We start from the raw sequence: 57,671 nt of genomic DNA on the forward strand, positions 1-57,671 counted from the left end.
TTTTTGGGTGCATCTTTTTATAGATGCTGTTCTTTGAAATTCTTTTTGAATTTTCAAGGTTGTTTCACTGTTTAGTTATCAAAGTTCTTTTTTATTCTCTTGCCTCTGTCTTTGTTTCTCTCAGAAGCGACTTGATTATCTTACCACATCTTTCGACGTGTGTCAACATGTTTTTTATATTTTTTAAATTGTTTAATTTGTTTGACCTTTTTAGACAATTTGTTGTTGACTTGGATAAGTATAGCAGAGTCTATTACATCTGTCAACAACTTTCTATTCATATTGTCTTTTTATTCATCATCATCTGAATCATCTGCTGTATCCGCGTCAATCCCCAGTGTATGCATAGTTCTGCGCTTAATCCTTGCTTCTTCTGAAGTTTTCATAATGTAATCTTTTATTTCAGACGCCCTTTTAATATGAATCAGCATTAATTCTGGATGTGTTGAATCTCCTGTATAACATATTAAGGTACCAGTTCCGAAGATTCGTTCCATAATGCTTTTGCTCATTCTAACATCCTGAACCTTATATATATACGCATCATCCTCAATAATGGTAAAAAGTCCCTTTTTAATCCGAATTTTTTCCTCGTCAATTGTATACGTCGTAAAGCAGATCGGCAGTGCTAAAAACTTTGTCCTCTTTTTTTCTATAAACATAGCAATATTCCCTCCAGAATTCCCCAATATTATTTAAAAGCAACAACTGCTTCCTCTTTCCCATTCGATATCTTTATACTGCCACCTTCAACACTTAATTTCTTACTAACCTCAAAGACAAGAATGCCATCCGTATCTTTTCCACCTTCTATCTCTGTCTTCAAATATTGCAGATCGTTTACCAATAACGTTAATGATGGCTTTGTTACTTTACCATCAACAATTAATTGATAATTTATTTTAGACTCCATTAAATCAATTGTTTTTCTGGATTTAGAAACATTTTTGATTTGAAATGAAACAATCAACAACTGGTTTCCTTCTGCCGGCGAAAGTGTAAAGTATGTGTTAGTCTCCTTATCAGGGTAACTATTACATAATTGGTAGGACGAGTATTTAACTTCAAATTTATTTTGAGCAATTACCTGTGACAATGACGCCGTTTGAAGAACTTCAGTTGTGCTGTTTTCTGTAGCTTCTGGTTCCTTGGTTTGTTCAGTCGTTTCAGCTGCTATAGATGTACTCACAGGCTGTGGCGTTGGTGTAACAGTTACCGTTTCTTCTTCCGCAATGCTTTCTTCATCATCTGTATAAATCAATTCTTCCTTGTAATGCTTATCATATTTAAGTAAACTTCCTGCGATATATTCTGCAATCTGATCGTTTTCTTTATCCGTAATTTCCGCTTTTCCAGAGCATCCGGTAGTTATTAAGGACACTAACAAAATACCAACAAAAAATTTTTTCTTCATGAAATTCCTCCGTAATATTTTATTATTACACCTATTCATAATAGCACTATTTTTTTTATAAGACAATCCTTAAATCGAACTATATTTAAAAAAGACGTACTACAATTTAATCCAAATATTAATTATAGTACGTCCATTGTTTAATTTTTATTATTGATATCCACTTCAAACCAGAATTCCACACCATTGTTATGATTAATCACACCAAAATCATGGTTTAACGACTTCATAACAGCACTTACAATAGACAATCCTATTCCATTTCCACCATACTCTCTTGTTCTGGCTTTATCAACCTTGTAGAATTTAATCCAAATCTTTTCTAAATCCTCCTGGGGGATTTGTTTTCCGGTATTGAAAACAGATACTCTTAATGTATCCTGCTTTTTTACTAACTTAATATGAATAACTTTTTCACCATCTACATGATTCAATGCATTACTGATATAATTTGTAAAAACCTCTTCTACCATATACTCATCGGACCATACGTAAATAGGACTTGAGGCTTCAAAAAGCAGTCTTACTCCCTTTTGCTGAACCAAAATTCCAACACTTGCTATCACAGATTTTATCATTTGTACAATATCAAAATGCTCAATTTGAGCCATATTATTTCCAAATTCAATCTGGTTCAGCGTCAATAGCTTTTTCACCATTTTATTCATTTTATTGGCTTCATCAGAAATAACTTCACAATAAAAGTTGCGGCTTTCCGCATCATCATTTACATTCTCAATAAGACCTTCTGCATATCCCTGAATAAGCGCAATTGGTGTTTTAAGCTCATGTGAAACATTGGATAAAAATTCTTTTCTCATTTCATCAATTTGAATCTTTCTCTCAATATCAGTCTTCAGTTCATTATTTGCCGTTTTCAATTCGGAAATCGTATGTTCCAGCTTATTCGATAAAGTATTTATACCATTACCAAGAATCCCTATCTCATCATTACGCTCTTCCTCATATTTAGCTGTAAAATCTAAATCAACCATTCGCTCCGCGATTTCAGACAGATCTAATATTGGTTTTGTGAAATTTTTACTTAAAAAGAACATTATAATCGTGCTAATCAGTGCAACTATAATTCCAATATAAGCAAGAAACTGATTAGATATATGGATACTTTCTTTCATACTTTCATAATTTGCTCTCAAATAAATATAATTTCCGCAATCCAGAACACCAATTAATTCAATATAATTCGACTGCATTCTCTCATCATACCGCTTATATATTTCAAAATTTTCAGATTGCTCCAATAAGTCTCTTCCTTGTTCTGGTCTTACAACAAATCCCTGATGTTTTTTCCAGTAATCTATAAAGTTCTCATAAATCTGTTGCTTTTGTCTGTCACTGGTGTTACTCAGTACATTGAAGGGATATATATAATAAAATCTGTCCTGAATCGAAAAGGACAATAGGTTTTCTCCAATCAAATACAGATTCAGATTATTATTTGCCTCAATCCGTTCCACCTTTATGCTAATTTCATCATCATCTAGAACGGTTGTATTTTCTGTGTCATCTGCTAACTGCAAAAGATTATTTACCTGGTTAAATCCATCTACCAAAGAGTTAATTTTGCTGGCTTTATAGTACGAAGGCAGCAACCAGATGTTAACAATCCAGCAGGCAAACACAACAAGCGCAATAAATGCTGTAAGTGTGAGCATCAGACGCATCCTGAGAGAATCTTTAAAAACCATAAAATTTCTCAATCGTTCTTTCCATTTTGAATTATCCATTCAGTTCCTCCTATACTTCAAATTTGTAGCCCATGCCCCAAATTGTTTTAATGTATTCTCCTTTTTCCCCCATCTTGCTCCGCAATTTTTTCACATGGGTGTCAATGGTTCTTGCATCTCCAAAATAGTCATAATTCCAAACATTATTCAAAATTCTTTCTCTTGAAAGAGCTACCCCTTTGTTTTCAACAAAATAGGATAGTAATTCAAATTCTTTAAAACTTAACTCAATAGATTTACCATCAATTAACACTTCATGTGCTGTCTGATCTAAAACAAGTCCACCAATTTCAAATTTCCCTTCTTCCAGCACATTAGAGCGCCTCAAGATTGCACTTACCCGAGCCACCAAAATCTTAGGACTAAATGGCTTTGCAATATACTCATCCACTCCCAGATCAAATCCAAGCAGTTCATCTCTTTCATCACCCTTTGCTGTCAGCATAATAATAGGAACTTTTGAATATTGCCGAACTTCCCGGCAAACACTCCAGCCATCCATTTTTGGCATCATGACATCTAAAATGATTAAAGAAATAGTATTATCTTGAAAAAATATATCCACAGCCCGCTCGCCATCCTCTGCCTCTATTACTTCAAAACCTTCTCTTACCAAAAAATCTCTTACAAGTTTTCTCATACGACTTTCATCATCAACTACCAGAATCTTTATCTTATCCATGTAAACACTCCTTAACCTATATTATTTTATGTCCATCCATCTCTGTTTCACCTTACTATTAGTATATACCATATATATGACTAAATTGTGAAAACAAATAAGCAGCTAGAATACCAGCATTATAACCTAGATAAAGGGAGATGACAACAATCTGTTATCATCTCCCTAAGTAATTATTCCTTCTGATGTTCTGTTACCTATACTGAAAAAAATATGCAGGTATATCTAATGTATTTAATCCAAGAAGTTCAATCGACCTATTTATTTCATTTTGCGTAAACTCAAGTTTGCAGTTAAGCCTTTGGCTCAATGAAACACGTCCCATTCCAAGAGCTTTTGCAAATTTTTCTTGTGTGCCATAGATTTCTTTAATCCTGCCTAGTAACTTGCTGTAATTATAAATCATGACCCTCACCTCATATTTTTTGTTCAGAATACTGAACTGAGTAAATTTTACCATAATATAACATAAAAGTCAACACTTCATTTTGATTTTATATTTTATTACAGAATCTAAATATTTTTGTTGTCTAATTAAAACTTTTATGGTAGAATTAGGAAAAGTTTATGTTGAAAGAGGTGTCAAGATGAATATAATTGCGACTCGTATCAAAAAAGCAATGGATATACGTAATATGCGGCAAGTTGATGTGATTGAAAAAAGTGGTATTAATAAAGGTTCACTAAGTTCCTACCTTTCTGGGAAATACATACCAAAACAATCAAACATAATCCGGCTTGCAAGTGCTCTGAATGTTGCAGAGGCATGGCTCAGCGGCCAGGATGTTCCTATGGAACGTATTGATTATAGTTCCGCACTTGAAGTACATGAATCATTTGATTCTTTATCTGAGATGGATATAAAACTTCTGGACTATTTTAGCAGGCTCAACGAAACAGGAAAAGCAGAAGCACTAAAAAGAATATGTGAATTAACATATCTTTACTCCTATACAGAATCTAATTCGTGAAATAAATATGTGTCATTACCTACTAACCTCTCATACTCTCACTACATCAAAGTTTGTTTCAAACTCAAGCAGCACATTAAATTCTTATCAGTACCTATGACATGAAAATTTACGAGATAACCATTTATTTCTTATACTATATCATGTATAATAATAGCAATATCTATGATATTATTAAAATGTATAGGAGAACGTACTATGAGAAAACGAAATTTATTTATTACTGTGTTACTTTTTATTGCACTAATGACCTCTGGTTGCTTCAACAAGAAACCTGAAGATAAAGTGAAGGATATGCTGAAGGAAGCCTTCTCTTCTCTTACAGAATATGATTTGGCAGCTGCAAAGCAATATTTTAGCGAATGGGATGAGGAACTGCTGGCTACATCTTCTGATATAGAAGACGATCCATTAATTGACTACTTGGTCGAGTGTCACCAGACAACAAAGTACGAAATTAATTCCATTGATATAGCAGATGATAAAGCAACTGTTGAACTTGATTTCAACTACATAGATAATACTAATTTTACGAATATTTTTGCCGCTAAAGTTTTTCAGAAAGCATTAGATAATGAACTTTCTGATTCAACAACAGAAGAAGAAGGTGAAGAAGTGTACAGAGAAACTATTTCTGAAATAAAAGAAGAACTGAATCCCAGTACAGTAGAAAGCACATTTACATTACAATTATCTAAAATCGACGACGAATGGAAAATTAGCGAATTAACAGATGAGCTTGTAAAAGTAATTACTACAAATATCTCAGAAACAACTGAATAAACTTTAGGATCATTAGCAGCAAGCCTGTTATACCGACGGTCACTCAGCCACTGGTAGACAGGCTTTTTTGTAGAATGCACACTTTTTTCTGCCCATTAGCAAAGCTTTACCAAAAAGCAATTGACTTTTTGGTAATATATGGTATATTATTTATAGTTATCTAATATATATTACATTCGGGGAGGAACTATATGGAACAATTCTGTAAATTCTGCGGCAAACCACTTGTTGATGGTAAATGTGACTGTGACGATTATATTCGTACAGATAAAAGAAATCAATATTTTCTAATAGTAGAGAGTCTACTTTTACTATTCAAAAACTTTTTTAAAAAACCGCTTGAAAATTCAAAGCAAACAGCAAAAGAACTTATCATACCTGTAACTGTTATATTGTTTGGAATACATTTCCTAATTCTTTTCTGCTATAGCAGCGTAAACTTTGGCCTTAAAGCAGGAATTTTTATTGTGCTTTCTTTTATCATCGTTCATGCATTTATTATTAGTAGCATTTCAATTATTGCTAAAAAATTTGATCCAAAAATCCATTTTTACTATGTTCTGTATTCTTCTTGTACTGCCACCATCCCCTCGACCATTTTAATTATAGTAAGCTTTATTATCTCTTATTTTTATATTCCACTTGCTATACTTCTACTATTTATCGCATTTATCAGCTGGATTTTGCTTAGTTATACTATAACTCAAGAATTCATTTTATTTGATAAGAATTATGTTTTTTGGATCTACCTTCTGCTTATTACATTGTTTCTAATCATTGATTCCTATTTCATGAAATATGCTGTCTCTTCTGCGATAAAATACTATTTAAACCATCTATCAATATCAGATTTATTCAATTATATGGCATAGGAAATTATTTTGCAATTTCCTATCACACAAAAAATGCCTTCTGTCTTCTATAAAGTAAACACTGCTTCACTTTATAAAATGACAGAAAGCATTTCAAATCATTATCATGTATAACCAGCTCTTTAAAGTTCTTGTCATACTTCACTCACAATGAACAAGAAATCTCATTCAATGGAGTAGGCGAGAGTCGAACTCGCGTCCAAAAGCCGATTCATTATAGCTTCTCCCATTACAGTCATTATTTTAACATTCCCTTAGTAAAACTCCTAATGACAGGATTCTTACCTTAGTAGCTTCATATTACTTAACTTATCTCAAAGCTTTGATAAGCTAGTGTCCTACAAAATTTGATGCCTAATTCTAAAGTGTAGGTGCCTTAGGTTAGACAGCTGCCGCTATTAGGCAGCGTAAGCTAAATTATCTTCAGCGTTTATATTTATTTTTGTGTCGTAACGTGGCACAGACGAATGGCTTCCATAATTGCACAACCCCTGTCGAAACCTGTACTACCCCAGGGATATAAACGTGAAGTTATTGTAATACATTTTTATCGATTTGTCAATAGAACTAATTATAAATTTTTTACTTTAAAATCCTTCTCAGCTTCCCGCCTCTGATCCTTCTTAGCAATATCCTGTCTTTTATCATATAATTTTTTACCTCTTGCAAGCCCAATTTCTACTTTTACAAGGCTTCCACTAAGATAAACATTGAGAGGAACTAAAGTATATCCTTGCTGCGTAATTTTACCAGAAATTTTATTAATTTCATACTTATGCAACAATAACTTTTTAACCCTCAATGGGTCTTTGTTAAAAATATTACCCTTTTCATATGGACTGATATGCATATTATATACGAAGACTTCCCCCTGCTCAATACGAATAAAAGACTCCTTAATGCTGCACTTTCCCATACGCAGCGACTTCACTTCTGTTCCATGTAAAACAATTCCTGCTTCAAAAGTATCTTCGATAAAATAATCAAAAAATGCTTTCTTATTATTTGCTATTATCTTCTTCGATTTTAACGTCATTTTCTTTCTCCTGAATATCACTTTTCCTTGTACCCTTTTTCAAGGAGCGTTCTGATTTCCTTTTCCTCCTGTCTTTGGAAAAATCCTGGCCCTCCTCATCGTCCTCCGCCAGTTCAAAATCAATTGTCTTTAATAATTTATCTACGCCCACCACAACAACCTTAATCTTCTCTCCAAGCTTATACGTCTTATTTGTGTGTTCCCCTACCATCATATACTTTTCTTCATCATAAAAATAATAATCGTCTTTCAGTGCCGTTACTCGTATCATTCCTTCTACGGTATTAGGAAGTTCCACAAACATTCCCCATGTTGTTATTCCCGAAATAACACCTTCAAAAGATTCACCTAAGAACTGACCCATATATTCAGCCTTTTTCATTTTTTCCACTTCCCGCTCAGCCTCATCCGCACGGCGTTCCATCATACTAGATCGCAAAGCAACATCCGGAAGTATTTTTTCGTAATGACTCAATCGTTTTTCACTTAATCCATTACGAAGATTTTCTTTAATAATACGATGAATCTGTAAATCTGGATACCGGCGGATTGGAGATGTAAAATGACAATAATATTTTGCCGCCAGACCAAAGTGGCCTTCTCCATTTACCGTATATTTAGCCTGCTTCATCGAACGAAGTGTAAGCCTGCTAATCAATGCTTCCTCTGGTGTTCCTTCAATTTTTTCAATCAACTTTTGAAGCTCCTTAGGATGTATATCATCTTGACTAATTTTAATAGAATAGCCAAAATTATTAATAAAAATTCCCAGCTTCATTATTTTTTCTGGATCTGGATTTTCATGAGTACGATAAACAAATGGAAGTTCTTGCCAAAAATAATCCTCTGCAATTGTTTCATTTGCTGCCAGCATAAATTCTTCAATTATCTTAGTCGCTGTATTTCTATCATATGGTTTGATATCAATTGGTTTTCCCTTTTCATCCAATATCAGCTTGCTCTCTGGAAAATCAAAGTCAATGGAACCTCTTCGGCGTCTCTTTTCTCGCAAAAGCTTTGCTAGCTCTTCCATCCGTTCAAACATAGGAACCAATTCCTGATATTCCTTTATCTCATCTTCATCGTGATCCTCCAAAATCTTTTTCACGCTCGTATAAGTCATCCTCCGCGTAACATTTACAACCGTTTCAGCAATCTTATGACTTAATAAATTTCCTTTTAAATCAAATTCCATAAAACAGCTTAAAGCTAATCGATCCACACCTGCATTTAGCGAACATATTCCATTGGACAACGCATGAGGAAGCATAGGAATGACACGGTCTACCAGATATATACTGGTTCCTCTGCTCAACGCCTCCTGATCGAGAGGTGTATTCTCTTTGACATATTGAGTCACATCTGCAATGTGAACACCCAGCTTGTAAATATCACCTTCTTTTGATATCGTAATGGCATCATCTAAATCCTTTGCATCTTCTCCATCAATAGTAACCATCTGCCACTCTCTTATATCCATTCTTCCAGCCCGGTCATCTCCACTAATTTCCTCTGGAATCTTTTCAACCTGTTTCATAACTGCCTCAGGATATGATTCTGGCAAATTGAATGCCTTAATCACCGAAATAATATCTACACCTGGATCATTAATATGTCCCAGTATTTCTACGACTTTTCCTTCAGGATTTTTATCTTTGCCACCATAGCTGGTAATTTCAACTACAACCTTGTGTCCAGTAACAGCACCTTTTGTCTGTGCCTTTGGAATATAAATATCTTTGGCAAAGCGCTGGTTATCTGCAACCACAAATCCAAAATTTTTACTTTTAGCAAAAGTACCCACAACCATGTCAGTTCCTCTTTCTAATATACTGACAACCTTGCCTTCCTTTCGCTTTCCACTCTTAGCTTCTAAAATCTGAATTTGTACTTTATCGTTATGAAGCGCACCCTTAGTTGCATTTTCTGGTATATAGACATCCTCTTGCTCGCCTTCAATGGAAACAAAACCATATCCCTTCTGAGTTCCAGTAAATACTCCAACCTTTAGGTCACTATGTGCTGCCTTAAATTTTCCTTTTACATCAATTGATATTTTCCCTTCTGATATTAGTGACTCCATTACTTCACGCAAATCCTGCTTTTCTGCTTTAGGTACCTGTAAAATACCTGCCATTTCTTTAAACTTCACTGGCTTGTATTCTTTGCTTATCATATATTCGTATACTAACTTTTTCTTTTCTTCTAAAACCTGTTTATCTAACATAAAACTGCCTCCATTCTCTCTTAAGAAAGCGTTATTTTTTATATTATACCACAAATAGAAAAAAATAACTATAAAAAAGCTATTTCTTATTTGGCACTTTACCTTTCAGAAATAGCTTATCCATTTTATTGCATTTTAGCCTTCTACTCTTAATGAGTTTGAAACCCTGTGGAGTTGTTCACTAATACTCTTAATGTCTTTGGCATATGTCAGATTCTTGCCAGATAGTTCTTCTGTTTGAATTGAATTGGCAATTGTCTGCTGGGAAATCGCAGAAATATTTTGAATTGCTTCTACAATAGTTTTGTTAGAATGATTCAAACTATCTACTCTTCCTTTTAATAAATTAGCCTTCTCTTCAATCACCTGAACCTTTGAACTAATTCCTTTAAAATTACTTTCCGTATCTAAAATCATTTTATTTTGTTCCTGGAAACCATCTACAAATACATTAATTGAATCTGATACACGATTTGTATTGTTGTTAATATCCTTAACCATATTCTGAATTTCTTTTACGGATGCAGCTGTCATTTCCGCTAAATTCCTGATTTCCGTTGCAACAACAGAAAATCCTTTTCCTGCATCTCCAGCTCTTGCCGCTTCAATAGATGCATTTAACGATAATAAATTCGTTTGTGTAGAAATTTGTTCAATCAAACCGATAATCTCATCAATCTTCTTCACTCGCTCTTCTAATTTCCTAATATTTTCAATGGTGTCCCTGCTATGGCAATTATTTTTTTCCACTGACTGTATTAAATTATTAATGTTACTTACACCATCATGTATGTATTTACCAGCATCCATAGATACCTTATTGAAGGTGTGTGCCAGTTCCTTTGTATCTTCAATTTCTGATTGTATGCTTTCTGTCATTTCCAACTGTTTCTGGATATTCTCAGCTGTCTGCGATGTTCCTTCTGAAACTTCACTCATTGCACTAACCGTCATATTACAAGAGTCTTCCAAACTTTTTACGTCCCCGTTAATTCCTAGTACTATTTCTTCGATTTGTCTTACTGTCTCTAACATTTTATCGATCATTTTCAGATTTTCATCATTCTTTGTCTTGATTTCTCTTAATTTTTGTTTATTAATTCTCGCGTCAATTCGAGCTACAACAAAAACAAATACACAGAATATTGTAATAATTACCATCTGAATTTTTACATTTACTACAAAAACTAAATCCTCCGCATTTTTAGTAAAACCCATATTATATATTGCATATAAAACGTTGACTATAAATGTGCACACATTAATGGTTATTAAAAATTTATAATCATGGGTTAAAATAAGAACTAATAGTAGTGGCATTATGTACGTAAAAACACTTGGTGTATATGTTGTAAGCAATACGATACAGTACATGATGAAGTATCCTATCGTCAAGATATACTTGGTAACATCTCCTTCTGGATATTTTGTCTGAAAAAAATAATTCACCAGTTCTGGTATTAACATTACAACACCCAACGTAATTAAATACCCCAAAGTTCGATTATGTTTTAGAACCTCAGATAAATAAGCAATAAAAATTGCAGAGGTCATTGTTACATATAATGCAGCAATAACACGGTTAACAGTTCGCTTTTCAGAAATAACTTTCATTTTAATAATAACATAAGCTAACATGAAATCAGATTATATTATTCCGTCACCTAAACTTATTTTGATCCTGATATTCACTCAGTTATGTCTTCCCCCTTTCTTTCAAGATAAACTCTGTTTATTTTTACTACTTAATTATACAAAAATATATTTTTTTGTCAATAAGAGGTCTAATATGTTGAAATTATTATTATAAAAGTGTAAAAAAATAGACTGCCATAACCATGGCAGTCTTAGTTTATTTACCAATTCATGCATAATAAAACAGAAATCAAAAGAAATGCTCCTGCTAATACTCTTGTTGTGTTTACCAAAGCACCTTCCATAGAACGTCCTCTGTTTTTTCCCCAATAAGTATCAGCCACACCACTGATTGCTCCTGACAAACCAGCTGACTTGCCTTCCTGCATAATTACAACTACTGTAAGCCCAATACAAACCAGTATATAAGCCAAAGTTAAAACGGTTCTTAATATAGCCACACTCACACCTCCTAAACCTGTACATATTACTAATAGTATTCATCTGAATACATGCCTAATTGAATTGTACCACAAGCACAATGGCTTTTCAACTATTATTTCTTAATGAGTAATGACTTTCCTGTCATTTCTGCTGGTTGTGGCAATCCCATCATTTCTAATAAAGTCGGTGCAATGTCTGCGAGACATCCGCCTGTCCGCAATGTATATGCCGCATCGTAATTTACAAGAATAAATGGTACTGGATTAATTGTATGTGCAGTAAATGGTTCACCAGTCTTATAATCAACAAGCTGCTCTGCATTTCCATGGTCTGCACAAATAAACATCTGACCGCCCACTTCTTTAATAGCATCTACCGTCATACCAACACATTTATCAACTGCTTCTACTGCTTTAATTGCAGCAGCCTCAATTCCTGTATGTCCAACCATATCTGGATTAGCAAAATTTACAATAATTACGTCGTACTTACCGCCCTTAATTGCCTTTACCAATCCATCCGCAACCTGATATGCACTCATCTCTGGCTGCAAATCATAAGTTGCAACTTTGGGAGAGTTAACAAGCAATCTGTCTTCCCCTTCATTTGGTTCCTCTTTTCCGCCATTAAAGAAAAAGGTAACATGAGCATATTTTTCTGTCTCAGCCGTTCTTAATTGGGTTTTTCCGTTTTGTGCCAAATACTCACCCAATGTATTTTCAATTTCGACCTTATGAAAAGCAACTATTTTATTAGGAATTGTTACATCATATTCTGTAAATACGACAAATGTGGTGTCAATTCTTCCACCTTTACGTTCAAAACCAGTAAATGCATCATCACAAAATGCCCTTGTGATTTCTCTTGCTCGGTCAGGACGGAAGTTAAAGAAAATTACCGAGTCTTTATTCTTAATAGTTGCAACTGGTTTTCCACCCTCCATTACGACAGTTGGCAGCACAAATTCGTCTGTTGCATCCTTGTCATAGGATTGCTGCACTGCTGTTACAGCATCTTCTGCTTGTTCTCCTATTCCTTCTGCCAATGCTTCGTAAGCTTTTCCAACTCGGTCCCATCTATTGTCACGATCCATAACATAATAACGTCCCATTACGGTGGCAATCTTACCTACACCAATTTCTTTCATTTTAGCCACAGCTTCTTCTACAAATCCTTTTCCTGATGCTGGAGGTGTATCTCTTCCGTCTAAAAAGGCATGTAAATATACATTTTCTATGCCGCTTTTTTTTGCCAACTCTAATAAACCATACATGTGTGTATTATGACTATGAACTCCGCCATCAGATAACAGACCGAATAAATGCAAATCAGAATTATTTTTTTTACAATTCTCAACTGCCTGCAATAGTGCTTGGTTTTTGAAAAAATCACCATCTTGAATTTCTTTTGTAATTCTTGTTAGTTCCTGATAAATAATTCGACCAGCACCCATATTTAAATGCCCTACTTCCGAATTACCCATTTGTCCCTCTGGCAGTCCAACAGCCATTCCGCTTGCAAGTCCTTCGACAAAAGGACATTCCGCCATTAAATGATCCAATACAGGAGTATTTGCTTCTTTTACAGCATTTGCAGTTTCATTATCATTCAATCCATAACCATCTAATATCATTAAAACTGTAGGTTTCTTACTCATCTTAGTACTCCTTTATATTTTTATTGTCAATGAAACAGACGGTACACTGTGAAGCACCGTCTGCTTTTCCTGTTTTGACTTTATTCTTATTTGTAATTTACAATTTTTCCAAAGTCAGGTTTTAAGGATGCTCCACCTACTAAACCACCATCAATATCAGGCTGTGCAAATAATTCAGAAGCACTGTCTGCTGTAACGCTTCCGCCATACTGAATTCTGATTGCTTCAGCTGTTGCTTCATCATAAATTTCCTTGATACATTGACGAATTGCAGCACACACCTCTTGCGCCTGTTCAGAAGTAGCAACTTTACCAGTACCAATTGCCCAAATTGGCTCATATGCAATAACAGCTGCTTTTGCCTGTTCTGACGTAACATTCAAAAAGGCAATCTTTATCTGTTGACGTATCCAGTCAATTGTAACTCCCTGTTCTCTTTGTGTAAGTGATTCTCCACAACAAACAATTGGTGTAATTCCATGTTCAAATGCTTTCAACACTTTCTTATTAACCGTTTCATCTGTTTCAGCAAAATATTCTCTTCTTTCAGAATGACCAATTATGACATACTTCACTCCAATGTCTGTCAGCATATTTGGCGCAATTTCACCTGTATATGCTCCACTTTCTTCATAGTACATATTCTCTGCACCGATTTCAATATTACTTCCCTGTGCTGCTTCAATTGCCTTCGTTAAAGAAATTGCAGGCACACAAAATACTACATCTACTTCTTCACTTGCTACTAATGGTCTCAATTCATTTATTAACTGTACTGTTTCACTTGGAGTTTTATTCATTTTCCAGTTTCCAGCAATTATTTTTTTACGCATTTTATATCCTCCGTTTAAATATTCATTTATTTATCGTCAGCTGCTGCAACACCAGGAAGTTCTTTACCTTCTAAAAATTCAAGGCTTGCTCCGCCTCCAGTAGAAATATGTGTCATTTTATCTCCGAAACCTAAAATATTTACCGCAGCAGCAGAATCGCCACCACCAATAATTGTAATTGCATCAAGCTCTGCCAATGCTTTTGCTACTGCCACTGTACCAGCTTCAAAATTAGACATTTCAAAGCAACCCATTGGTCCGTTCCATACAACCGTTTTTGCCCCCTTAAGTGCATCTGCAAATAACGTCTGTGTCTTTGGTCCAATATCAAGACCCTGCCAGCCATCTGGAATATCTTCTTCTTTGTTTACAACGTTAGTGTTTGCATCATTAGAAAATGCATCTGCAATTACAGTATCTACAGGAATCAATAAATTAACTCCTTTTTCCTTTGCTTTATCTAACATTTCTAAAGCATACTCTTTATAATCTTCTTCTAATAGTGAGTCACCAACCGCTTTTCCCTGCGCAGCCATAAAAGTATATGCCATACCTCCACCAATAATCAACGTATCAACTTTATCTAACAGATTATTAATAACTGAAATTTTAGAAGAAACCTTTGCTCCGCCGAGAATGGCAACAAAAGGTCTTTCAGGAGTATTCACTGCATTTCCCAAGAAATCGATTTCTTTCTGCATTAAATATCCTACAACACAAGTATCTACAAATTCTGTGATACCTACGTTGGAACAATGAGCTCTGTGGGCTGTTCCAAATGCATCGTTAACAAATACATCTGCAAGAGATGCTAAATCCTTACTAAATGCTTCGCCATTCTTTGTTTCTTCTGCTCTGTAACGAGTATTTTCTAATAAAACGACATCTCCATCATTCATTGCAGCTACAGCAGCTTTAGCATTATCACCAACAACATTTGCATCAGCGGCAAATTTTACTTCTTTTCCAAGCAATTCAGATAACCTTGCTGCAACTGGTGCCAAAGATAATTCTGGCTTTGGTTCTCCCTTAGGTTTTCCAAGATGAGAACACAAAATAACCTTTCCACCATCTGCAATTAATTTATTAATTGTTGGAAGAGCAGCAACTAAACGGTTTTCGTCAGTAATTTTACCCTCTTGTAATGGCACATTAAAATCACAACGTACAAGTACTTTCTTTCCACTTACATTTATATCATCAACTGATTTTTTATTTAACATATAATAAACTCCTTTCAAAAATTATTTATTGAAAAAGGCCCGGTCCTTAAGACCGGACCTTTTTAGGTCATTTAATTTAATTATGCTAATTCAGCAAAATATTTGATTGTTCTAACCATCTGGCTAGTGTATGAATTTTCATTATCATACCAGGAAACAACTTTAACTAATGTAGAACCATCTCCCATATCCATAACAGTTGTCTGAGTTGCATCAAACAAAGAACCATATGTGATACCAACAATATCAGAAGAAACAATTTCATCTTCTGTATAACCAAAAGATGCTGACTGAGCGTTTTTCATAGCTTCGTTAACCTGGTCTTTTGTTACAGTACCATCTACAACAGCTACTAACTGAGTTAAAGAACCTGTTGGAGTAGGAACACGTTGAGCACAACCATCTAATACTCCGTTTAACTCTGGAATAACTAAACCGATTGCTTTTGCAGCACCAGTTGAGTTTGGAGTAATGTTTACAGCAGCTGCACGAGCTCTTCTTAAATCTCCTGCTCTATGTGGTCCATCAAGTGTCATTTGATCACCAGTATAAGCATGAATTGTAGTCATATAACCTTTTTTAATCTTCACTAAATTGTTTAATGTATTTGCCATTGGAGCTAAGCAGTTAGTTGTACAAGAAGCTGCGGAAATAACAGTATCTTCTTTTGTAAGAGTGTCTTCATTAACACTATAAACGATTGTAGGGAGATCATTTCCAGCAGGAGCAGAAATAACAACTTTCTTTGCACCAGCTTTGATATGTGCTTCTGATTTTGCTTTTGATGTATAGAAACCTGTACATTCAAGAACAACATCTACTCCGATTTCTCCCCAAGGAAGCTCCTCAGCTTTAGCCATTGCATAGATTTTAATTTCTTTTCCATCAACAACGATAGAATCTTCTTTTGCTTCTACTGATTTATCATATCTTCCCTGTGATGAATCATATTTTAATAAATGAGCTAACATTTTAGGACTTGTTAAGTCGTTAATTGCTACTACTTCATATCCCTCAGCTCCAAACATTTGTCTGAAAGCAAGACGTCCAATACGTCCAAAACCATTAATTGCTACTTTTACTGCCATGATAAATATTCCTCCTATATGATTAAATTTATTTTATAATTACTGCCACTTCTATAGTTTTATAATTAGACAGTGATTAATGCTATGATATTAGATTGTTGTATTTTTCACAAATCTCAATCCTTATTTTAACTAATTTGTCCCAAAATAGCAAGAGTAAAATTATTTTTTTTCATTTGTATTATTAGTCCATTTCATCCTTTACATAATTTGCAATATTCATGGAATGATCTGAAATTCTCTCTAAATTTACAAGTGTATCAATAAAGATAACACCAATTTCTGAGTCACATTGATTTTGTGATAATCTTGTAATATGCTTTTCCCTTAAATCTTCCTCTAGATTATCTACTAAATCCTCCAGTTTCACAACATTTCTTACAAATTCAACATTTTCAGTGGAACGAGCCTTTATTGCATTTTCAAAAGAATCTAAAGCCGCTTTTGAAATTTCTTTCATTTCTTCATCTGCTGTCTTCGAAAACTTTAGTTTATGTTCAATTTTCTTTAATGCCAGCTCTGCAATATTTTCTGCATGGTCACCCACTCTTTCAATGTTGCTTACTGTATAAAACATATGATTAACAATTAGCTGCTGGCGTTCTGTCAAACTTAGATTACTAATTTTCACCAGATACTCTGTAATCATATTATCCAACTTGTCTACAATATTTTCGCGATCAATTACTTTTTTCGCCTCGTCCTCATTTTCAGTCAGCAAAGAATTAATAGCAAGCCGGGTATTATCTAATGCAATTTCACCCATGTGAACCACTTCTTTTACAACATTTTCAACTGCAAAAGTGGGTGACTCTAATATTCTTTCATCTAAATGCCTTAAAACGACTGTCACCTCATCTGACTCATTGCTCTCAGGTTCTTCCTTTATAATCACACCTGCAATCTTAACTAATAAATTAGCAAATGGAAACAGGATAACAGTATTAGAAATATTAAAAATAGTGTGGAAAATAGATATCTGTACACTGTTAATATTACTTGCTGCCCATTCTGTATTGATTTTGAAAATAACAAACATTATAATTCCAAAAAGTCCTGCACCAATTGTATTAAACATTAAATGGATTGTGGCAGCCCTCTTAGCATTTTTACCTGCACCTGCACTTGACAAAATTGCTGTAATACAAGTACCAATATTTTGTCCAAGTGTAATAAATATGGCTGAACTCCAACTAACTGCACCTGTCATTGCCAATGTCTGTAATATACCAACTGATGCGGATGAACTTTGAATAATCGCAGTAACGGTCATACCTGCTAAAATACCCAAAATAGGATTTTGTCCTAAAACCTTGAACGCATTGGCGAAAACTGGTGATGAACTATATGGTTTAATTGCATCTGACATAAATTCCAGTCCAATAAACAATACACCAAAACCAATTAAAATTTCTGATACATCCTTTTTCTTTTCTGATTTTGCAAACATGAACAAAAATGCACCTATACCAATTAGAAATGGTGCAAAAAAGGAAGGTTTCATTGCTGCAGCCCATTCCCATTCATTCATGGAAACCAACCATGCTGTTACGGTAGTACCAATATTAGCACCCATAATTACACCAACTGCCTGGGTCAGATTCATTAGTCCTGCATTTACAAAACCAACAACCATAACGGTAGTTGCTGAGCTGCTCTGAATGATACCAGTTACAACTAAACCTACAACCACTCCCAACAAGCGGTTATTGGTTAAAATAGCCAGAAATTGCCGCATTTTATTCCCAGCTGCTTTCTGTAGTCCATCGCCCATGGTGCTCATGCCGTATAGAAACATTCCAAGGCCTCCCATAAACGTGAACAAGGTTCCTACATGTTCAATTGTCATAATATCCTCCTGAAAAATTTTCATGATACATTAGTTATAATAACATTTATTTTTAATTTATCAAGCATATTATGTATTTTTTTTAATTTTAGTCGAATAATAATTAAATTATTCGACTAAAAAATTAATTACATAAACTGTCCAGTTGTACCAGATTTATTAGTATTTACTGAGCTTCCACCCATAGAAGTAACGACTGATTTTACAGTCTGTATTTCTGATTCTGTTGATTTTTCTGCTGGTGTATAATAACCTTTACTTTTTGCTAAATTAAATAATTCATACTGACTAGTTTCTGTTTCATTTCTGATTTGCTGAAGTTTCATTCTTAATTGCTGGTTTTCTGTCTGTGAAATCATTTCACTCACTTTTGTAATACTGCCGTTAATTGCATTTAACGCATCTGCAACCATTGTTTTTTCCTGCATGTCAGACCCTCCTATTGCAAAAATTGCATTAAATCTGTTTTATTTTTTGTTGCACTTTGTACTGTTTTTTGAAAAAATTGTTTTACATTAGCATCTGAAGCCTGTTCTGCATATGCCGAATACTTATCGACATCCATAACGCTTTCTAAGAGTAAATGCCTAAGATTCTGTAATTCCATTTCATTAATGTCATTCATATTCTCACTCCATTCATTTTTTTTACTCTCCTAGTATGAATAGTTTCGTTATAGACTATGCAAAAATATTTCAATTACATTATTTAGCAGACTTTCCAGTTATTTTATAAAAAGAGCAAAAAGGACTAGAATATCCCTTTTGCTCTTTTCGGCTATATATTTCATTTATGTTTTATATAATACAAATATACTATCACATCTTTTTATATATTCCTATATATTTCTTCGTATCTCTTAGCTGATTTATCCCAGGAAAAATCAACCTCCATCGCGCGATCTATCAGTTTATTCCATTCTCGCTTTTTATCATAATAAATAGTCTTTGCGTAGCGTATCGCGTTTAACATTTCATGAGCATTGTAATTATGAAATGAGAAGCCTGTCCCCGTACTTTCGTACTCATTATATGGTACTACTGTATCTCTAAGGCCGCCTGTCTCTCTCACAATAGGAATTGTTCCATATCGAAGACTCATTAACTGGCTTAATCCACATGGCTCAAACATGGAAGGCATTAAAAATGCATCGCACGCACCATATATTTTATGAGATCTCTCATTAGAATAAAAAATGTTAGCCGATACTCTATCGCTATATTTCCAAGCATAATGCCGAAACAAATGCTCATATTTTTCTTCACCCGTACCTAGCACAACTAATTGTGTATCTTCTGTACAAATCTCTTCAATTACATAATCAATCAAATCGAATCCCTTTTGATCTGTCAATCGAGACACTATTCCAATCATAAAACACTTATCATTTTGCGCAAGTCCCAACTCTTCCTGTAGTCCCCGCTTATTCTTGATTTTTTCTTTTCTAAAATTTTTGGCATTATAGTTCTGGTATAAAAATGGATCGGTCTCTGGATTATATTCATTATAATCAATACCATTTACAATACCTACTAATGATTGTTGCCTAGCTCGTATTAAACCGTCTAACCCTTCTCCATAGAACGGATACTTAATTTCATCTGCATATGATTCACTTACAGTCGTGATTAAGTCAGCGTAAACTAATCCCCCTTTTAAATAGTTTGCGTCACCATATGCTTCAAGCTTATCAGGAGTAAAGAACTTAGCATTTAATCCTGTTATATCCTTAACTGTTTTCATATCCCAAATACCTTGAAATTTCAAGTTATGTATGGTCATGATAGTTTTAATTCCGTGGTAAAAAGGATTATCCATAAAAATATCTTTGATGTATACTGGAAGTAAGCCTGTCTGCCAATCATGGCAGTGTATAATGTCTGGTCTGAAATCTAACAGTGGTAAAGAAGATAATGCTGCCTTGCAGAAAAAAGCAAATTTTTCAATATCCTCATAAATATTACCATATGGAACTGTTCCTGCAAAATAGAATTCATTATCGACGAAATAGAAAGTAATTCCTTCATATTCCATTTCTAAAATACCTACATACTGTCTCCTCCACGCAAGATCCATATAAAAATGAGCTTTATATTTTAATTGTGACTTATACTCATCAGACATTGCCATATATTTAGGCAACATAACTCTTACATCAAATTCATCCTTGTTAAAATACTTTGGCAGGGAGCCGGTTACATCGGCTAAACCACCTGTTTTAATAAAAGGAACTACTTCTGATGCAACAAATAGCACTTTTTTCATAGGAAACCTCCTGTACTTTATTAGTGTTATTATACAATAAATATTCACATAGTTAAAGTGCTAATTTGTTATTAATTACATTAAAATCCAAATTATTTTGTGAATAATGCATATGTAGTTACGCTCTCATCTTATATTCTAATCTGATTTTGTCTGCAATTAATGCAACAAATTCTGAATTCGTAGGTTTTCCTTTTCCATTGCTGACGGTATAACCAAATAATTCATCAATAGTGTCCATTTTTCCCCTGCTCCAAGCAACCTCAATTGCGTGACGAATAGCTCTTTCTACTCGGCTTGGTGTTGTCTTATGCTGCTTTGCAATAGAAGGATACAGTAATTTGGTAATTGAATTCAACATCTCACCATCATTTACTGACATCATTATCGCATCACGGAGATATTGGTAGCCTTTAATATGTGCTGGAACACCAATTTCATGGATAATATTAGTTACGTCTGATTCCAAATTGTGCTCATATGAAACTGGTTTGCTTTCATAAATAGAAGTTCTCTTAGGCTTCACAAATTTATTAACATTTTCATGTTTTATTTGTTTCACCCGTGCCAATATTGTACTCGGCTCAAAAGGTTTGATTATATAATAACCTGCTCCTAATTCAAAAGCATTTTCCGTAATGTGTTCTGTACTGACTGCTGTAACAACGATAAAATTAGGTCTCTTTTTATATTCATCGCTAGAGCTTACTTTTTCCAAAACACCTAATCCATCTAGTTTAGGCATTATTAAATCTAATAGCATTACATCTGGTTCTTTCTCTTTTATGATTGCTAATGCACCTAAACCATCATAAGCAGTTCCTACAACTTCAATATCATCATCGTGTTTCAAAATTTCTACTAGGGTCTCTACTGTTGTTTCGTTGTCATCAACAACAGCAACTTTAATTTTTGACATATTCTTCTTAATCCTCCTTAATTACTTATCTCATCAGCCTCATTAACTAAATGATCGTAGAAAAATTATACATTTTTTTGGATGTTTAGTCAATCGGTTGTTGTTCTTAACTGAAATTGTTTCTTGCCGATGAAATACAAAAATAATAGCCAGGCATTTGTAAATATTTACCATATTTGAATTATATACGTAAATGACATAAATATCAATTATTTTTAATCGCAATTATTACTATTTATCGACTTATTTTGAGAACTTAACCATATTTTCAACAAAAATCCCGTATCCTCTCGTAGAATCTTGAACAAAAACATGTGTGACTGCCCCAATTATTTTGCCATTCTGTAATATGGGACTTCCACTCATGCCTTGTACAATCCCATTTGTAAGATTCAAAAGTTTTTTGTCTGTAACATGAATAACCATGCCCTTACTAAAATTTGCAGTATTCATTTCAATTTTTTCGATTTCAATTTCATATTCTTCTATTTTTCCAGTAACTTGACACAATATAGTGGCTTTACCTTTTTTTACTTCTTGCTTTAATCCCATTGGATATGCTTTCATTTTTTCCGAATTGAAACATTTTTCACTGATTACTCCAAATATTCCTTGCTTTGTATTTTTGATCACATTTCCATACAGATCATTTTCTCCTTTGCGAATTACACCTATTATTTCACCTGGTTCTCCCTTATGCCCTTTATTTATTTGTAAAACATCGGCCTTATACAACTCTCCTTCCTTAACATTCATAAGTAAACCTGTGTCAATATCTGTAATTCCATGTCCCAATGCACCAAAAATACCCTCTTCATCAACAAACGTCAATGTACCAATTCCCTGTGTATCATCACGAATCCATGCACCAATTTTATATACACCATCTGCTCCCATAACTGGTTTGATAATTACCTTGGACTCATTTTCATTACGTCTGATAACAAGTTCAATGTCTTTTCCACCACAGTTTTCTATGGTTTCGATTAACTGTTTTTTATTACTAATTTCAATATGGTCAGCTTCAACAATATAGTCTCCTGATTTTAAGATATTCAACGCCGGCTCATAGTTTAGTCCATCACTACAGGCAATTACTCCTGTTCCAAGTACTAGTACGCCGTCTGTTTTAATATTAATACCTACTGACATCCCACAAGGTGTCAGTAATTTATCCTCTATCACATCGACCTTTATTTTTTTAAAATTTATAATACCAAACAGTTTAACCTGTACATCATATGTCCCAAGTTCGTCTGCACAAATACTAAAGGGTTTTGAAAAATTTACGTGAAGCTTATTTCCCAAGACCGTTTTATTGTTAATTGAAATCGCCCCAACATAGTCTGAATGAATATGACCTTCCATTGGTAAAGAAAAATTAAGATTTTCGGTTTCATTTACTATTAGTTTTATATTATCTGGTATCCTTTTGTCAAGGTTTCTATAAGATAAAATTCCAATAGCACCCAATACAAGTATTAATATGCTTATCAGAACTCTTCTATAAATCTTTTGTCCTTCCATGTCAACACCTCTTTTTATTGTATGTCTAAAAAACAAAAGCCTAATTACATTAAAAAAGAATATACACTACTGTATATCCTTTTTGTTAGTATATGATAATATAAAATTTTAAAACTAGCAGTTTTTAGTGACGCTTGCCAATTCTTTCATTTCTTTTGCGTTATCGATTACGGTGTCTGTAATCTTAACTCCACCTAAAAGTCTTGCCAATTCCATGATTTCTTCCATCTGTTCCAATCGCCGAATGGTAGTAGTAGTATGAAGATTTTCACTACTTTTCTCAATAATATAATGTGTATCCGCCATCGCTGCAATTTGTGATAAGTGAGTGATACAAATGACCTGACGCTTTCTGGAAATTTCAGCCAGTTTTTCAGAAACTTTCTGTGCAGTTCTTCCGCTTACCCCCACATCAATTTCATCAAAAATAAGTGCACCAACCTGATCATTATCTGCTAAAACAGATTTGATTGCCAGCATTATTCTTGAGAGTTCACCGCCAGAAGCAATCTTTCCAAGCGGCTTCATATCTTCCCCTGGATTTGTTGAGATACAAAATTCTATTTCATCATATCCATTTCCTGTAAAATATTCCAACTGTTTAAATTCAATGCTAAAATTAACATCTAAAAAATTTAGTTCCAATAGTGCCTGATATATTTTATCAAATAATTCTTTAGCATTTTTCTTTCTAATTTTAGAAATGGCTTTACAACAATTTTCCATCTTCTCTTCGGATTTTTTTAACTTGCAAAGCAACTCCTCCTGATACTGTTCAAATTCTTGATATGTTTTTAATTTATCCTTTGCCTTTTTGTAATATTCATTAATCTTCTCGAGACTATTTCCATATTTTGATTTTAAACGATGAATCAAATTTAAGCGTTCTTCAACTTGTCCGAACTCTTGTCCGTCATAATTTAAATCCACTATATAATTATGTAATTCCCGATTAAAGTCACTTAACAGACTATCTATATCACTTATCTGAGTTTGAAAACCCACCATATCCGAATCCAACTCTGACAGCTTATTCACTATTTTAACAACTCTGTTCAATTCCTGAGATATGGATCGGTTAGATTCAGCCGTTATCTGATAAATGTTAGAAACCCCTTCTACGATTGCTTCCATATTGGAGAGTTTCTTGTGCCTCAAATCCAGTTCTTCTTCCTCACCTAGCCTTAATTGTGCTGCTTCAATTTCATTTATTTCATATTCAAGAAAGGAGATTTCTCTCTTCCTCTCTTCCTCAGATGTATTTGATTTTTCAAATTCAGAACGCAGATCACGATACTGCTTATACAAAATATCACATTTTTCTTTCCAGTCTTTTAATTCTGATTTTGCATAATAATCCAGTATTTCAAGATGCTTATTCTTGTAAAGAAGTGACTGATGCTCATGTTGTCCATGAATATCAATTAAAAATCCGCCTACTTCCTTCAGTACTGCTGTGGGAACGGTCTCACCATTAATCTTTGAAACACTTCTTCCTCTCATTATCTTTCTAGATAGAATAATCTGTCCATCTTCTAAAGGTAAATCTAATTCAATTAATTTGCTGGTGAGGCTTTCTTGTTCTACCTGAAATACCAGTTCGATTAACGCATAATCAGCTCCCTTACGTATGATATCAGAAGGTACTTTACCACCTAAGGCAATGTTGATAGAACCTATAATAATAGATTTACCTGCGCCTGTTTCTCCTGTCAGTATATTTAATCGTTGTGTAAAATCCACCTCAATTTCCTCAATTATAGCTAGATTTTTAACATGTAAATTCGTGAGCAATTTATGCGCCTCCAATCAAACATATGTTCTGTGTCTATCATAGCATACTATTTTTTAATTTTCAAGGACTTTTTTTAACTAAACTATTGTTTATTTATGAATCATTGTCAAGTTGGTACAGATATGTTAAAATAGTAGCTACTATACTATGAAACAAGGAGGATAAAGGATTGATTATTTTACTAGCCATTGGTGCTTATATGCTGGTAGTACTTGGCATAGGCATATACTTTGGTAAAAAGAATGAAACGTCAGATGACTATTTTATTGGAGGCAGAAAGCTTGGTCCGTGGGTCACTGCAATGAGTGCAGAAGCCTCTGACATGAGCAGCTGGTTATTGATGGGTTTACCAGGTTTAGCTTATTTAACAGGTTTTGGTGATGCTGGATGGACTGCAATCGGATTAACGATTGGTACTTATTTGAACTGGAAACTTGTTGCAAAAAGGCTGCGTCAATATTCGGAGGTTTGTAATAATTCAATTACAATTCCAGATTTTTTTAGTAACCGCTTTCGTGATAAGAAAAACATTTTAATGACGATTTCATCTATCATGATTATTGTTTTTTTCACTGTCTACACTGCAACAGGCTTTTCTGCCTGCGGAAAACTATTTAAAAGTGTTTTCGGTTATGATTATATTCCCACTATGATAATATGTGGAATCATAATTGTATTATACACCTCAATGGGAGGTTTTCTGGCTGCCAGCACCTCTGATTTAATTCAAGGTTTACTTATGTCTTTCTCCATTGTTGTTGTACTAATTGTTGGTATTTATCATGCAGGTGGTATAGGACCAGTAATTGATCATGCAAAGAGTCTGGAAGGATATTTAAAATTATTTCAAACACACGATCCAGTTTCAGGAACAGCAAAGCCGTATAGTATTATACGAATGATTTCTGGATTGGCATGGGGTATGGGATACTTTGGAATACCCCACATTTTAATTCGTTTTATGGCCATCAGCAACTCAAGAGAAATAAAAAAATCTCGTTCAATCGCTATGATTTGGGTAATCATTTCATTAGCAGTTTCTGTTTGTATTGGATTTGTTGGCGCAACGCTCTCTTCACAGGGTATTAATGGAATTTCTACTCTTTCTACTTCCTCTGAAGCAGAAACAATATTTATCTTGATGACTCAGACTTTTCTTCCTGCATTTATAGCTGGAATTGTTCTTTCTGGTATTTTAGCAGCAACTATGAGTACTGCTGATTCTCAGTTAATTATGGTTTCTTCCTCTGTTGCTAACAATTTATTTAAGCAGTTATTTAAAAAGGATGCAACAGATAAACAGATTTTACTTGTTTCCAGAACAACTACTATTCTTGTAGCGATTTTTGCTATGATAATTGCTTTAGACGAAAATAGTTCAATTTTTGAACTGGTTTCTTATGCATGGTCTGGTTTTGGCGCTGCATTTGGACCATTGATATTATTCTCGTTATTTTGGAAACGTACTACCTTAAAAGGTGCTATCAGCGGAATGGTAGGCGGTGGACTACTTTCCATTACTTGGTCCTTATGGATTAGCAAATTAGGGGGAATATTTGAGGTGTATGAATTACTGCCAGCTTTTATTTTTTCTTCATTACTAATTTTCATTGTTAGTTTAATAGATGAAAAGCCTTCTGATGAAATTGTAAAAGAATTTGATTCAGTAAAAAATTCAACCGTATAATATTAATTTTGCTATATTATAAAAAGGCTGTGCATTGCTGATTTTCATCAGTTGGTGCAACAGCCTTTTCTATTACATAAAATTAAGAGAACTCCCGATTCATAAATTATCTTACACTTCTAGTTACATTTACAGTACAGTATAATTTCACTCCAGATACTACTGCTACAATTCTTGTTCTTCCTACTTTCCTAGCAATAATATGACCTGCAGATACACTTGCTATACTAGGATTTTCAGAAAACCATCTAACTCCTGTTCCAATCTCCTCCACCCACAAATCGGCGGTATCATATTGGGTTAAAGATAAAGAAGAAATATTTAAACCAACTACCGTAACATTAACTAACGCATACCTGCCGCTGCTTGTGCGCACTGTAATCGTTGCCACACCTGGCTTTCTGGCTGTAACTCTTCCGCTTGAAGTCACACTTGCAACAGATTTATTATCACTGGAAAAATACACTTTATCCGTTGAATTACTTGGTGATATGCTGACAGAAACCATCGCTGCTGTACCTTTAACCATGACCATATCCTTTTGCGAAACGGAAACACTGGTAGAAGCAACTGCTTTAGAAACATATACCCAGCAAACAGCCTGTTTTCCACTATTATCCTTTGCTTTCGCAGTAATTTTACAAGATCCTTCTTTGACAGCAGAAACATTTCCATTTACATCCACCGTTGCAACCTCTTCATCTGAAGTACTCCATTTTACAGTTCGATATGTGGCAGTAGAAGGTGAAACACTAGCACGTATCTTAGTAGTAGTTCCTACCAACATCCTTAACGTCGTCTTATTTAAAGTAATACTGGTTGCCTGCCTCACTACTCGTATTTTACAAGTAGCGTATTCACCACTTCCATCTGTAGCTGCTACCTTAATGGTAATAGTTCCTAGTTTTTTACCTGTTACAACGCCTTTTGAACTTACCGTTGCCACTTTAATATTGGAAGAGGTCCATTTTAATTTTTGATTCGTAGCATAGTTTGATTTTATTGTTGCTTTCAGACTCACTGTTTTTCCAATTCCCAATGTATAACTGGATTTATTCAAAGTAATGGATGTAACTACCTGTGTTACTGTAACAACACAGTTTGCAACGTATCCACCGTCCTCTGAAATACAGGCTATAACAGTAACCCCTCCTCTAATACCCTTTACAACACCACCAGAAGTTACAGTAGCAACTTTCGTATTAGCTGACTGCCATTTCACATTTTTGTTAGATGGATTGGTTGGTGTGAATACAGGTTTTAACGTAAATGTCTTGCCTTTTACAATTGTTTTTGTTGTATAATTCAAGGTCATCCCTGTGACATCTGCAAAAACTGTAATATATAAGTATTCCACTTTACCACTTGCAGTTTTAACAAGAATAATCGTAGAACCAGCAGATACACCGGTAACTTTTCCTGCTTTGGTAACTGTAGCAATAGACGGATCCTTTGACGTCCAGGTAAAGGTTGTTTCAGAACTAGTAGCTGGAGATGGGTTAGCAATTACTTGATAAGTATCTCCAATCCCTAATGTTAAATCATAAACACTTAACGTAATTCCAGAAGCAGCCTGGGTAACGATTATAGTACAGGTATCAACAGCTCCATCCTCTGTCGTTGCAATAATATGAGTTTTACCACTTCCTACTGCTGTAACAGTCCCTGTAGAACTTATTGTCGCAATTGACGTGTCAAGTGATTTCCATGTAATACTTGTTGTAGCATTAGATGGATTCAATGTATATTCCAGTTTTTGCGATTTTCCGACCTCCAGCGTTACAGATGACTGGGATAAATAGAACCCAGTTGCTGACTGTACAACTGTCATTACACATTGATCCATGACAAAATATGGATTATATTCTGGCTGTACTGTAATAATAACAGTACCTGCACTGACTAAAGTAACTAAACCTTGTTCATCTACTGTTGCAACAGCTGTATTGGACGAGGTCCATCTCAAATCAGTGCTAGTTGCATCTGTAGGTGTATATGTTGCCTTCAGTCTTACCACTTCACGATTCATTTTAACAGTTGCCTGCGTCTGGTTAAGATTAATTGTCTTAATCGGTGAAAGCACTGTAATGGTCACACACGCTGTAACAAAGTTATCCTTATTCACCGCAGTCAAGATAACCTTACCCGCTTTTTTACCTGTTACAACAACGCTCTTATTATCACTTGCCACAGATAAACTGACTAATTCCTCATCTGAAGATAGCCATTTAATTGGTGCTGTACTTACATTTGGTGTAAAGGTAGCCAGAATCGTAACTGTTTTGTCTACCTCCAATACTACCTCGTCATAATTCAGTGAAATATTTGTAACTGTATTCACAACTTTTACAAGACATGTTGCTTTCTTAATATTACCATTTGAAAAAGTCTGGGTAACCGTAATTGTAACATCCTTATTATCTTCTGTTACCTTAATTGCTTTAATCAAACCATTCTGTGTTACAGTAACATAATTCTTATCACTTGAAGACCAGGTAAAGGTTCCTCCATAGGACGTATGGCTTTCTACCAACTGTAGTTCAGCTCCTAAAGCAAGTGTTACACTAGTCCGATCCAGTGATAAACTGTCAATCACATTTATCTTCACTGTATATCCACCCGCTGAAATCGCTGCTTCAGATAAATACTGTGCCAGTGAACTATTATTTATTGTAATAATAATATTGGCATCACCTTTTGTTAATGCAGTACCCATAGCTGAGGAAGGCAAATAAGAAAATACATTGCTTTCATCTGATGATACATAACTTCCGAAAATTGAAACAAAATCAGAAACAGTTAAGTTAAAGGCATCTGCAACATTGTATCCATCTCCAATATTCAAAGTAGCTGTTTTATCAGAAAACTCACCATATACAATCAGGTTCATGGATGAATAAAACGTATCACTGATTTCACTTAGTGTTACATTTTGATTTGCTTCATAAATTCCTTTTGGAAAAAACTTAATTGTATATTCTCCTGCTTTGGCATTTACCCGAAGTCCGGAACGAGTATCGGATACTACATCTAAGCTAATCAGATCAGAAGTTTTTCCAATAGAGTCTGCAATAATCTGAGAGGAACCATTCACATTCTTTTCTATAATCCATGTAAGCTTATCTTTTATACCCCCACCATTTCGTTCGTATACAGTATCGGTAAAAATCATTGAGCCTGTATGAAGTTTCAGAGTATTGGATGTATAAAATGTTACGTTATCCTCACTAAACTTGGGAACAACGTACACATCAATGGAATCTGTCATGGCAGTTGTTTCATTATCTGGTGTATAAGAAGCTCTCAGCGTAGTCTTTCCTGCTCCTATTGCCGTTACAGTACCACCATTCAGATTACTTGACGTACTGGTAGTAACTTTAATAATATCTTCATTATCAGAGGTCCATTTACAATTTGTATCCGTGGCATTACCAAAGTTTAACTGCATATCCTTAACATCATCTACAGACATGATAAGTGCCTCTCGTTCTGCACTGGAAGAAATCTTCTTAAAACTGGTATCCACTGAAGTATCAATGGAAAAGAGTACTTTAACCTGACAAGTCATACTCTCTACTTCCATCTGGGTTCCAGAAGCATCTGTATAGCTTACTTTAACCGTAATCGTTGCTGTTCCTGGCTTTTTGGCTGTAACAATAGCAACTGTCTTTTCTGATGAAGTCACATCAATAATCTGCTGTTCAGCGGCAGATGCAACAAACCAGTCAATGGTATATGCACTGTCATTGGCATACACTGGATGACCTGGTGAATTAAATAGCAATGTTAATGTTTTCGTTCTCATCACATAAGGATCATTTCCAATTGGTGAATTATTAATAAGAATTTCGATATCACTCGATGCAGCATTGGAAAAACCAGAAAATCTTATGGAAAAGACTGCAAAACCAATTAGAAAGATGAGAAACAATCCAATTATATTTTTTGAAACTATAAATGATTTCTTCATTATCTACCTCCTTGTATTTACAACTCTTCTACCTATAGTTGTACTTTAATGTTTACAGCTTCATATATACACAAATAAATGTTAGCAACATTTTATGGCATTTACATGTCAGCTTTCGGTCATATTATGAGGAATATAACAATAAGCTGTTTCCTTCGCAGCGTAAACTATCCTAAATAAATTATCGGCTCATTCTTTAAAAAAATTAGCGATTTATTAAAAATTATTTAATTTTTTTGTTTACCACAAAAAAAAGTTATGTTATGATATGAATAACGATATTTTGGGGAATTAATATAAAGGGGTTGTAAAAAATGTCGAATCAGTTTGATTTAGACGGAAGTATACAATATGCCGTTAACAATTATTCTAAATATTTATTAAAAGTTGCCTTTATCTACACTAAAAATGCGATGGATTCTGAACGAATTGTTCGGGAAGTCTTTTTATCTTATTTGAACAAACGACCACTATTTGAGAACTCCAGACATGAAAAAATTTGGCTCACACAAATTACAATACAGAAAAGCAAGTTTTTTTTACTAACACATTTTTTTATTCGACCTAATATTTTTTCTTCTTTTGGAAATTCACTATCGAAAGAAGAAGGCTTTTTACTTGATACCTTTTTTCAGTTAAAAGCATTTTATAGAATTCTTTTACACCTTTATTATAGTGAAAAAAGCAGTACTGAAGATTTGGCTGGTATTTTTGGCCTGCGTACTGATACAATTGAAAAATTACTGACTCATTCCATGCAGACATTAAAAACACAGTTTGGTGAAATTGAGATTGAAGTAAGCACATTTGTTCATATACAAGATTGTATTCGTTTTACAAAGAAATACAGTCAAACTACTTTATCCTATTTAGCTGATGCAATTGCCTATAATGCCGCTGCAAAAAAGCAGTTTTCATTTAAAAAAAGACTTATTATTTTTAGTTCACTATTCATTATTTTTTTTGGCTGCTCTATTTTTTTATATAAAAAACATAACAAGGAACGCCCATCGGATATTATCCTTATAAATTCTTCTGCAAATGTTAAAGTCTTTTATCTTTCCGATGATGAAAAAATATATGATGAAGATTATATGTCAGATTCTTCTTTGCATTGGCTTAGTGAAACTGATATTTTTACAAGATATAATACCTCCATTTTGAAAGGATATATCCAGGATATTCAAAATATAGAAATTGTAATGGGCAGAGGCAATTCATTTTACAAGGCCATTGCGACGATTCGTGTGGACAAGGTATATCGCGGCAAAGAAACGGTAGGCAGTCCCATTAGAATTTTACTGAATTTCCCAATACAATCTTCTTCTGATGAAAAAAATATTTTTTCACAATTAAGAGAAGGCTATGAAGGTATTTTTATGCCAGTAAAATTTGATGATAATGATTACCGTAAGGAAAACCAGGCCACTTTATATATGCGAGATTTGGCTGAATATTATTTTATCGATAGTCACTTTCTGTTTTTTCAGACCGATACTGAACTGGTTTACATAGATTCTGTTTTTTCCATTGATGGTGAACCAAGTTCTTTGGATGAAATTGAAGCTTATATTTTGAAAATGCTTAAAAATATTAAATATAATTGATTTTTATTATCGCTCATCATCATTTTATATAAAGGGGAATTCCATATTATGGTATTCCCCACTTTATATTTATGTTGGATTCAATTGAGCGTTTTTAATTCATTTGGATTGTATAGACAGCTAAAATCAGTTGGAACTATAATAATTCCTGCCTTTTCATATTTAATCCCATCTGACTGATCATGCCAACAACTTAGAAGCTTTTCGTTAGAAATGTAAGTATAATTCCCCAGTATAGAAGGATCCATACATATAATATTATACTTATCGTATCCACAGGCAACTACATAATGTCCGTCTTCCCACGTCTGTTCATAACTTTCTTTCTCTCCCCACGCTTGAATCATCAGAATGACTGGCAAATTAAGAGAAAGATATTCCTTGATACAATCAATTTTTAAATTAAGTAATAATTCTCCTGTTGCATTTATTGATTCTGCAAACTTAATAATTTCCTCAACCTTTGTTCCTCTTTGAGGGTTTGATTTCAGGTTTTCTTCCAATATATCCTGTCTGTAGTCTATACAGTAGTAACCTAACACCGACTGCACAGCTGCCACCCCACAAGTATATGCTGTTCCCTGACGGCATAAAGGAACGTGTATCATACAGATATCCTTACTAATCAAATTACATTTTTTCATTCTGCGCCTCATATTAAAATGGATTCAAGAATTTTCCTTGTATCCTATCTTATGAGGATGTAGGAGAACATGTTACATATCGGACTCATAATAAATAGCATACCAACTTAATTTCTAACTTTTTCCTTCTTTAATCAAGTGCTTTAATAAAGAATTTTTTCTATCTCATATTGTGAAGAAATTATTAACCAAAGCTGTGGATTAAATACCCTGATATTCCATACACTAATACCACTTAAATTATATTTGGACACTAATTCCATTGTTGCATTGATACTTCTAGAATTAATATACCATACTACATGTTCGAGGTTATTTCCAAATGTATATCTAAAATAAGGTGTTTGTGATACCTCATCATAATTTATAACTGCTCCAGCACTTCTAGCTAAATCAATAACTCCTTCAAAAGATAAGCTATTTACATTAGAAATTTTAGGTGCATACGGCAGCTCCCAATCATATCCAATCGTTGCTATTCCTATAATTATTTTATCTGGTGGTATATAGTTTAATATATAATTTATAAAATTTTCCATGCTATAAAAAGAACTAATAGGTGATGGCGCCATTATTCGTTCAGCCCATTCATATGTCGTAAATATAATATTTTGAGCTGATTGATTTAATCTTGTATAATCGACTTTTTCAAAAAACACTTCATTATTAACTAATGATACATTGGGATTTACGTTTAAAAAAACTTGGTATCCTTCTTCACTTAAGCGATTTGTAATTTTAGTTAAGTAGTTTTCATAGAAATGCAGATTTGATATATTGATATATTGAAAAGATATATTTATACCATAATAACCTTTCGTTTCAATTATTCTTAATATATTATCAATAATTCTATTTTGAAAATCTTCATTCAGAAGTATATCAAATGTAGTAAGAATGTTTGCTTCTCCTTGTAAAGTTGCAGTTGTTAGCATCATAAGTGGAGCCACCCCATAATCTTTAGCAATTTGAATTACTTCATTATCATCATAATAGGTGATAATCTCTCCCTCCTTTGTAGCAGTAAAATTTAGTACCGATAAATACGTTAAATACGGTAAAGTTTTTCTAAGTATATCCTTATTTATATTGGGATCTGTATTACCATGCGTAATGATTTTACCCTTATCAGTATTATATGATATGATAATAGTATCACCTGGGTAAATGTATTCTCTATCAGAGAGTTCTGGGTTATTTGCTAATATCTGGATTATAGAAACATTAAATTTATTAGCTATATCCAATAAAGTATCACCTTGTTTTATAGTATAGACTTGTTGAGGATGTGCGATTACCAACGTCTGACCGATTATTAGGTAATCTGTCTCCTCAAGCCCATTATCTTGAATTAATTTTTGTACGGAAAATCCGAATTTATCTGCAATTGATTGAAGAGTATCTCCCTGTTTAACAACATATATTTCCATAACTTACCCCTATACGGATTTATAATAATATATGTTTTGTTTTAAGGATATATCCACTTAATACCTAAGCTATCGTTGTATTCTTAAAAAAAATAGAAAGCACCTACCAAAGTAAGTGCTTTAGAAATAAAAAAAATATTTCAACCCTTGCTATTACTCTTCCCAGTTATGCCATACTTCTTGTACGTCATCATCCTCATCCAGTAAATCAAGGGTTTTCTGGAAAAACTTAATATCCTTTTCATCTGTCAACGTAACCCAAGTTTGTGGAATCATTGTTACTTCTGCCTGAACCATGGCTACTTTGGCATTTTCCAGTGCCTCACGAACTACACTGAACTGATCCGGATCAGTCAGAACTTCAAAGCTGTCCTCTTCTTCGTTAAAATCTTCTGCTCCCGCATCTAGTGCAATCATCATAAGCTCATCTGCTTCCATGCTGCATTCTTCTTTATCAATCAGAATCTGACCTTTCATATCAAACATAAAAGATACACAGCCTGGAGTTCCCACGTTTCCATTACCCTTTGTAAAAGCGTTACGGACATTAGAAGCTGTCCTGTTTTTATTATCAGTTAATGCTTTTACAATAATTGCAATTCCATTAGGACCATATCCCTCGTAAGTAATCGTCTCATAATTAACACCTGCCAAGTTGCCTGCGGCTTTCTTAATACCCCTGTCTATTGTATCATTAGGCATGTTATTTGCTTTTGCCTTTGCAACGATATCACGCAGTCTGCTGTTATTAGCTGGATCGGCTCCGCCTTCCTTTACTGCTACCGCAATTTCACGTCCAATAATAGTAAAAATCTTTCCTTTTGCAGCATCATTTTTTTCTTTCTTATGCTTTATGTTGGCAAATTTAGAATGTCCTGACATATTCATTCTCCTCTTTCACAAAATACTATTTTTTTCAAATTATAAAAATAATCAATCTTTCTTATTTTATCACTGTTACTTTCATCTTACAAGTACTTTTCTTGTTATGTATGAGACTTTCTCATTTAGAAAGACTCATCTGCCATTCACTAACTTGTTGATCTTTTCCATCACATTAACAACTGCATCATTATCCCGGATTGCACACATAATCGTGTCATCCCCTGCTATACAGCCAACAATTCCATTAATATTTAAATTATCCAATGCAGCAGCAACTGCCATTGCCATACCTGAAACCGTCTTGACTACCAAAATATTCTGTGCCCGATCCATGGAAAGAAATCCATCCCTCAGCACACGTACATATTTTTCATATAGACCAGATTCTTGATTTTGCAAAATAATATATTTTTGATGATTTCCATCTACGGATACCTTAGTAAGCTTTAATTCCCGGATGTCTCTCGAAATAGTTGCCTGTGTCACATTATAACCATCTGCATTCAGAAGATCTGCCAGCTCCTCTTGAGTTTCAATATCATATTTATTGATTAACTCTATTATTTTGGTTTGTCTGCCAACTTTCATAGCTTCTATACCTTTTCCCTTCCCAATTTGTTTTTTAAAATATCAAAAAAACTATTTTCCGTAAGCTTAATAATTTGAGTATTTTCCTTTGCCCGCGTTATCGAAATGAAATCTCCTGTTACAAGAGGTGAGATTTCATTGCCATCAAAATATACTACCGCTTCGTCTGGATGTCTTTCTTTGCAACGGCCTATTTCCATACGTATCTTATCAACATCTGAAACCACAAGACTTCTCTTGTTTAACGAATGTGGACAAATCGGTGTAATCACTAAAGCATTGATACCAGGTTCCAGAACAGGTCCTCCCGCAGAAAGATTATATCCTGTTGAACCTGTTGGAGTAGAAATAATTACTCCGTCCCCAACATATGTATCAATTAATTTTTCATTTATATAAAGCTTTATTTCGACTAATCGACACACACTGCTTTTTGTCACAAAAATATCATTTAATGCACATCCCTTGTGAAGATTTAATATGCCTTCACCTTCTGCATTTTTATTACCTGAGAAAACTTCTCCATTTAGCATCAGCCTTTTTTCTATCTGACAGTCATCTGCGAATAACTTCTCTAATGCTGTCACAATATTCTGTTTCTCAATTTCAGCTAAATAACCCACTGTTCCAAGATTAACCCCCAAAATAGGAATGTCCCTGTGAACCAAATCATTCGCGGCTTGAATAATTGTTCCGTCACCGCCCAGTACAATTGCACATTCCGTCTCCTCAGGAATTTCATTTATCCGGTCAGCTGAACCACTGTTTGTAATGGATGCTGCCAGAAAGCAGCTTTTATCCTTTTTTTTCAAATAATCCATAATATATAAAGCTGTCTTATGGTTATGATCTTTTTCGCTATTTACAATAATACAAAATCGTTCCATTCTAATACCTACCTTTAAAAGTACGTCAAACAATCATTTTTCTTGCTCTAAATGATTATGTGCGGTTTCAACTGTTCCATGTACAACAGAGTTCCATTCTAAAATATCATCCGCATCAGAAATCTGACTTAATAATAACAAATACTCTATATTCCCCTCCGGACCCTTAATGGGGGAAAATTCTAGCTTTTTAGGAATCAGTCCAATTTCTTTGGCATACATAATCACCATTTCAATTACTTCAGCATGTACCTTTTTATCCCGGACAACACCTTTTTTCCCAACTTTTTCTCTTCCCGCCTCAAACTGAGGTTTTATAAGACAGACAATCTGTCCTGTCTCCTTTAACAATTGACTTACTGGCAATAATACTTTGGTCAATGAAATAAAAGCTACATCAATGGAAATAAAATCTACTTGTTCTCCGATATCTTCCTTCGTGACATAGCGAATATTGGTTTTTTCCATGCTGATTACTCTTTCATCCTGCCTAAGCTTCCAGGCAAGCTGGTTCGTTCCCACATCAATCGCAAAAACCTTGCTGGCTCCATTTTGCAGCATACAGTCGGTAAATCCTCCTGTAGACGAACCTACATCCATACATATCTTATCCTTCAGACAAATAGAAAACTGCCCCATTGCCTTCTCCAGCTTATATCCACCACGGCTGACATATTTCATATTATTGCCTTTAACAACAATCTCTGCCTTTTCATCAAACATGCTGCCTGCTTTATCTTCTCTTTGCCCATTTACAAATACATTCCCGGACATGATAATAGCTTTTGCCTTTTCCCTTGACTCTGCATGCCCAGCTTTTACTAATAATAAATCTAATCGTTCTTTCATATTCTTTTCAAAATCCTTTCAACTACTGACTCAGCATCCAGTCCCAATTTCAAATGCAGCTGTTCGACACTGCCATGTTCGACAAATATATCAGGAATGCTTATTGTAAGGATTGAAATTTTCTCACTTAGTTCCTCCAGAACAAACTGTGAAACATGTTCTCCAAATCCTCCACTTTTTATATTTTCTTCCAAACATACTAATACCGAATGACTTTCTGCAATTTCAGTAATGATTTCTTTATCCAATGGACAAATAAATCTTGCATTAATAAGCGACACCTTATGCCCTTGCTCTTTTAATATTTTTCTTACCGTATCAGCTGTCTTCACCATACTTCCCAATGAAAGCAGTGCTATTTCAGATTCTTTATATATCCACTCTGCCTTGCCGAGAATTATTTCTTCACGAAATTCAGATAATCCATCAAAGGCTTCTCCTCTTGGATACCGTATAGCAACTGGAGCATTATAATTCTGGCAAAAATCAAGCATATCTTCAAACTCTAATTTATTTTTAGGTGCCATCATGGTCATGTTTGGAATGGATGTTAAAAAGGATATATCAAAAATACCTTGATGTGTTTCTCCATCCTTTCCAACAATTCCGGCACGATCCACTGCAAAAACGACTGGAAGATTATTAATGCATACATCATGTAAAATCTGATCATAAGCCCTTTGCAAAAAGGTAGAATAAATAGTTACAAATGGTTTGTATCCATTGAGAGCCAGCCCAGCAGCAAAAGTAACTGCATGCTGTTCTGCAATTCCTACGTCAAAAAAACGGTTGGGATAAACATCTTGGAAACTCAATAACCCTGTTCCCGAAGGCATTGCTGCTGTGATAGCAACTATTTTATCATTTGCTTCTGCCATCTCAATCAATTTATGGCTGTACACACTTGTATAGCTCTCATCTTTACTTTGGTTTCGTGATTCTCCTGTTTTTACAAAAAAAGGTTCAATACCGTGAAATTTTGAAGGATTCTTTTCTGCCTTAGGATATCCTTTCCCTTTTTTGGTAACTACATGAATAATTACTGCCTCATTTAGCTTGGAGGCACTTTCAAAAGCCGTCAAAAGCTGTTCCATATTATGTCCGTCAATTGGACCGATATACGTAAGTCCCATATCTTCAAATAGCATACCAGGAATCACTAATCTTTTTAAAGATTCTTTTGAAATCCTGATTTGTTCCGCTATTGCATCGCCAATTTTGGGAACTCGACGTAAAGCCTGTTCTACATCATATTTAAAACCCCGATACTTTCGGTTCGTTCGTATTTTCCCCAGATATGTGGACATGCCTCCTACATTTTCAGAGATACTCATATTATTATCATTTAGCACTACAATAAGGTTAGATTTCAACCGTGCAGCATTATTTAATGCCTCATATGCCATTCCTCCAGAGAGTGCGCCGTCTCCAAGTACCGCTACTATTTTATTTGTTTTTCCTTCCAGGTCTCTTGCAACAGCCATTCCAAGGGCAATGGAAATAGAAGTAGAACTGTGTCCTGTATCACAGACATCACAATCACTTTCTTTTCTCTTAGGAAAACCTGAAAGTCCTTCGTAGCATCGCAGGGTAGAAAACTGTTCCTTCCGGCCTGTTAATATTTTGTGAGTATAAGACTGATGCCCTACATCCCAGACAAGCTTATCTTCTGGAAAATCTAAAAAAACATGGAGTGCCATCGTTAATTCTACTGCCCCCAGGTTAGATGATAAATGCCCTCCACTTTTGCTGATTTTTTCTACAAGAAAATGTCTGATTTCACCTGCCAGTTTTTTGTAATCTTTTGGTTCCACTTTCTTTATATCATTTTCTTTTTGAATTCTATCTAATATCATTGCCAAGTTTTCACCCCATTTAGCTTACTTTTCTCTTGTTATTAATTCTTCGATTAAATCGATAAGAAATTGGTTGGAATACGGTAATGACTTCAAGTCAGAAATTGCTTCCTTTGATAGTTGACCCACTTTCTCCCTGGCATGCTTTACTCCAGTTAATGTTACATATGTCGTCTTATGATTTCTTTCGTCGCTGCCAATAGGTTTACCAATAACCTCCTGTACACTGGTTATATCCAAAATATCATCCTGAATCTGAAACGCAAGTCCGATTTTACCTGCTGCTTCCTCGATTAATCCAATTGTCTCAGCAGTTCCACCTGCTAATACAGCTCCTACTTTCATCGCTGCTTCAATCAACGCTCCTGTTTTAAGCTGATATATAAAATCAATCTGTTCTCTGCTAAGTGGCTTATTGGTATTTTCCACGTCTACTGCCTGTCCTCCAAGCATTCCATATACACCTGATTTCCCAGCTATTATTCCTATAGCCTTAGCCATTCTCTGTACGTAATCCATATTCTTAAAATCCACCTGGTCAAATGCATGAAGTAAGACTTCGAATGCATAATTTAGCAATGCATCTCCTGCCAAGATGCCCATAGCCTCGCCAAAAACAGTATGAGTTGTTTTTTTCCCACGACGGAAATCATCATCATCCATGGCTGGCAGGTCATCGTGCACCAGTGAGTAAGTGTGAATCATCTCGATCGCTGCAAGAAATGGTTCAATTCGTTTTAACTCTGTTCCTCCTAACAGTCGATAGGTCTCTAAAACCAGTATTGGCCTAAGTCTTTTTCCACCAGCCTGTAAACTGTAATTCATCGCCTGAAAAATGGTTTTCTGCTGTCCCTTTTCTTCTGGCAGGTATTTTTTTATTACTTTTTCTATATACTCTGTTCTATTGCTTAATTCCTCTCTAAAGTTCATAAATTTCTATTCCCTTTCTGAAAGTACTATTAATTTCTTCTCCACTTTATCGATAGAGTCATTACACTTTTTCAGCAGCTTCATACCATCATTATATAGCTGAAATGATTCTTCTAATGTCAAATCACCCTGTTCAAGCTTAGTAATAATCTCGTCCAGTTCTGCAAAAGAATCCTCTAAACTTTTCTCTGCTTTTGCCATTAATTTCTCCTCCTGTTTACAGTCTTTCCCACTGTAGCAAAAATATCACCATCCGCAAAAGAAATACACAGAATTTCTCCTTCTCTAACTGCTGATGCCTCTTTGACTGGTTTATTATCCTCTCCAGATACAAATGCATAACCTGAAGAAAGTTTATCAAGTGGCGATACTCCCTTCATTCTCTCAACATACAATTGAAGCATGTGCCTTTTCCTTTGTATCAGAAAATTCATATATTGTCTCATCTTATCCTCAACATCCTGCAAATACTGCCTGTTCTGCTGTATCTGATAAACTGGGCTCTGATAGGAAAGTCTTAGTCTTTGACGTTCAACCGTACTTCGATATTCCTTTATTTTTCTTTCTAATCCACGATTTAAGGAACGCCCCATCTCTTCTATTGTATCTAACAAGTCCTGAATGTTACATACCGTCAGTTCTGCTGCTGCTGATGGTGTAGGTGCTCTTAAATCAGACACATAATCTGCAATTGTGGTATCGGTTTCATGCCCAACTGCTGATACAACAGGCGTCTTGCACTGATAAATGGCTCTTGCCACCATTTCCTCGTTAAACGCCCACAAATCTTCAATGGAACCACCGCCACGACCAACAATGATAACATCTACCCCATAGGAATCTAATCTTTTAATCCCTTCTACAATGGTTTCTGCTGCACCCTCTCCCTGTACTTTTGCCGGAAATAGGATCAGCTGTACATAGGGGTTTCTTCTGGCAGTAATATTAATAATGTCCTGTATTGCTGCCCCAGTGCTGGCAGTTACGACACCGATTTTTTTAGAAAAGGTGGGAATCTGTTTTTTATGTTCCTCCAGAAATAGACCTTCCTTCAATAATTTCTGCTTGAGCTGTTCAAACTTCTCATAAAGCATTCCCATACCATCTAGCACAATATGACTGGCATAAAGCTGATATTTTCCATCCCTCTCATAAACACTCACATTCCCCATTGCAATTACATCTTGTCCCTCTTCCAATCGGAAAGAAAGACCGCTTCTCTGTCCTGCAAACATAACACATGCCATCTGGCTCTTAGCATCTTTCAAAGTAAAATAAATATGCCCTGAGCTGTGATATTTACAATTAGATACTTCTCCTTTGATATATATATGATTTAATGCAAAATCAGAAAGAAACATATTTTTTATATACTGGTTCACTTGTGAAACGGTATATGCTTTTTGCTTTCCTGCTTCCATGAAATATTATCACTCACTATCTTCACTATTCTCTTTTTCGTCCACCAGTTTCGCAAGAATTCCATTAATAAAGCTTGGAGAATGATCCTCACCATATTTTTTCGCAATTTCAACCGCCTCATTAATTGCCACACCAACTGGAATCTCATTATCATACTTCATCTCAAAAACAGCAATTCTTAGGATTGTAAGATCTACTTTTCCCAGCCTGTTTAAACGCCAGCCCTTTGAAACATTTTCGATCATTTCATCTACTTCAGGCACCTTCTCCAAAATTTTATCAAATCTTTGATTCAAATAGGTAGTTTGCTCTTCGTTAAGATTTAATTGTTCCTCGTCATTTAATGTATCACCATATAAATAATATAGTTTTATTTGTTCCTCAAGTTCCTCAGAAGCATGAAATTCCTTACGAAATAACATACGAAATAAATGTTCTCTGATTTCTCTTCTACTCATGAAATTTCCTCCTGATTGCAATAACATTTTGCATTTATCTCTTTATTAGTTTATCCTTAATACAGATAAACAACCCTTAAATATGACATTCAAGGGTTGCATATATTATACACAATTTATTTCTTTTAAGAAAGCATAAAAATCCACACATGAAATTACATATCCTGATTAATATTAACGCCTGCAATTCTTACATTTACCTCAGATACATTCAGTCCTGTCATATTTTCTATTGCTGACTTAACTCTTTCTTGTACAGTCTTAGAAGTCTCTGGTATACTATAACCATATTTCATAGATAATGCAACATCAACCATAACAGAGTCCTGTGTCACTTCAACCTTAACACCCTTTGACAGATTCTTCATACCCAGTTTACTTACCAGTTCATTTGTAATATTACCTGCCATTGCTGCTACACCCTCAACCTCTGTTGCCGCAAGACCTGCAATAATTGCAACCACTTCATCTGCAATCTGCACCTGACCAATATTACAGTCATCTAATTTTCTATAGTTTCCTCTATTTTCTGGTTCTTTTGCCAATGTTTTTACCTCCTAAAGCACTCATACTTTCGTTCCTTATAAGCCTTATAGAATAATTATAACAAAATTACAAAGAAATGCAATGTTTTTTATTATCTTGTTTCTTCTGTTACTCCAACAGGAGTGATAACAATATTATTTGCTGGAAGCCCTGTTTTTCTTTTTACAATATCTTCAATCTGTGCCATCTGCTGTTCTGTAAGATTTGTTGCATTCACCAGTACATCAGCTCCATCTTCACCTATACTGATGACCACATCAGCAAAGCCTTTAGCCTGGAGTAATAATTCTGCTGCACTTTCTTTTTCTGCAATTGTTGTCATGTTTACCATACTGTCAATTGCATCCTGCTTCTGTTCATCAGAAATATTTTTGTTATTGATAATTTCATTTAACGTTTCTTTATTTTGAGAACGTACCTGCTCTCTCTGAATCTTTGCGTTGTTAAAATAGTCTGCGCTGATTGTATTACTTACCAGGACTGCTTCTCCAGGATTTTCTGCATCCTCATCTGCAACCTTTACTCCCTCTGTATCTTCTTCTGCAAGAGCATCCTCACCAATATCTTCTGCTGATAAATCCAAAATTTCATTTTCACCTTCTGTATCTACAACGTCTGTAACTTCTTCTCCTGTTTCTGCTACTGCCTCACTATCTGTATCCACTGCTTCTTCCTCTGATAAATCGTTATACAAATCATTTTCTAATAACTCACTTGCTTCTTTACTCAGGCTTTCCCCAGAACCTCCATTGGGATTTCCATCCTTCCCTATGTTTTGTTGCGTAAAGGTTAAGTACCCTGCTACAGCCACCATTAAGACTAAAGCAGTTATAATGACTTGGTTTTTCTTTAATATCTTTCTCAAAACAGCCTCCTAACTTGTGCGGCCTATGTACGGCTCATGCACCTTAATTCATCTTCATTACTTTAATTTTATGTGCTGGTACATCAAATAATACCTGTACAGCACTGTTAATTTCACTAATAATTGAAGAATTATCACCTCCCTGGGCAATTACTAATACGCCTTCTATTTCTGGTTCCAGTTCTTTCACAATATAAGGACTAGTTTCCCCCTGTCCAGATTGAATTAAAATAGTCTCTTCCTCTCTGTCAATGCTAGACGACACTCTACTGCCGCCACTTCCATCTGTTTCTGTTGTATTATCTTGGGAAACAGGACTGTCCTTTAAAGTCACCTGTTCTTTGGATGCTTTGGCTGTTATCATCACTTCAACCTTTCCAATTCCATCCACTTTATTTAATATACCTTCTAACTTATTCTCCATTTCCTCAAGATATTCACCAGTACTCCCTGCATTTGTTTTAATTTCTGCTGATACCTCCTGTCCATTCTGTTGACTGACACTTTTATCCGCCCCTCCTATATCAGGAATAAAACAGATAAGCAGAACAATTCCAGCTAATGCCATTATACAGATTTTTGAAAGCCCTATCTCCTTAATTGATAGCTTTAATGGCAGTTTTCCTCCTTTTTCTTTCTTTTCCTCCATTTTTTATTCCTCCTTAAAAATTTCAATGACAATTTGTTCTTTTGACACTCCATATACATTTGCAATTTCTCTTTTCATTTCTTTCGTATCAAAAGAACACTGTACCTCTTCTGCTAGAGACTTATCATCGGTCCCATTAATAGCTGGAATTTCAACTGGTTCTATAAAAATGCGATCTGTCACAGAACTTTCCTCTTGCTTTAAAGCTTCTTCTGCGGATACCTGATTTGTAATGACTGCCTGTATTTTTTTAATACTTCCGTATTTCTCGTTTCCCTGGTCTTCTTCTATTTCAACGGTTACATCAACCGGGGCATACTCATAGTTTTCCAATATAATTTTTATCTGTTCTTGAATATTTTTTTTATATTCCTCTAGTATCATTTCCCTCTGATTAAGTTCAGCAATCTCAATTCCATTTCCCATATAGGAGCTTGTTTCAAAAAGCTGGTATTTTTTTAGATTAAAATCCAGTAAATCCTCCATTTTTAACAACTGTATAAGAGGGTTTAATATAATCAGAATTAAAACAAAGCCTGTAAAAGTTTTAATATACTTTTTATACGAATTATTTCCAATTAAATTTGTGGCAATTGTAACTAATACAAAATAAATTAATATATTTCTAACTAATTCCTTTATTATTTCCATACTTCCTCCTATGAACTAAGATGCAGGTTTGTTGATGTCGTAATAATTACAATGGTAAAAATGAATAAAACGGCTGCAATAATAACCATAGAAACAAGAAGCCTTGCGCTTTTAGCTGTTCCATTTATACAATTTAAAACTCTTTTGTCCGAAATCGGCTGCACAATAGCTGCACCTAATTTATATATCAGACTGTATATACCCAATTTTATAACTGGATTGGCGCAAATAACAACGATTGCAATTAACCCTGCTGCTCCCACCGAATTTTTAATCAGTACTCCTGCTGCAAATACAGTTTCTGTTACAGAACTAAATGCATTTCCTACTCCTGGTATTGCATTTGCCGTTTTCATCATCATGGATTGTTTTACATAGTCTGTCACTGGTACCACTAACCCCTGAATCACATTGAAACCAACAACAGCTCCTAAAATGGTTTTCAACGACCAGCTGATAACCATTTCCAGTAATTCAGCAAACTTTGATAACATGTCCTCCTTCATTATGTTATTAGCCATTAACAAAATGAAATAAACATTAATTAATGGTAAAAGTATTTTAATTAAAACAACATTTATAATGGTAATCAGTACTAAGGTTGATTCATAAAAAACCATTGACGTTTTTGCTCCAGCAGAAAAAGTAATACAAATGAAATATGTAGGCAGCAGTGCTTTCATAAAATCTAACAGTGTCGTTAATGCTCCTTCTGCAATTCTGGTAACCTGATAAAAGGAAGTTGTCAATAAAGTAAATAACAGCAGATATGTTACGTAAAAACCGGTCTCTGCTATATGACTATTTTGAAATACATTTGTAAAATTAGTAAATACAGAGGCTATCACTGCAATTGCCAAAAGCTGAATAATTGTTTTTCTTTCAATAACAATCTGGTTAAGCACTCCATTTGCCAGTTTTGAACAAATATTGGATAAATCAAACGGTTCTTCTCCTGACACAAACTCATTGACATATTCTTCAAAATTAAACTCTTCACTTCCGTTTTGTATTTCATTAATCACTTTCTGAATTTCATCGTATTCAAGTTCTTCCCCATAATCAGCCACCAGTGGAACATCCTCGTCTTCTGTTTTCTCTTGAGAAGCCAAAACACACTTTGCATCTGCGGTAAGAAACATCCCAAAGATACAAATAAAAAGGAAAAGCATGTACTTTTTTTGCTTCATTCTACTACCTCTCATTCATTACGCCAGAAACTCTTTTATTGTGTCCAGCAGCGATATTACAATTGGCATGCTCATAGATAAAATGGTTAACTTTCCAACCAATTCAATCTGTCCTGCAATTGCATTGTGTCCTGCATCCTTACAAAGATTTGAAGAAAATTCTGCCACATATGTAATTCCTATCATTTTTATAAGAATTTCCAGATATGTTGGACTTATTGAAATATAACTTTGTATTTTCTCAATGGTTCCAAGAATACCTGTTAACTTTGTTACTCCAATTGCAAAAATGAGTAAGCATGCACTAATGCTGATATAAGTGGCATATTCCGGCTTTGTATTCTTAAACTGAATGGCTATTAAAACGGCTGTTATACCAATTAAGGCTATCTTTATCATATTACCCCCATCTTCTGCCAATTTTATAATGAGAATAAATCTCTTATTGTATTAAACAGTTCTGAAATATATGGGATAATCCAGAACAACACTAGCAAAAGCCCGGCAAGGCTTGTTAAAAACGCGTGTTCTTCTCTTCCTGAATGTTTTAGTACCTGGCACAGTACAGATACCAAAATACCTACTGCTGCAATTTTAAATATAATTGTAATCGACATATGATCCTCCAAACAATCAAAGCATTATAATCGTAATAAATATCCCAGACATAATTCCCAGTGTGTTATACAACTTTGTCCGTTCTTTTACCACAATTGACAACTCGTTAATTTCACCTTCTAATTGACTTAAAAATAAATCAATTGTATTTATTTGCATCTCTCTGTCCAAATGGCCAAGGTTTTCTCCTAGACTGATTATGTTGTCCTTGTCCTGCTTATTAAGGCAGGTATCATTTAAATGTTTCTTCACACCAATCTCCCAGATTTCTTGAAAAGTCTGTCCATTTAGTAAAAGCAGTTCTTGGGATACATATCGAAAAAATCCCTGGAAACTTCCAGGACTTCGCTCAGCAAGGCCTTTGAAGGCTTCCGGCAGGGGTGTGCCCCCATACCTTATGTCCCCCCTTAAAATTGTTATGTACTTTCTAAGTTCACACAGTTCTTTTAATCTAGTTCTTATTTCCATACTAAAATACAAACCTAATGCAGTACAGGATGAAATTGTCAGTATAGCACCAATTACTTTTAAAATCATATGCTCCTCCTTCTATCTGATTAGTAGTTTACAGTTACCTCTATTTAAATTTAACCATGAAACAAGACTGTGCCACGGGAATCGCATATCGTTTCAATGTAACCAATATTTCTCTTAGCATTTAAAATAATATATCGTTCAAAAATCTTTTCTTTAACCAGCCTTCCAATCAAAGGCTTATTGATAATATCATCTACAGAGCTTCCATGAACGGTTGCTATTAACTTACATCCACAATTAATGGCATATTCTAGTGCCTCCATGTCCTCTCTTGAACCAATTTCATCTACTGCAATTACTTCAGGAGACATAGAGCGAATCAGCATCATCATACCAACTGCCTTAGGGCAGCAATCTAGAATGTCTGTCCGTATTCCCAAATCATTTTGTGGAATTCCCATGTAGCAGGCACCAATTTCAGAACGTTCATCCACAACTCCAACCGTTGTTCCCTTTCCCTCAGCCGCTCCATTGGAAATTTGACGTATAATGTCTCGCAGCAGGGTTGTTTTTCCACCTCCTGGCGGTGAAATGATTAAAGTATGGTATACCAACTCTTCTTCCATAATATATGGAAGAATCGGAGTTGCACATCCTTGAATCTGATGTGACAAACGAATGTTAATAAAGGAAATATGCTTTAAGTTTTTTACCTTATCTCCATCTGTTACTGCCTTCCCAGCAACTCCTACTCGATGACCGCCTTGGATGGTAATAAAACCTTGTCGTATCTCATCTTCAAATGCATATAGCGAATAGTTACTGATATACTCCATGGTTTCCCGCATTTCATTTTGTGTTACAATATATGCATTTTTTTTACTACTATCAAATTTATATTCTTTGTTAATAAAGTATTCTTTATTTTTATAAATTACTATAAGAGGTTTATTTACTCTAAGCCTGATTTCCTGTAATTGTTCAAAGTTAAGATTACTGCCTGCCATAACTTTTCTTAGGTTTAATGATAACACCTTTAATATCTCTTCTTTCTTATCCATGCTCGTCTCCTTTCCTGACCTTTCTAAAATATATGTGAGATAAATTATAATATAACTTGAATTTCAATTGGTTCTATACTAAGATATTCTTAATATTCTATTTTGATATTAAAAAGGAGCGATTTTATGTTACAAGAAATTACAGGTCATACAAGATTAACAGGATTGTTAGGTTCTCCTGTTGCTCACAGCATTTCCCCTATGATGCACAATGAAGCTTTTCGACAATTAGGACTTGATTATGTCTATTTGGCTTTTGATGTTAATACAAAATCATTAAAGACAGCTGTTGAAGGATTAAAAGCTTTGAACGTCCGCGGTTTTAACTTAACTATGCCTAATAAGAACCTGATGTGCGAATATGTTGATAAGCTTTCTATTGCTGCGGAAATTAGCGGCGCCATTAATACTGTTGTCAACGAAAATGGCGTTTTAACAGGACACACTACTGATGGTACAGGCTATATGCAGGCTGTACAAGATGCAGGACATTCTATTATAGGGGAAAAAATGACTCTTTTGGGAGCTGGAGGTGCTGCTTCTTCTGTTTTAGTGCAGGCTGCCCTAGATGGAGTATCAGAGATTGATGTATTCAGCATACGAGATCAGTTTTTTCCACGGGCAGAAGAACTGGTTGATACGATTAATAAAAAAACTTCATGTAAATGCTCTCTCTATGATTTTGAAGATGGTTCCATTCTGAAAAAGAGCATTTCCGAAAGCGCAATCTTAACCAATGGCACCAGTGTTGGGATGAGTCCTAATACAGAGGCTTGTATTATTAAGGATATGGATGTTTTCCGTTCTGATTTAATTGTATCTGATGTGATTTATAATCCAAGAGAAACGAAACTTCTAAGACTTGCTAAGGAAAGGGGCTGTTCTGTCTTTAATGGTCTCTATATGCTATTATACCAAGGGGCAGAAGCATTTAAAATCTGGACTGGACAAGATATGCCTATAGACCTGATTAAGGAAAAGTATTTTAGTGTATCATAAATTCCTGCGCCCTGTTTTTAGGGCGCTTTCTATCTTAATTTATGCTAACACCTTTTTTAATTAATTTATTGTAATATAATAGTATTGCTCTCTTCATCATAGCTGCAATCTATTCCAGCCTTACCGTATTCAAATCCTGACTGGCTCTGTTCTTCATTTAAATAGAAATTTAATCCGCTTGCTTCAGGTTCTAGAAAGTATCCATAAAGTACAGCAGTATCTCCAGTAGGCTCTCCTTCAGTAGCTTCAATTTTACGAATAATAAGTTTAATGGGATTCTCATCCTCTTTGGTTGGTTCTGTATTGGAACAAAAAATCGTAATATCTTCTGATAAAATAAAACCGGCTCCCAGATAATTCATATATTCGTCCTTCCCAGGCTCATCACCAGGCTTGACTCCCATAAAAGTCACCGGCACTTCTAAATTACATGATGATAGTACAAACTGATATGTATTCTGTTCTGCAACTATTTTTAAAGATGTATATGGTAATGACATAACAACTCCTCCTTGTTTTTCCAATTTGTACTTATATCATACAGCATTACATCATATTTCGTCAAGTTATTTTTCCTAAAGTTGGATTATTTTGTATTAATATTGAAAAACAGGATGCTCTTTTCTATTCTGCATCCTGTTTTTATATGTGCTAGATAATTATATTTGAAATAGCTCTACTCTTTCGTGTAGACTATTGGTTACATCCACACACTTACTAACCGCATCTGTCATTTTTGTTGACATCAGCATAATATCAGCCGCACGTTCTGCGATATCTGTAGTTCCAATAGCTCCTTCATTGGTGGCTTTACTAATACCATTAATAGAACTCAGAACACCCTCCACGGATGCAAGCAATTCTTCTGAAGCTGCACTAAAATCAGTAATTAATGCTTCAATATCAACAGCATCTTCATTATACTGTTCTGCCACGTTTCCAAATGTATTGTAATTATTCATTACTTCTGTTGCTACAAACTCCAGTAGTTTTGACGAATCTGCTGATAAATTATTTACTGATTCAGTTACTTTTTCTGTTATTCTTTGTATTTCAACAACTGTTTCCTTTGATTTTTCTGCCAGACCACGGATTTCATCTGCAACTACAGAAAATCCCCTTCCTGCTTCACCTGCTCTAGCTGCCTCTATGGCTGCATTTAGAGATAATAAATTGGTCTGATTTGTTATATCCATAATGGAAGCAGATAATACTTCTATTTCACTTACAACAGCAACCTCCATTAATGCCTTTTCTAAGTTTTCTTTTATCGACTTATGCATATGATTTGTCTCGTTGCGCTGTTCTTCTGTCTGCTTTTTTACATGAACTGCCCGTTTATAAATATCCGCAGCTTGGTCAGATCCTTCTTGTGATCGGCTGGCAATACTTTTGGATGCCATTTCTATTTCATTTGAAATACTTACAATATTTTCAGAAGTAGCAGCTGTCTCCTCCATACTTGCTGCTAACTCTTCTGTAGTAGCAGATACACTTTCAATCGCTTCATTTTGCTTAACCACATTTGTTTCTATTTCTGTAACAGCCTCATTAATTGCCATTTCACTTTCTTTTATCTGCCTTATCAGCACGCATAAGTTGTCACGCATCTCATTCAATTTCGCACCTAATACTCCAAAATCATCTTTTCTCTTACTCAATCTAGCCGGAAGGACTTGAGTAAAATCTCCATTTGCCATTGGCTCAAAATATTTAATTGCAGATTCCAATGATTTAGTAATATCCAAGCTTATTGATATTGCAATGATTATCATAAACACAAGTGCAGCAGAAAGAGTTATAATAACAAATGTAATTTTTTGATTGATTCTTTCACTTGAAATTTCCGCCTGCTGTACCACCATATCATCAATATAATCTGTATAGTTGCCTGTTCCCACTACCCAGCCAAAAGGTTCAAAAACCTTACTATAAGAACGCTTAGGTGATGATTCCGTTTCCCCTTCCTTGGGAAAAACATAATCTGTATACCCCCCATCTGGTTCCTGGGCAACACGGATAATCTCTTTAACCATCTCGTATCCATTAACATCTGTGGCATTTAGCCGGTTAGTTCCTTCTATTTCCTTTCCTAAAAGGACAACATTGTCTCCCACCAGAGTATCAATCCAGAAGTAACCACCATCCTTATATCTGATTTCACGAACTAAATTAGCCGCCAGCAATTTTGCTTCATCTAATGTATAAATTCCTTTTTCATAGTTCCCATAAATAGTTTGCAAAAGTGAGATAACATTATTAACCTGCTCCTTAATATTCTGGTCGTAATCCAAACGAATCGTTGATTCTAATAATTTAGTTGAATCTTCTTCAACTTTTCTCATATTTCGTTCTGTTAATATCCCAGCAACCATAATTGAAATAAATATTGCAATTAACAAAAGCAGCATTTTTATTTTGACTTTCAAATTTTTCATAGACCACCTCAGAAGTTATTTTGTCAGTACGATATGATTGTACCATACTATTCGGCGGATTTCTATTACATTGTGTTCATTTCCAGTATTTTCGACCATTCTGCTTATAATACCATGCGATCACTTATTGCATTTTCCTCTGTTTGCATACTGAACTTTTGAATCAAATCATTTACACTGGTTTTCTTTTTCTCTTCATCCGAAATTCCCATTATGATTTTACCTCTATTCATCATAATCGTTCTATTTCCATATTGAAGTGCATGTTCCATATTATGTGTAATCATTATGGTTGGTATTCTATTTTGCGTAACAATATCATTTGTTATTTTCAATACCTTTTCAGATGTAAATGGGTCTAGTGCAGATGTATGCTCGTCTAAAAGGAGCAGCTTCGGTATATGAATTGTTGACATTAACAAGGATAATGCCTGCCTCTGACCGCCTGATAACAAGCCAACCTTATAATTTAGTTTATCTTCTAATCCTAATCCAAGTAATTGCAGCTTTTCCCGAAACATATCATCCTTTTTTTTATTCAGCGCTAGTTGCAGTCCATGGAACTGGTTTTTAATATATGCAATAATCAGATTTTCCCTTATAGTCATGCTGGGAACAGTCCCCTTTAATGGATCCTGAAAAACCATTCCGATGTACTTAGCTCTTTTATGCACAGGAAGTGGTGTTACATCTTCCTTCTCAATTTGAATGGTTCCTGTATCTATTTTATACATTCCGCTAATACAATTTATCAGCGTTGATTTTCCAGCCCCATTTCCTCCAATGACAGTAATGAATTCGTTTTCTCTTATTGTCAGTGAAACGTCATCTAAAGCTTTATTTTCATTTGTTGTTCCTGCATTAAAGGTTTTACTCATCGATGTTATTTCAATCAAAATCACCGTACCTCCACATTTTTCTTTCCTACCACGTTAGAAACAGAAATTGCTATTATTACAATCAAGGCAGAAACTAATTTCAGATCTGTCGGCCTCATTCCGATTTGTAATGCAAGACTGATAAATAAACGGTAAACAATGGAACCAATTAGAGCAGAAATAATTTTCATTGTTGTGCTTTCCGCTTTTACCAGAACTTCTCCTATTACAATAGATGCAAGACCGATTACAACCATTCCTGTTCCCATATTAACATCTACAAATTCCTGCTGCTGCGCCAAAATTCCGCCTGACAACGCAACCAGTCCATTCCCTAATGCAAAACCTGTCATTTTCATAAAGTTAGCATTAATTGATTGGGAATTAGCCATTGCTGCGTTCATTCCAGTTGCACGCAAGCTGACACCCATTCTGGTTTTAAAGAAAAATGCGATTAAAGTATAAACCAGAATCACAATAAATAAAATAAGCAGTCTGTCATTTACTATTTCACTAAAGATTGTTTTTTCATCAGTTAGTGAAAGATTAGGCTTATACGACATAATTCGTAAATTAATCGAATAAAGTGATAGCATAACTAGTATTCCTGCTAATATTGGTGTTATTTTAAATCTGAGATACAATATAGCTGTAATACTTCCAATAATACCTCCACCAACAAATGCAATAAGCAATGCAAGTACTGGATGTCCCCAAATACAGAAAATAACAGATATTGCTGCACCTAGTACAAACGTTCCATCTACCGTCATATCTGGTATATTTAAAATTCTAAATGTTACAAAGAGCCCTAATGATAATAACGAATACACAAGTCCTAATTCAGCTGCTCCTAAAATAATATCAATATTCATCGTTCTACCCCGACTACTCAAAAATATTGGTCGCATCTGAAATCACATCATCAGGAAATGTAACATCAATTTGTTTTGCCGTACTGGTATTCAAAAATATGAAACTTTCTTCTAATCGCTGCACAGGCATCTCTGCTGGTTCTTTTCCTTGTATAATTTCAACTGCCATCTGTGCCGTCTGAATTGCAAGTTGTTCATAATCAACTCCGCATCCTGCTAATGCTCCATCCTGTACCATAGAATCTGCGCCCGCATATACAGGAATTTTTTTCTTACCTGCAATATTAGCGATTAAATTCATGGAAGAAGCAACTGTGTTATCTGTTGTAAGAAAAATAGCATCTACTTTATCAATAATGGATTCTACTGCCTGCTGGGTGTCTGCTGTTGATGTAATTGTAGCTTCATATAATTCCATATTGTTTTTACTTGTATATTCTTTTAGTTCTTCAATCATAACAGTAGAAACAGTTTCACCAGGATTGTATATCGTTCCAATGCGGGTAATTCCAGGGGTAATTCGATCTGCTAATTCAACGCTTTTTGTCAATGGCACATAATCCGATGTTCCAGTTGCGTTTTTTCCTGGCTTCTCTAGGCTATCAACTAAACCTGAGCTTATCGGATCAGTGCATGCAGTAAATAATACTGGTATGTCATCAGTTTCGCTTATCGCTGCCTGCGCCGAAGGAGTTGCAATTGCCACAATTAAATCATATTTATTACTTACGAATTTCTGGCAGATTGTTTTCAATAGCGACTGGTCGTTTTGCGCATTTTGATAATCAATTGATATTTCTTTCCCATCTTCATATCCCAGTTCCTTCAGCTGGTCAATAAAAGTAGTTCGGATCGTGTTAAGAGATGTGTGATCTACAATTTGTACAATCCCAATCTTATAAGTATCCTTGGATGCTGGTCTGCCATTCATAGCTAAAAATCCTGCTATAACAACAATACAAACTAAGCTAATCCCAATTGCAATATTTCTTTTCATAAATAATTACCTCCGTGATTCTATTTTTAAATAATATGTACATTTTTATGTATTCTTAGAAAGTCCTTTACGTTAATTTTAATGGATTCGTGTTCTTCTCCAATGCCTCCATATAAATAGTCCCACCGTGTCATTTCCTTATCCATCACATATAAAATGTCTAGTCCCACTAGTGGAACATAGCCTATATCATATCCTGTTACCTTTTTAACCTCACTTGAACTGGCCAATTTTAACTTTTCACAATGCAGTCTTTCTGCCAGTTCCTTTAAATCTGTTTTTCCTACACCACACTTTATGTATCCATAGTATAAGTCTTTGCTTTTCAAAATTAGTATTGCTGCTGTCTTTTCCATCTCAAAATACTTCTTTGCATCTTCTAATGTCAAAATTGGCTGTTTATGTTTAATAATTTCATAATCACATGTTTCATTATCAAGCAATACAATCAGTTCCTCCTTCAATTCATCAACTCCTTTCTAAAACCCTCAAAATATGACATAATTTTACCACTTTATTGTTTATAATTACATTTTATATCTTGTTCTATATATTAACACCATTATTTTTCATTGTAAACATATTTTTATCTCTTAATAATACTATTTGACAGATTGGAAATCCTGTGTGCTACCACTTCTTTATTTCATCAGCAAATCACAAAAAACCATACTGATATAAAGTAACAAGAGTTTCACTTTAAATCAGTATGGTTTTATTACAAAGGTTTTACTTATTCATTTACTATGCAAGCGTAGCTATACTATTAACAAACTCATCTCTTATATCTTCCTTATCCGGAGTATAGCTGATAATAACAGCAACCATATATTTATCCATCTTATATGTATAATACTCCTGATACATTCCACCATCATAACCTGAAAGTTTTAAACAATGAAATGTTTTGCCAGCAAGTTCCTCTGTGGTTCTGTCTACCACTTCATATCCAATAGATTCCACTTGAAGCAAACTATCTTCTAACGTATCCAGATACTCTTCTTCTGTATACTTTGTACCTCCTATTGACAATGCCAGATTCTCATAAACTAACTGAGCATTTATCATGTTTTCAGCGTCTGCTGCCATAAATCCATATACCGTTTTAAGCTCAGCTGCTGCTTTCATTGCTTCACTGCTGTTTCCTTTTAATTCACTCATTGTCTCGGCACCAGCACCTATTACTTCTGCAATCTCTTCGTCTGTAGCTATATTCCAGTCATCCTGAATCTCAAACTTCATGTCAAGCCATGTATTTTCAAATACATTTTCGTTCCACGTTCCAATGGAAAAACCAGAGTCTGATTTGCCCTTACAACCAGTTAAAGCTGTTACAACTACTAGCATTAAAACTAATATTATTTTTCTTTGTTTTTTCATGTTTCTTTCCCCTATTCTAAAAAAGTTAGTACAATTAACAATTCTATCATACTTTTCCAAATATATCAACAAAATAATAAACCTGTATTTGTACATACTAGTTGTAACAAATTATGAAAGGATGAATTTTTATGTCACATACGTTTTATTGTCCAAAATGTAATAAACTTGTTGCCGATTGTGGAATGGCTGACGAGCATGAACAGCCTTTTTCCTTCTCAAAAACCTGTTCCTGTGGTGAGCCGGTATCTGGTTCTTGTGGAAGTAAGCACACCTTTGACCCCTCCAATGTCATTCTAAATGCTTTCTCCATTAACAGTGTTATATAAGATTTAACATTGAAAGAAAAAACAGTGCACTTTATCCTGCACTGTTTTCATTATTTAAAGTTTCAGATTTCTGGATTCTAAATAAAAAGATTTACGTTAGATTCTTCTGCGTCTCCCAAATAAGAGGCAACTCCAGCAAACTCTACTCCGTCAATTAATTCTTCTTTGGTAATTCCCATAACATCCATAGACATCGTACATGCAACAAGTTTGATACCATTTGCCATTGCCTGTTTCATCAAAGCCTCCAATGAATCCACATTTTTATCCTTCATAACTTTTTTCATCATAACAGTACCCATACCTGCCATATTCATTTTAGACAATTTTAGTTTTTTTGTTCCCCTTGGCATCATCATTCCAAACATACTATCTAAAAATGGCTTTTTCACAGGTACCTTGTTTTCTTTTCTTAATGCATTTAATCCCCAGAAGGTAAAAAACATGGTTACCGGCCGTCCCATTGATGCCGCTCCATTTGCAATTATGAAAGAAGCTAAAACCTTATCCAGGTCACCACTAAAAACAATCAGTGTTTTCCCCTGAGGAAGTTCTGTTATATTGTTGTTTATCGCTGTGTTACATGTTTCAGAACCCTTTTTTATATAAACAACATTTTCTTTATTCTTTCTTTCCACTTTCATCAATGTATTTCCAGTTCTTTTGCACCAGGAATCTATATCATTAGCAAATCCCATGTCTGTTGCTGATACCTGCAACACTTCTGATTCCTTCATTTCACAAATTGCTTCATGTACCTTCATGATTGGCCCTGGACATTGAAGTCCACAGCAGTCTAATACTTTAATTGCTTTACTTGACATAATAGCACCCGCTTCCTCTCTGTCAGCTGGCTTCTTCACTTCCAGCTCTATACTGCCCTTCTTATCCATATGATGCATTGACTTATAAAAAGCAGTTCCACCAGATAACACTGCCACCTTTTGAAATCCATTTTGCATCAACACTCTGGCCGCGTTATAAGAACGTACACCAATTGCACAATACGGTACAATTAGCTTATTTTTATCTAATTCATTGATTCGCTTATGAACCTGACCTAGCGGAATGTGATAGGAGCCGGGTATTGAAAATACCATTCGTTCCATTTCCTCTGTTACATCTAAAACTACATAATCATCCCTTTTTGTCTCATCCTTCAAAAGATTATCTAATTCATCCCATTCGATAAAAGAAACTAATTTATTTAAAACATTTTCTGCAACAAATCCTAACATATTTACAGGATCTTTTGCTGATGAAAATGGTGGCGCGTATGCCAACTCCAGTTCTGCCAAATCATAAATTGTTCCATTCAGCCTCATGGTTGTAGCCATCGTGTCAATTCTTTTATCTACCCCATCCTGACCGACTATCTGTCCTCCCAGGATTTTTCCTTCTTTGTCAAATAGCATTTTTAATGTAAGTGGAGTTGCTCCAGGATAATATCCTGCGTGGGACTTTTGATTAATTATAATAGTAAAATAGTCCTTATTCTTCTGTTGCCCGATTGCCTTTAATTGCTTTTCATTCATCC

56 protein-coding genes and 1 other RNA gene (1 of these 57 running past the window's edge) are annotated in these 57,671 nt (G+C 34.7%); 7 read left to right on the forward strand and 50 right to left on the reverse strand.

What is annotated here, in order from left to right:
- Positions 1-290: 290 nt before the first annotated feature.
- The 5 genes from BM305_RS04140 to BM305_RS04160 form a co-directional block, all read right to left on the reverse strand.
- Positions 291-662 carry a PH domain-containing protein gene (locus BM305_RS04140; RefSeq protein WP_092559448.1) on the reverse strand — a complete coding sequence of 124 codons (372 nt, stop codon included), beginning with the start codon at positions 660-662 and terminating at the stop codon, positions 291-293.
- A 29-nt stretch (positions 663-691) separates the two neighbouring features.
- Positions 692-1,414 carry a DUF4352 domain-containing protein gene (locus BM305_RS04145; RefSeq protein ID WP_092559449.1) on the reverse strand — a complete coding sequence of 241 codons (723 nt, stop codon included), beginning with the start codon at positions 1,412-1,414 and terminating at the stop codon, positions 692-694.
- A 140-nt stretch (positions 1,415-1,554) separates the two neighbouring features.
- Complete coding sequence (locus BM305_RS04150; protein WP_242940452.1) at positions 1,555-3,162, reverse strand: sensor histidine kinase; 1,608 nt, start codon at positions 3,160-3,162, stop codon at positions 1,555-1,557.
- 10 nt (positions 3,163-3,172) lie between these two features.
- The gene (locus tag BM305_RS04155; RefSeq protein ID WP_092559450.1) at positions 3,173-3,844 is read right to left on the reverse strand and encodes a response regulator transcription factor; all 672 of its coding nucleotides are present in this window, start codon (positions 3,842-3,844) and stop codon (positions 3,173-3,175) included.
- 193 nt (positions 3,845-4,037) lie between these two features.
- Complete coding sequence (locus BM305_RS04160) at positions 4,038-4,250, reverse strand: DUF739 family protein (RefSeq protein ID WP_092559451.1); 213 nt, start codon at positions 4,248-4,250, stop codon at positions 4,038-4,040.
- A 181-nt stretch (positions 4,251-4,431) separates the two neighbouring features.
- On the opposite strand from BM305_RS04160, the gene BM305_RS04165 reads away from it, so the two are divergent.
- From BM305_RS04165 to BM305_RS04175, 3 genes are all read left to right on the forward strand, one after another.
- Positions 4,432-4,815, forward strand: a complete 384-nt coding sequence (locus BM305_RS04165; RefSeq protein WP_092559452.1) for a helix-turn-helix domain-containing protein — start codon at positions 4,432-4,434, stop codon at positions 4,813-4,815.
- 198 nt (positions 4,816-5,013) lie between these two features.
- Positions 5,014-5,598, forward strand: a complete 585-nt coding sequence (locus BM305_RS04170) for a DUF5105 domain-containing protein (RefSeq protein ID WP_092559453.1) — start codon at positions 5,014-5,016, stop codon at positions 5,596-5,598.
- Positions 5,599-5,789: 191 nt separating this feature from the next.
- Complete coding sequence (locus tag BM305_RS04175) at positions 5,790-6,470, forward strand: hypothetical protein (RefSeq protein WP_092559454.1); 681 nt, start codon at positions 5,790-5,792, stop codon at positions 6,468-6,470.
- Between the two features lie 169 nt (positions 6,471-6,639).
- On the opposite strand, the gene ssrA is transcribed toward BM305_RS04175, so the two are convergent.
- From ssrA to recN, 16 genes are all read right to left on the reverse strand, one after another.
- Positions 6,640-6,983, reverse strand: a transfer-messenger RNA (tmRNA) gene (ssrA, locus tag BM305_RS04180).
- A 58-nt stretch (positions 6,984-7,041) separates the two neighbouring features.
- Entirely contained in the window at positions 7,042-7,506 is a 465-nt protein-coding gene (smpB, locus tag BM305_RS04185; RefSeq protein ID WP_092559455.1) for an SsrA-binding protein SmpB, read from the reverse strand.
- Positions 7,472-9,733 (reverse strand): ribonuclease R, encoded by a 2,262-nt coding sequence (gene rnr, locus BM305_RS04190; RefSeq protein WP_092559456.1) that lies wholly within the window; start codon positions 9,731-9,733, stop codon positions 7,472-7,474. Before rnr ends, smpB begins: the two co-directional genes overlap by 35 nt.
- Positions 9,734-9,868: 135 nt before the next feature.
- Complete coding sequence (locus tag BM305_RS04195) at positions 9,869-11,371, reverse strand: methyl-accepting chemotaxis protein (RefSeq protein WP_092559457.1); 1,503 nt, start codon at positions 11,369-11,371, stop codon at positions 9,869-9,871.
- Positions 11,372-11,589: 218 nt separating this feature from the next.
- Positions 11,590-11,829 (reverse strand): preprotein translocase subunit SecG, encoded by a 240-nt coding sequence (gene secG / locus BM305_RS04200; protein ID WP_092559458.1) that lies wholly within the window; start codon positions 11,827-11,829, stop codon positions 11,590-11,592.
- Between the two features lie 95 nt (positions 11,830-11,924).
- Positions 11,925-13,469, reverse strand: coding sequence for a 2,3-bisphosphoglycerate-independent phosphoglycerate mutase (gene gpmI, locus BM305_RS04205; protein ID WP_092559459.1), 1,545 nt, complete (start codon positions 13,467-13,469; stop codon positions 11,925-11,927).
- Between the two features lie 86 nt (positions 13,470-13,555).
- A complete protein-coding gene (tpiA, locus tag BM305_RS04210; protein WP_092559460.1) occupies positions 13,556-14,302 on the reverse strand; it encodes a triose-phosphate isomerase in 747 nt (248 codons plus the stop codon).
- Between the two features lie 26 nt (positions 14,303-14,328).
- Positions 14,329-15,525 carry a phosphoglycerate kinase gene (locus BM305_RS04215; RefSeq protein WP_092559461.1) on the reverse strand — a complete coding sequence of 399 codons (1,197 nt, stop codon included), beginning with the start codon at positions 15,523-15,525 and terminating at the stop codon, positions 14,329-14,331.
- 80 nt (positions 15,526-15,605) lie between these two features.
- Positions 15,606-16,613 carry a type I glyceraldehyde-3-phosphate dehydrogenase gene (gap, locus tag BM305_RS04220; RefSeq protein WP_092559462.1) on the reverse strand — a complete coding sequence of 336 codons (1,008 nt, stop codon included), beginning with the start codon at positions 16,611-16,613 and terminating at the stop codon, positions 15,606-15,608.
- Between the two features lie 184 nt (positions 16,614-16,797).
- Entirely contained in the window at positions 16,798-18,462 is a 1,665-nt protein-coding gene (locus BM305_RS04225; RefSeq protein WP_092559463.1) for a Na/Pi cotransporter family protein, read from the reverse strand.
- Positions 18,463-18,590: 128 nt separating this feature from the next.
- Positions 18,591-18,890, reverse strand: coding sequence for a spore coat protein (locus BM305_RS04230; RefSeq protein WP_092559464.1), 300 nt, complete (start codon positions 18,888-18,890; stop codon positions 18,591-18,593).
- A gap of 11 nt (positions 18,891-18,901) precedes the next feature.
- Positions 18,902-19,087: a hypothetical protein gene (locus tag BM305_RS04235; RefSeq protein WP_092559465.1), complete on the reverse strand. Its 186-nt coding sequence runs from the start codon at positions 19,085-19,087 to the stop codon at positions 18,902-18,904.
- A gap of 203 nt (positions 19,088-19,290) precedes the next feature.
- Positions 19,291-20,727 (reverse strand): glycogen synthase GlgA, encoded by a 1,437-nt coding sequence (glgA, locus tag BM305_RS04240; protein ID WP_092559466.1) that lies wholly within the window; start codon positions 20,725-20,727, stop codon positions 19,291-19,293.
- A gap of 118 nt (positions 20,728-20,845) precedes the next feature.
- The gene (spo0A, locus tag BM305_RS04245; RefSeq protein ID WP_092559467.1) at positions 20,846-21,646 is read right to left on the reverse strand and encodes a sporulation transcription factor Spo0A; all 801 of its coding nucleotides are present in this window, start codon (positions 21,644-21,646) and stop codon (positions 20,846-20,848) included.
- A gap of 243 nt (positions 21,647-21,889) precedes the next feature.
- Complete coding sequence (gene spoIVB, locus BM305_RS04250; RefSeq protein ID WP_092559468.1) at positions 21,890-23,173, reverse strand: SpoIVB peptidase; 1,284 nt, start codon at positions 23,171-23,173, stop codon at positions 21,890-21,892.
- Between the two features lie 114 nt (positions 23,174-23,287).
- Positions 23,288-24,967, reverse strand: coding sequence for a DNA repair protein RecN (recN, locus tag BM305_RS04255; RefSeq protein WP_092559469.1), 1,680 nt, complete (start codon positions 24,965-24,967; stop codon positions 23,288-23,290).
- 170 nt (positions 24,968-25,137) lie between these two features.
- Between recN and putP the strand changes: the two genes are divergently transcribed.
- A complete protein-coding gene (putP, locus tag BM305_RS04260) occupies positions 25,138-26,655 on the forward strand; it encodes a sodium/proline symporter PutP (protein ID WP_272481940.1) in 1,518 nt (505 codons plus the stop codon).
- A gap of 106 nt (positions 26,656-26,761) precedes the next feature.
- On the opposite strand, the gene BM305_RS04265 is transcribed toward putP, so the two are convergent.
- Positions 26,762-30,625 carry an Ig-like domain-containing protein gene (locus BM305_RS04265; RefSeq protein WP_092559470.1) on the reverse strand — a complete coding sequence of 1,288 codons (3,864 nt, stop codon included), beginning with the start codon at positions 30,623-30,625 and terminating at the stop codon, positions 26,762-26,764.
- Positions 30,626-30,939: 314 nt separating this feature from the next.
- Between BM305_RS04265 and BM305_RS04270 the strand changes: the two genes are divergently transcribed.
- Complete coding sequence (locus BM305_RS04270; protein WP_092559471.1) at positions 30,940-32,232, forward strand: hypothetical protein; 1,293 nt, start codon at positions 30,940-30,942, stop codon at positions 32,230-32,232.
- Positions 32,233-32,312: 80 nt separating this feature from the next.
- Here BM305_RS04270 and BM305_RS04275 read toward each other — a convergent pair whose 3' ends face one another.
- The 20 genes from BM305_RS04275 to spoIIIAA all read right to left on the reverse strand — a co-directional run bounded on the left by BM305_RS04275 (position 32,313) and on the right by spoIIIAA (position 48,238).
- On the reverse strand, positions 32,313-32,876 hold the full coding sequence (locus tag BM305_RS04275) for a C39 family peptidase (protein WP_177214541.1): 564 nt from the start codon (positions 32,874-32,876) through the stop codon (positions 32,313-32,315).
- Between the two features lie 143 nt (positions 32,877-33,019).
- Positions 33,020-34,306 carry a LysM peptidoglycan-binding domain-containing protein gene (locus tag BM305_RS04280; RefSeq protein ID WP_092559473.1) on the reverse strand — a complete coding sequence of 429 codons (1,287 nt, stop codon included), beginning with the start codon at positions 34,304-34,306 and terminating at the stop codon, positions 33,020-33,022.
- A gap of 153 nt (positions 34,307-34,459) precedes the next feature.
- On the reverse strand, positions 34,460-35,188 hold the full coding sequence (locus BM305_RS04285) for a YebC/PmpR family DNA-binding transcriptional regulator (protein ID WP_092559474.1): 729 nt from the start codon (positions 35,186-35,188) through the stop codon (positions 34,460-34,462).
- Positions 35,189-35,323: 135 nt separating this feature from the next.
- Positions 35,324-35,779, reverse strand: coding sequence for an arginine repressor (gene argR, locus BM305_RS04290; RefSeq protein WP_092559475.1), 456 nt, complete (start codon positions 35,777-35,779; stop codon positions 35,324-35,326).
- Between the two features lie 5 nt (positions 35,780-35,784).
- A complete protein-coding gene (locus tag BM305_RS04295; RefSeq protein WP_092559476.1) occupies positions 35,785-36,666 on the reverse strand; it encodes an NAD(+)/NADH kinase in 882 nt (293 codons plus the stop codon).
- Positions 36,667-36,699: 33 nt separating this feature from the next.
- Positions 36,700-37,515: a TlyA family RNA methyltransferase gene (locus tag BM305_RS04300; RefSeq protein WP_092559477.1), complete on the reverse strand. Its 816-nt coding sequence runs from the start codon at positions 37,513-37,515 to the stop codon at positions 36,700-36,702.
- Positions 37,512-39,371, reverse strand: coding sequence for a 1-deoxy-D-xylulose-5-phosphate synthase (gene dxs / locus BM305_RS04305; RefSeq protein ID WP_092559750.1), 1,860 nt, complete (start codon positions 39,369-39,371; stop codon positions 37,512-37,514). Before dxs ends, BM305_RS04300 begins: the two co-directional genes overlap by 4 nt.
- Positions 39,372-39,395: 24 nt before the next feature.
- Positions 39,396-40,301, reverse strand: a complete 906-nt coding sequence (locus BM305_RS04310; protein WP_092559478.1) for a polyprenyl synthetase family protein — start codon at positions 40,299-40,301, stop codon at positions 39,396-39,398.
- A 6-nt stretch (positions 40,302-40,307) separates the two neighbouring features.
- Positions 40,308-40,502 (reverse strand): exodeoxyribonuclease VII small subunit, encoded by a 195-nt coding sequence (xseB, locus tag BM305_RS04315; RefSeq protein WP_092559479.1) that lies wholly within the window; start codon positions 40,500-40,502, stop codon positions 40,308-40,310.
- Positions 40,502-41,722 (reverse strand): exodeoxyribonuclease VII large subunit, encoded by a 1,221-nt coding sequence (gene xseA / locus BM305_RS04320; RefSeq protein ID WP_092559480.1) that lies wholly within the window; start codon positions 41,720-41,722, stop codon positions 40,502-40,504. The genes xseB and xseA overlap by 1 nt, the downstream gene beginning before the upstream one ends.
- Before the next feature lie 9 nt (positions 41,723-41,731).
- Positions 41,732-42,181 (reverse strand): transcription antitermination factor NusB, encoded by a 450-nt coding sequence (gene nusB / locus BM305_RS04325; protein WP_092559481.1) that lies wholly within the window; start codon positions 42,179-42,181, stop codon positions 41,732-41,734.
- Between the two features lie 155 nt (positions 42,182-42,336).
- Positions 42,337-42,726 carry an Asp23/Gls24 family envelope stress response protein gene (locus tag BM305_RS04330; RefSeq protein WP_092559482.1) on the reverse strand — a complete coding sequence of 130 codons (390 nt, stop codon included), beginning with the start codon at positions 42,724-42,726 and terminating at the stop codon, positions 42,337-42,339.
- 92 nt (positions 42,727-42,818) lie between these two features.
- A complete protein-coding gene (locus BM305_RS04335; RefSeq protein WP_092559483.1) occupies positions 42,819-43,592 on the reverse strand; it encodes a SpoIIIAH-like family protein in 774 nt (257 codons plus the stop codon).
- A gap of 43 nt (positions 43,593-43,635) precedes the next feature.
- Complete coding sequence (locus tag BM305_RS04340; protein WP_092559484.1) at positions 43,636-44,241, reverse strand: hypothetical protein; 606 nt, start codon at positions 44,239-44,241, stop codon at positions 43,636-43,638.
- A gap of 3 nt (positions 44,242-44,244) precedes the next feature.
- The gene (locus BM305_RS04345; RefSeq protein WP_092559485.1) at positions 44,245-44,892 is read right to left on the reverse strand and encodes a stage III sporulation protein AF; all 648 of its coding nucleotides are present in this window, start codon (positions 44,890-44,892) and stop codon (positions 44,245-44,247) included.
- A gap of 8 nt (positions 44,893-44,900) precedes the next feature.
- On the reverse strand, positions 44,901-46,082 hold the full coding sequence (locus BM305_RS04350) for a stage III sporulation protein AE (protein ID WP_177214542.1): 1,182 nt from the start codon (positions 46,080-46,082) through the stop codon (positions 44,901-44,903).
- Positions 46,083-46,100: 18 nt separating this feature from the next.
- Positions 46,101-46,481, reverse strand: a complete 381-nt coding sequence (locus BM305_RS04355) for a SpoIIIAC/SpoIIIAD family protein (RefSeq protein WP_092559487.1) — start codon at positions 46,479-46,481, stop codon at positions 46,101-46,103.
- Between the two features lie 23 nt (positions 46,482-46,504).
- Complete coding sequence (gene spoIIIAC, locus BM305_RS04360) at positions 46,505-46,699, reverse strand: stage III sporulation protein AC (protein ID WP_092559488.1); 195 nt, start codon at positions 46,697-46,699, stop codon at positions 46,505-46,507.
- A gap of 16 nt (positions 46,700-46,715) precedes the next feature.
- Positions 46,716-47,237, reverse strand: a complete 522-nt coding sequence (locus tag BM305_RS04365; protein WP_092559489.1) for a stage III sporulation protein AB — start codon at positions 47,235-47,237, stop codon at positions 46,716-46,718.
- A gap of 50 nt (positions 47,238-47,287) precedes the next feature.
- Positions 47,288-48,238, reverse strand: a complete 951-nt coding sequence (gene spoIIIAA / locus BM305_RS04370) for a stage III sporulation protein AA (protein ID WP_092559490.1) — start codon at positions 48,236-48,238, stop codon at positions 47,288-47,290.
- A gap of 126 nt (positions 48,239-48,364) precedes the next feature.
- Between spoIIIAA and BM305_RS04375 the strand changes: the two genes are divergently transcribed.
- Complete coding sequence (locus tag BM305_RS04375; protein ID WP_092559491.1) at positions 48,365-49,237, forward strand: shikimate dehydrogenase; 873 nt, start codon at positions 48,365-48,367, stop codon at positions 49,235-49,237.
- Positions 49,238-49,302: 65 nt separating this feature from the next.
- Here the strand turns inward: BM305_RS04375 and BM305_RS04380 are convergent, their stop codons facing one another.
- From BM305_RS04380 to BM305_RS04410, 7 genes are all read right to left on the reverse strand, one after another.
- Positions 49,303-49,737, reverse strand: a complete 435-nt coding sequence (locus BM305_RS04380) for a hypothetical protein (protein ID WP_092559492.1) — start codon at positions 49,735-49,737, stop codon at positions 49,303-49,305.
- 159 nt (positions 49,738-49,896) lie between these two features.
- Entirely contained in the window at positions 49,897-51,675 is a 1,779-nt protein-coding gene (locus BM305_RS04385; protein WP_092559493.1) for a methyl-accepting chemotaxis protein, read from the reverse strand.
- Between the two features lie 104 nt (positions 51,676-51,779).
- Positions 51,780-52,571, reverse strand: a complete 792-nt coding sequence (locus BM305_RS04390; RefSeq protein WP_092559751.1) for an ABC transporter ATP-binding protein — start codon at positions 52,569-52,571, stop codon at positions 51,780-51,782.
- 2 nt (positions 52,572-52,573) lie between these two features.
- Positions 52,574-53,428 carry an ABC transporter permease gene (locus tag BM305_RS04395; protein ID WP_092559494.1) on the reverse strand — a complete coding sequence of 285 codons (855 nt, stop codon included), beginning with the start codon at positions 53,426-53,428 and terminating at the stop codon, positions 52,574-52,576.
- A gap of 13 nt (positions 53,429-53,441) precedes the next feature.
- Positions 53,442-54,425, reverse strand: a complete 984-nt coding sequence (locus tag BM305_RS04400; protein WP_092559495.1) for an ABC transporter substrate-binding protein — start codon at positions 54,423-54,425, stop codon at positions 53,442-53,444.
- A 26-nt stretch (positions 54,426-54,451) separates the two neighbouring features.
- Positions 54,452-54,889, reverse strand: a complete 438-nt coding sequence (locus BM305_RS04405) for an aminoacyl-tRNA deacylase (RefSeq protein WP_092559496.1) — start codon at positions 54,887-54,889, stop codon at positions 54,452-54,454.
- 280 nt (positions 54,890-55,169) lie between these two features.
- Entirely contained in the window at positions 55,170-55,805 is a 636-nt protein-coding gene (locus BM305_RS04410) for a hypothetical protein (protein ID WP_092559497.1), read from the reverse strand.
- A 131-nt stretch (positions 55,806-55,936) separates the two neighbouring features.
- Between BM305_RS04410 and BM305_RS18760 the strand changes: the two genes are divergently transcribed.
- Entirely contained in the window at positions 55,937-56,134 is a 198-nt protein-coding gene (locus tag BM305_RS18760) for a hypothetical protein (protein ID WP_143099125.1), read from the forward strand.
- A gap of 77 nt (positions 56,135-56,211) precedes the next feature.
- Here BM305_RS18760 and BM305_RS04415 read toward each other — a convergent pair whose 3' ends face one another.
- Positions 56,212-57,671, reverse strand: the 3' portion of a protein-coding gene (locus BM305_RS04415) for a CoA-disulfide reductase (protein WP_092559498.1). It continues 1,030 nt past the right edge of the window; only the last 1,460 of its 2,490 coding nucleotides appear in the window; its start codon lies off the right edge, out of view; the stop codon is at positions 56,212-56,214.

This window comes from Anaeromicropila populeti, assembly GCF_900112775.1.
Classification (GTDB): domain Bacteria; phylum Bacillota; class Clostridia; order Lachnospirales; family Lachnospiraceae; genus Anaeromicropila_A; species Anaeromicropila_A populeti.

Coding starts and splice junctions, on each gene's coding strand:
- BM305_RS04140 (WP_092559448.1), bottom strand. CDS start 662: ATGTTTATAGAAAAAAAGAGGACAAAGTTTTTAGCACTGCCGATCTGC.
- BM305_RS04145 (WP_092559449.1), bottom strand. CDS start 1,414: ATGAAGAAAAAATTTTTTGTTGGTATTTTGTTAGTGTCCTTAATAACT.
- BM305_RS04150 (WP_242940452.1), bottom strand. CDS start 3,162: ATGGATAATTCAAAATGGAAAGAACGATTGAGAAATTTTATGGTTTTT.
- BM305_RS04155 (WP_092559450.1), bottom strand. CDS start 3,844: ATGGATAAGATAAAGATTCTGGTAGTTGATGATGAAAGTCGTATGAGA.
- BM305_RS04160 (WP_092559451.1), bottom strand. CDS start 4,250: ATGATTTATAATTACAGCAAGTTACTAGGCAGGATTAAAGAAATCTAT.
- BM305_RS04165 (WP_092559452.1), top strand. CDS start 4,432: ATGAATATAATTGCGACTCGTATCAAAAAAGCAATGGATATACGTAAT.
- BM305_RS04170 (WP_092559453.1), top strand. CDS start 5,014: ATGAGAAAACGAAATTTATTTATTACTGTGTTACTTTTTATTGCACTA.
- BM305_RS04175 (WP_092559454.1), top strand. CDS start 5,790: ATGGAACAATTCTGTAAATTCTGCGGCAAACCACTTGTTGATGGTAAA.
- smpB (WP_092559455.1), bottom strand. CDS start 7,506: ATGACGTTAAAATCGAAGAAGATAATAGCAAATAATAAGAAAGCATTT.
- rnr (WP_092559456.1), bottom strand. CDS start 9,733: ATGTTAGATAAACAGGTTTTAGAAGAAAAGAAAAAGTTAGTATACGAA.
- BM305_RS04195 (WP_092559457.1), bottom strand. CDS start 11,371: ATGTTAGCTTATGTTATTATTAAAATGAAAGTTATTTCTGAAAAGCGA.
- gpmI (WP_092559459.1), bottom strand. CDS start 13,469: ATGAGTAAGAAACCTACAGTTTTAATGATATTAGATGGTTATGGATTG.
- tpiA (WP_092559460.1), bottom strand. CDS start 14,302: ATGCGTAAAAAAATAATTGCTGGAAACTGGAAAATGAATAAAACTCCA.
- BM305_RS04215 (WP_092559461.1), bottom strand. CDS start 15,525: ATGTTAAATAAAAAATCAGTTGATGATATAAATGTAAGTGGAAAGAAA.
- gap (WP_092559462.1), bottom strand. CDS start 16,613: ATGGCAGTAAAAGTAGCAATTAATGGTTTTGGACGTATTGGACGTCTT.
- BM305_RS04225 (WP_092559463.1), bottom strand. CDS start 18,462: ATGACAATTGAACATGTAGGAACCTTGTTCACGTTTATGGGAGGCCTT.
- BM305_RS04230 (WP_092559464.1), bottom strand. CDS start 18,890: ATGCAGGAAAAAACAATGGTTGCAGATGCGTTAAATGCAATTAACGGC.
- BM305_RS04235 (WP_092559465.1), bottom strand. CDS start 19,087: ATGAATGACATTAATGAAATGGAATTACAGAATCTTAGGCATTTACTC.
- glgA (WP_092559466.1), bottom strand. CDS start 20,727: ATGAAAAAAGTGCTATTTGTTGCATCAGAAGTAGTTCCTTTTATTAAA.
- spo0A (WP_092559467.1), bottom strand. CDS start 21,646: ATGTCAAAAATTAAAGTTGCTGTTGTTGATGACAACGAAACAACAGTA.
- spoIVB (WP_092559468.1), bottom strand. CDS start 23,173: ATGGAAGGACAAAAGATTTATAGAAGAGTTCTGATAAGCATATTAATA.
- BM305_RS04265 (WP_092559470.1), bottom strand. CDS start 30,625: ATGAAGAAATCATTTATAGTTTCAAAAAATATAATTGGATTGTTTCTC.
- BM305_RS04270 (WP_092559471.1), top strand. CDS start 30,940: ATGTCGAATCAGTTTGATTTAGACGGAAGTATACAATATGCCGTTAAC.
- BM305_RS04275 (WP_177214541.1), bottom strand. CDS start 32,876: ATGAAAAAATGTAATTTGATTAGTAAGGATATCTGTATGATACACGTT.
- BM305_RS04280 (WP_092559473.1), bottom strand. CDS start 34,306: ATGGAAATATATGTTGTTAAACAGGGAGATACTCTTCAATCAATTGCA.
- BM305_RS04285 (WP_092559474.1), bottom strand. CDS start 35,188: ATGTCAGGACATTCTAAATTTGCCAACATAAAGCATAAGAAAGAAAAA.
- argR (WP_092559475.1), bottom strand. CDS start 35,779: ATGAAAGTTGGCAGACAAACCAAAATAATAGAGTTAATCAATAAATAT.
- BM305_RS04295 (WP_092559476.1), bottom strand. CDS start 36,666: ATGGAACGATTTTGTATTATTGTAAATAGCGAAAAAGATCATAACCAT.
- BM305_RS04300 (WP_092559477.1), bottom strand. CDS start 37,515: ATGAAAGAACGATTAGATTTATTATTAGTAAAAGCTGGGCATGCAGAG.
- dxs (WP_092559750.1), bottom strand. CDS start 39,371: ATGATATTAGATAGAATTCAAAAAGAAAATGATATAAAGAAAGTGGAA.
- BM305_RS04310 (WP_092559478.1), bottom strand. CDS start 40,301: ATGAACTTTAGAGAGGAATTAAGCAATAGAACAGAGTATATAGAAAAA.
- xseB (WP_092559479.1), bottom strand. CDS start 40,502: ATGGCAAAAGCAGAGAAAAGTTTAGAGGATTCTTTTGCAGAACTGGAC.
- xseA (WP_092559480.1), bottom strand. CDS start 41,722: ATGGAAGCAGGAAAGCAAAAAGCATATACCGTTTCACAAGTGAACCAG.
- nusB (WP_092559481.1), bottom strand. CDS start 42,181: ATGAGTAGAAGAGAAATCAGAGAACATTTATTTCGTATGTTATTTCGT.
- BM305_RS04340 (WP_092559484.1), bottom strand. CDS start 44,241: ATGGAGGAAAAGAAAGAAAAAGGAGGAAAACTGCCATTAAAGCTATCA.
- BM305_RS04345 (WP_092559485.1), bottom strand. CDS start 44,892: ATGGAAATAATAAAGGAATTAGTTAGAAATATATTAATTTATTTTGTA.
- BM305_RS04350 (WP_177214542.1), bottom strand. CDS start 46,082: ATGAAGCAAAAAAAGTACATGCTTTTCCTTTTTATTTGTATCTTTGGG.
- BM305_RS04355 (WP_092559487.1), bottom strand. CDS start 46,481: ATGATAAAGATAGCCTTAATTGGTATAACAGCCGTTTTAATAGCCATT.
- spoIIIAC (WP_092559488.1), bottom strand. CDS start 46,699: ATGTCGATTACAATTATATTTAAAATTGCAGCAGTAGGTATTTTGGTA.
- BM305_RS04365 (WP_092559489.1), bottom strand. CDS start 47,237: ATGATTTTAAAAGTAATTGGTGCTATACTGACAATTTCATCCTGTACT.
- spoIIIAA (WP_092559490.1), bottom strand. CDS start 48,238: ATGGATAAGAAAGAAGAGATATTAAAGGTGTTATCATTAAACCTAAGA.
- BM305_RS04375 (WP_092559491.1), top strand. CDS start 48,365: ATGTTACAAGAAATTACAGGTCATACAAGATTAACAGGATTGTTAGGT.
- BM305_RS04380 (WP_092559492.1), bottom strand. CDS start 49,737: ATGTCATTACCATATACATCTTTAAAAATAGTTGCAGAACAGAATACA.
- BM305_RS04385 (WP_092559493.1), bottom strand. CDS start 51,675: ATGAAAAATTTGAAAGTCAAAATAAAAATGCTGCTTTTGTTAATTGCA.
- BM305_RS04395 (WP_092559494.1), bottom strand. CDS start 53,428: ATGAATATTGATATTATTTTAGGAGCAGCTGAATTAGGACTTGTGTAT.
- BM305_RS04400 (WP_092559495.1), bottom strand. CDS start 54,425: ATGAAAAGAAATATTGCAATTGGGATTAGCTTAGTTTGTATTGTTGTT.
- BM305_RS04410 (WP_092559497.1), bottom strand. CDS start 55,805: ATGAAAAAACAAAGAAAAATAATATTAGTTTTAATGCTAGTAGTTGTA.
- BM305_RS18760 (WP_143099125.1), top strand. CDS start 55,937: ATGTCACATACGTTTTATTGTCCAAAATGTAATAAACTTGTTGCCGAT.